Raw genomic sequence first — 57,077 nt, forward strand, 5'->3', positions numbered from 1 at the left:
GCGGCTGCTCGGCGCGGCGTGGACGGACCGGATGGACGGACCCGACCTGGCCGCGAGCGCGGACGTACGCGAAGCGCTACGGCGCCTTCCGGTGCGTAAGCGGGCCTGCGTCGTGCTGCGGCACTACTACGGGCTGAGCGAGCAGGAGACCGCCGCGACGCTGGGCATCTCCGTCGGCACGGTCAAGAGCCAGACCTCGCGGGGCGTGGCCGAGCTGGCCACCCTGCTGGGCGCGCGGCCGAGCGGCCGAGCCACCGAGGACGGGGCGGCGCGGCGATGACGCATCCGGTACGAGGAAAGGCGCGTAAGGACGACGCAGGCAGCCGAACGGGGAACGACGGCGCGAGCCTCACGCACGCGACCGATGCGTACGGCGGCGAGTGGCTCACCGAGGTCCTGGACACCGAGTACGCCCGCTACGAGCCGGACACCGACCGCATCCGCACACTGCTCGACCAGCGGCTGGTGGATGGCGGCGGGGCACGTGGAGCCGGTCGGGTGCGCATCCCGGTGCTGGGACTGCGGCTGGCCGGCATTCCCGCAGGTATCGCGGCGGCAGCCGTGTGCGCGACGGTCGCCGTCGCGGTGACGGCGACGGTCACGCACAACCAGCCGAACTCTGCCCCGAGGGCCGCGACAAGCAACGGCGGCCTTCCTGCGGCCAGCGGCGCGCCGTCCGGCGCAGGCGGCCCCTCGCAGCAGGCGGGTTCGCCTGGCCCCGGAACGCACAGCTCGGTGACCAGTCAAGGCGCTCAGACGGCCACGAAGCCGGCCGGCCCGGCCGAGAGCCCGTCGGCGTCCGCATCGGCGTCGCACCCGGCCGCGGGGAATTCCGTGGTCAGCGCGACGAGCGCGGTCGCCCCGAGCAGCAACGCGCAGTGGACCGAAGAGGACGTGTACGTCACGCTCCCGGACCCGGTCACCGCGCTCCAGGTGATCATCCGGGCGACGCCGAATGCGGGCTACTCCCAGGAGCGCGACTACTCGACCCACGATCTGTCCGTGTTCGACGTGTCGGTGACCTCGGACGCGAGCGGGCTGGTTTACACTTTCACCCTCAAACCGGGACAGACCGTCCAGCCCGGCACCTTCACCTTCGCGGCCCAGTATTCGCACAGTAGCCCGCACGATACGAGTGGTGACACGTACTCCCTGAGCGCGACGACCGATCCGGCGCACGGCTCGACCTCAGGGTCGGCCCAGGGCGGCTTCTGAGCCGCGCGCCGGGTGATCGGCCCCTGGCCGGCATGTAACTTTCACAGCCGGGCAAAAGTCAGAACTCTGTAATATCCGCCCGAGCATATCAGAGTCCTGCCGCAGTGGCGGGTCGCCGGTGCCGCCGGGCGCTAGCCGACGGCCTTCGCCGCCTCGCGTCCGGCCGTGCGTCCGGAGAACAGGCAGCCGCCGAGGAAAGTCCCCTCCAGTGAGCGGTAGCCGTGCATGCCGCCGCCGCCGAAGCCCGCCACCTCGCCTGCTGCGTAAAGACCGGGCAGCGGCTGTCCGTCCACGCGCAGCACCCGGCCGGACAGGTCCGTCTCCAGGCCGCCGAGCGACTTGCGGGTAAGGATGTTGAGTTTCACCGCGATGAGCGGCCCGGCCTTCGGATCGAGCAGCCGGTGCGGGGAGGCGACCCGGATCAACCGGTCGCCCAGATAGGCCCGCGCGCCGTGGATCGCGGTAACTTGCAGGTCCTTGGTGAACTTGTTGCCGATCTCCCGGTCGCGCGCCTCCACCTGCCGGGTCACCTCGGCCAGGTCGAGTAGCGGCTTGTCCGTCAGCGCGTTCATCCCGTCCACGAGCCGCGGCAGCGAGTCGGCGACCACGAAGTCGACCCCGTGCCGCTTGAACGCCTCGACCGGGCCGGGGGCGCCCGGGCCGATCCGCCCGAGTAGCTGTCTGATGCTCTTCCCGGTCAGGTCGGGGTTCTGCTCGGAGCCGGAGAGCGCGAACTCCTTCTCGATGATCTTCTGGGTGAGCAGGAACCAGGTGTACTCGTGCCCGGTGCGCATGATGTGTTCCAGCGTGCCGAGCGTGTCGAAGCCCGGGAACAGCGGCACCGGCAGCCTGCGGCCGGTCGCGTCGAGCCAGAGCGAGGAAGGGCCCGGCAGGATCCTGATGCCGTGCAGCGGCCAGATCGGGTTCCAGTTCGTGATGCCCTCGGTGTAGTGCCACATCCGGTCGCCGTTGATCACCCGGCCGCCGGCCGCGTCGCTGATCTCCAGCATGCGTCCATCGACGTGTGCGGGAACACCGCTCAGCAGGTTGCGCGGCGGCGTGCCGAGCCGCGCGGGCCAGTTTCGCCGGACCAGCTCGTGGTTTCCGCCGATGCCGCCCGAGGTAACGACGACCGCCTGCGCGGTGAAGGAGAACTCGCCGGCCGCGGTGCGCGAGCTGGGCGCGCCGCGGCGCACGCCGCTGGGTTCGAGCACGGTGCCGCGCACGCCGGTCACGGCGCCGTCGCTCAGGATCAGTTCGTCGACGCGGTGCCGGAACGCGAATCGCACCCGCCCCTCGACGGCCGCCGCGCGCACCCGCCGTTCGAAGGGTTCGACGACTCCGGGGCCGGTGCCCCAGGTGATGTGGAAGCGCGGGACCGAGTTGCCGTGGCCGTCGGCGAGGTAGCCGCCGCGTTCGGCCCAGCCGACGATCGGGAAGAGGCGGATGCCCTGGGCGTGCAGCCAGGACCGCTTCTCGGTGGCGGCGAAGTCCACGTACGCCTCGGCCCAGCGCCGCGGCCAGTAGTCCTCTTCGCGGTCGAAGCCGGCGCTGCCGATCCAGTCCTGCCAGGCCAGCTCGTGCGAGTCGTGGATGCCCATCCGGCGCTGTTCCGGCGAGTCGACCAGGAACAGTCCGCCGAAGGACCAGAACGCCTGGCCGCCGAGCGAGGCCTCCGGCTCCTGCTCGACCAGGATCACCCGGCGCCCGGCGTCGGCGAGCTCGGCGGTCGCCACCAGCCCGGCCAGCCCGCCTCCGACCACGATGACATCCGCGTCCACGACGACCGCACCTCGTCTCTACGTGTTTGTTAGGCAGGTCGCAGCCGATCGTAGGGCGCGGCGCGATCATTCCTCAATGAAGCATACGAACGTTTGGTGCGCCTGCACGGTGTCGATCGGCGCGGGCGGGCTCAGCTGTTTGAGGTAGCGGCGCTCCGCCTGACACACTGCGAGCATGATCGAGGAGCGGGTGTGATCGAGGAGCTGCTGCCGCCCGGCGTGGTCGCCGTCGAGGCGCGGTCCGATCCCCCGGAGGCCGCGCTGTTCCCCGAGGAAGAGGCGGAACTCGCCCAGGCGGTGGAAAAACGGCGGCTCGAGTTCACCACGGTCCGGCACTGCGCGCGCACGGCGCTGGCCCGGCTCGGCATCGCTCCGGTGGCCATCCTGCCCGGGGATCGCGGCGCCCCGCAGTGGCCGGGCGGGATCGTCGGCAGCATGACGCACTGCACGGGGTACCGCGCGGCCGTGGTCGCTCGCAGCTCGCAGCTGGCGACGATCGGCGTGGACGCGGAACCGCACGAGGCGCTGCCGCCGGAGGTGCTGACCACGGTCACCGTCGCGGAAGAACGCGAGCGTCTGAAGCGGCTCGCGGCGGATCGGCCCGCGCTGCACTGGGACCGGCTGCTGTTCAGCGCGAAGGAGTCGGTGTACAAGGCGTGGTTTCCGCTGACCGGCCGCTGGCTCGACTTCGAGGAGGCGAGCATCGACTTCGCGACGGAAGCGGACGGCGCGCCGAGCCTCGAATCCGGTTCCTTCTACGCACGGCTGCTGGTCCCGGGCCCGGTCGTGGCGGGGATCACGCTGCTCGGATTCGCCGGACGCTGGCTGGTGCGCGATGGTCTGCTCCTCACCGCGATCACCGTGTCGGCCAACGGATCTTCCACAGAACGAACGATCGTGCTATGACTAGTCGGGTGAGCAAGGGCGAGGCGACCAGACAGGCGGTGCTGGACGAGGCGACCAGGACGGCCGCCCGCCTCGGCCTGGCCGGTCTGACCATCGGCTCGCTCGCGGCCCGGCTCGAACTGTCCAAGAGCGGGCTGTTCGCGCACTTCAAGTCCAAGGAATCGCTTCAGCTCCAGGTGCTCGAACGGGCCCGCGACCTGTTCAGCGAGGAGGTCGTGCGGCCCGCGCTCAAGGCGCCGCGCGGCGAGCAGCGGGTGCGCGCGTTGTTCGAGCACTGGCTGCACACGATCATGGACGGCGGCTCCGAGTGCCTGTTCGTCTCGGCCTCCGCGGAGTTCGACGACCAGCCGGGGCCCGTGCGTGACCAGCTCGTACGCGACCACAGGGACTTCGCGGACTCGGTGGCCCAGATGTTCCGCACCGGCATCGCGGAGGGACAGTTCCGGCCGGACGCCGACGCGGAACAGTTCGCTCACGACCTTCACTCCGTCATGCTCGGCTTCTTCCACGCTTGTCGCCTGCTCAACGACCCTAAGGCGGAGCTCCGCGCGCGGCACGCTTTTGAAGCACTGATCGATGCGGTACGCGTGACGTCGCGCGTTACGTAGCCGCCGATCGACCGATCGATCCGCTAGCACATCATCCGCCCGCCTCAGCCACCAACCGCTACTCAACGGGAGATTCCAATGGCCGATTCAACCGCCAAAAAAAGCACGATCGTTCGTTCTTCTTTGCTGTCGCGTCAGCGCGCGACCCGTGCCGCCTTCGGCACGCTGGAGCGTTGCGCGCCGCGCCTTGGCGCGCGCTGGGCCGAACGTGTCTGGTGCACCGTGCGGCACGCGGACCGGTCGCGCTCCGCCCCGGCCGCGCCGGGCCGCCTTGTGACGCTACCGCTTCAGGAGGGTCCGGGGCCGACCTGTGTCGCAGAGGTCTGGGGTCTCGGCGGGCCGGTGGTCTATCTGCTGCACGGCTGGGGCGGTCACCGCAGTCAGTTCGGGGCGTTCGTCGCGCCGCTGACCGCCGCCGGGTTCCGCGTCGTCGCGATCGACGCGCCGAGCCACGGCGATTCCGGCCCCGGCCGCTTCGGCGCCGATCGCAGTCTCATCACCGAGTTCATGGCGGCGCTGGCCGCCGCGGTCCGTTCCTTCGGCCCCGCCCACGCGGTCATCGGGCACTCGCTCGGCGGCGGGTCCGCGGCCCTCACGGTGCTCGACGGGCTGCCCACGAGCCGGCTCGTGCTCATCTCGCCGATGACGGATCCGACCCAGTTCATGCGCGGATTCGCCGCGATGCTCGGCTTCGGCGACCGCATCCGGACCGGCCTCATGCGGCGTCTGGAGCTTCGGACCGGCCGACCGATGTCAGACTTCGACGCGGTCGGGCGGGCGCAGGCGCGGTTCCGCACCGAACCGCCCCTCGACGGCGCGCACCTTCCCTCGATGCTGGTCATTCACGACCGCGAGGACAAGCAGATCCCGTTCGGCATGGGCAAGGCGATCGCCGCGGCGTGGCAGGGCGCGGAACTGCTGAGCACGCACGGCCTCGGGCACAACCGGATCCTGCGCGAGCCGGAGGTGATCCGCAGTGTCGTCGAGTTCCTTCAGGTCAGCGCAGTGGATGCGTATCGGGACTCTGTGCCCGGAAAGACGGGACAGGTCGCGTAGCGAGGCGCCCGGCTCACACGACCGGCAGCCCGACGTAGTTCTCGGCGAGCGAGGCGGCCGCGGCTTCGGACGAGGCGATGTAGCGCAGGTTGGAAAGCTGGAGCCGGTGCGCGAACTCGTCGGCGTGCGGATCCCGGTGCAGCATCGTCGTCATGAAGTACGAGAAGTGCTCTGCACGCCAGACCCGGCGCAGCGCCGTCTCCGAGTAGGCGTCGAGCAGGCTCTCGTCGCCCTTGTCGTGGGCCTGGATGATCGCAGCGGCCAACAGTGTCGCGTCGGCGGCCGCCAGATTGAGGCCCTTCGCCCCGGTCGGCGGGACGATGTGCGCGGCGTCTCCGGCGAGGAAGAGGCGGCCGTACCGCAGCGGCTCGGCGACGAAGCTGCGCATCGGCGTGATCCCCTTCTCGGTGATCGGGCCGTGTTCGAGGCTCCAGCCGGGCAGCTCGAAGCGGGCGTCGAGTTCGGCCCAGATCCGCTCGTCCGGCCAGGCGTTCAGGTCCTCATCCGGGGCGACCTGCAGATACAGCCGGCTCACTTGCGGCGAGCGCATGCTGTGCAGCGCGAAGCCGCGTTCGTGGTTGGCGTAGATGAGCTCGTCGCAGGACGGCGGCACGTCTGCGAGGATTCCGAGCCAGGCGAAGGGATACTCGTGTGACCACGTGCGCAGCAGGCTGGGCGGCATCGACTGCCGACCGATGCCGTGGAAGCCGTCGCAGGCCGCGACGATGTCGCACTCCAGGGTGTGCTCGGCGCCCTCGTGGCGGTAGCGGATCAGGGGACTGCCGGTGTCCGCCTTCTCGATCGCGAGCGCCTCGGCCTCGAACCGGATCGTGCCGCCCTGGCGCTCGCTGAGCGCGATCAGGTCTTTGACGACCTCGGTCTGCGCGTAGACCATGACGCTGCGGCCGCCGGTGTGCGATGGGAAGTCCACGCGGTGCCCTTCGCGGGCGAAGCGCAGCTCGATGCCGTCATGCCGCAGGCCGAGGCGGTCCATCCGCTCGCCGGCGCCGCTGGAACGCAGCGCGTCGACGGTGTTCTGCTCCAGCACTCCGGCGCGCTGCCGGTGCTCGACATAGTCGCGGGTCCGGTTCTCCAGCACCACGTTCTCGATACCGGCCTGGCGCAGCAGATGTGATAGCAGCAGGCCGGCCGGTCCGGCGCCTATGATCCCGACGCTGGTACGCACGTCGCCATCCCCCTCTGCGTTCAGGCTTCTGATTCGGTGTCGAGCTGCGCGAACACCTGCTGGGCGACGGCGAAGGCCGAGTTGGCCGCCGGGACCCCGCAGTAAACGGCGGTCTGCAGCAGAATTTCGCCGATCTCCGCGCGGGTGAGCCCGTTGTTGAGTGCTCCGCGCAGGTGCATGGCCAGCTCGCTCAGATGCCCGTGCGCTACCAGCGCGGTGAGCGTGACGGCGCTGCGCATCCGGCGGTCGAGTCCGGGCCTGGTCCAGATCTCGCCCCACGCGTACCGCGTGATGAGGTCCTGGAAATCGGCGGTGAAGTCGGTGGTGTTCGCGATCGCGCGGTCCACGTGCGCGTCACCGAGCACGGCGCGGCGCACGGCCATTCCCGCGTCGCGGCCGGTGGCAGGGTTCGCATTCGGCTGGCCGGCAGGCTCGGCAGCCGACTCGGCATTCGGCACCGCGACTGCCTCGGCGGCGAAGTGGGAGCGCAGTGCCTCCGCGACGGTCCGCGGCTGCTCGACGCAGGCGAGGTGGGCGGCGTCGGCTACTTCGAGCAGCTTGGCGCCGGGGATCGCGTCGGCCAGTTCGCGGGCGTGCTCCACCGGCGTCGAGATGTCCACACTGCCTGCGATCACCAGTGTGGGAGCGCTGATCGCGCCTAGCTGCCCGCGCAGGTCGAGCCCGGCGAGCGCGTCGCAGCAGGCTGCGTATCCGGCCGGGTCGGCGCCGCGCAGGTCGTCCAGCAACGCCTCGGCGATCGGCGCGCCGGAGGCGGCGAAGCGCTCGGTGAACCAGCGCCCTGGTGCCGCTTCGGCGACCGGGCCGGTGCCCTCGTCTCGGACGAGTTTCGCGCGCGCCTGCCAGTACTGCGGGTCGCCGAAGTGGGCGGAGGAGCAGACCACGGCGAGCGAGGCGATCCGTTCGGGCCGATGGATGGCGAGCCACATACCAATCGCGCCGCCGAGCGAGACGCCGGCGTAGTTGAAGCGCTTGATGCCGAGGGCGTTGGCGAGGTTGAGCACGGTCTGCGCCAAGTCGGCGATGGTGATCGTGTCGGGCTTGAGGCTGGGCAGCGCGCTCGCGGGCGTGCGGCCGTGGCCGGGCAGGTCGTACCGGATCACGGTGTGGTCGGCCGCGAGTGCGGGAACGACCTCGTCCCAGAGCCGTAAGCTCGTGCCGATGGAGGGACCGAGGATCAGCGGCGGCCGCTCGGCCTCGGCTTCCTCGCGGCCGTCGCGGCGGTAGTGGAGCAGCGGGCGGTCAGCCATCGAGGTTCGCCTTCATTCGGTCCGGAGCGACTTTGAGGCCTTCGAGCAACGTGACCGCGTGGTGTGCGGCCTTGCCGGTGAGGACCAGCAGGTCCCTGACGGCGGCGTCTTCGGACTGCCAGCGTCCGGCGGCGCGGTGCAGTTCCTGCGGCAGCGCGGAGAAGACGGTCGCGACGAGGCCGGGTGCGCGCTGGGCGAGGGCGACCAGCTGGACGGAGCGGGCCGGGTTGCGCTTGTCAGGCATCGACGAGGAGTAGCCCAGCGCGCCCTCTTCCAGCTCGCCGAGCTCGGGCTGTGACAGCGTGATCACGTCTACGCCGATCTTGGCCAGCGCGCCGATGGTCAGGCCGAGCGCGGTGGCCAGGTCCACGACGCGCGTACGCACGGTGTGCCAGGGGCGTTCCGGAGCCGTGAGCCCAAGTTCGGCAGCGAAGGCGCGAACCAGCTCGGGATCGTCGAGGTCGCCGATCGGGCCGCCGAGCTGGACCGCGAGGGATTGCTTGTGCACGGTGGCCAGGCGCGCGCGGGCGTCTTCGACGGCTGATTGCCAGGAAGCCAGGAGATTGCCGAAGGTGCTGGGCAGGGCCGGTTGAAGCAGGGTGCGGGCGCGCTGTGGCGTCTCGCCGAATTCGGTCGCCAAGCCGCGGACGGCCGTGACGCATCGATCAAGCAGCGGCACGGTGAGGCCGATGTTCCGTGACGCTTGGAGCATCAGCGCTGTGTCGATGATGTCCTGACTGGTCGCGGGCTTGTGCAGGTACTGGTGATACTCCTGCGGCAGCTGCGAGCGCAGGCGCTCGACTAAGGGCACGACGATGGTCGCGTGCTCCTCGCCGAAATCGCGCACCTCGTTGTAGTCGTATCGCTGCTGCGTCGCGCGCACGATCGCGTCAGCGGCGGCCTGTGGGATCCGGCCGAGCTTGGCCTTGGCCCTGGCCAGCGCGGCCTCGGTTTCCAGCAGCGTGCCCAGCGGATCGTCATCCCATGGGGAAGGTGAGAAATACCGTCTCGGCGTCGGCCTCATCACCATCACCTCCCTGAATGCGCACGTCGAAGCGATACGTCCGCGCTCCCTCCGATTGGGCAATCAGGGTTGCCCGACGGCGCGGTTCGAGCGATGCGAGCAGCGGATCGGCGGCGTTCGCGCTTTCCAGGTCGGAGAAGTAGACGCGGCTGTACAGGTGGTGCAGCAGCCCCCGCGCGAAAACGCAGACGGAGAGGTAGGGGGCTGATGCGCCCAGTGCGGCGGGAATGAGGGTTCGTAGCGCGTAGTGCCCGTCGGCATCGGTGGCGACGCGGCCGAAGCCGGTGAATCGGGTGTGATCGCGGCCGAGGAGCACACCCGTGGTCTGGTCGCTGCGCAGTGAACCGGGGGCGCCCGTCCGCGAGCCGTCGGGACCAGCCTGCCAGAACTCCAGCAGCGCGTCGGGGATCGGCAGGCCCGCGCCATCGAGCACGTATCCGTGGACGGTGACGGCGTCGGGATGCGAGGCCGGCGCCATCTCGCCACCGCGCGCAAAGGGCAGTGCGTAGCCGTAGAACGGGCCGACGGTCTGCGACGGCGTGACCGGGAGCGTCGCCGGGGTATTCGGTTCGGCGGTCATCAAAGCCCTGCTCCGTTCGAATCGCCGGGCTCGAACAGCGTCGCGGCCGGGCCGTCGAGCACGATGTCCCAGCGGTAGCCCAGCGACCATTCCGGACTGGACAGGTCGTGGTCGTAGGCCGCGACAAGCCGCTCGCGCGCGGCGTCGTCGACGACCGATTGGTAGATCGGGTCGTAGCGGAACAGCGGATCGCCGGGGAAGTACATCTGCGTGATCAGCCGCTGCGTGAACGCGGTGCCGAACAGCGAGAAGTGGATGTGTGCGGGCCGCCAGGCATTGAGGTGGTTGCGCCAGGGGTACGGGCCCGGCTTGATCGTCGTGAACTGATAACGGCCGTCGCCGTCGGTCAGGCAGCGGCCGACCCCGGTGAAGTTCGGGTCGAGCGGCGCCGGGTGTTGGTCGCGTTGGTGGGCATAGCGACCTGAGGCGTTGGCCTGCCATATCTCGACGAGTTGGCCGCGGATGGGTCTGCCGTGCCGGTCAAGGATGCGGCCGGTGACCGTGATGCGCTCGCCCAGTGGTTCGCCGCGGTGCTGCCGGGTCAGGTCCGCGTCCAGGGCGGCGACGTCGCTGACGCCGAAGACCGGACCGTAAAGCTCGGCCGCCTCGGGATCGGTGATCTCGATCGGGCTCTGTTTCGGGTGCCGCAGAATGCTGCTGCGGTACGGGGCGTAGTCGCGGCGCGGATGCGGCGAATGCTGCGAACCTGGCTGCGCGCCTTCGCGCCGCGCCGCCGAACGCAGCGCCTCGATCTCGGCGTCTATGTCGGATTGCTTCTCGACGTCCGGGTTGAGCAACGCGGACACCTCCTGCGATGGCATCAGGGGACGATGACGGTGGCGGCCGTGCGCGCGGCCAGGTCGTCGGCGGTGGTTCCGGGCGCCGTCTCGACCAGGACGAAGCCCTTGTCGGTGACGTCGAGCACGCCGAGGTCGGTGATGACGCGGTGTACGCAGGCGCGGCCGGTGAGCGGAAGGGCGCAGCGCTCCAGCAGTTTGGGGGCGCCGTCGCGGGTAGTGTGCTCCATCAGGACGATGACACGCCGGGCGCCGTGCACGAGGTCCATCGCTCCGCCCATGCCCTTGACCATCTTGCCGGGGATCATCCAGTTGGCCAGGTCGCCCTGCTCGCTCACCTGCATCGCGCCGAGCACCGCGGTGTCGATGTGGCCGCCGCGGATCATGCCGAAGGAGAGGGCGGAGTCGAAGAACGCCGCGCCGGGCAGCACCGTGACGGTTTCCTTGCCCGCGTTGATCAGGTCCGGGTCCACTGCCTCAGCGGTCGGATACGGTCCGACGCCGAGGATTCCGTTCTCCGACTGGAGCGTGACATGCACGCCGGGCGGCAGGTGGTTCGGGATGAGCGTCGGCAGGCCGATGCCGAGGTTGACGTATTCGCCGTCGGTCAGCTCGGCAGCCGCGCGGGCTGCCATCTGCTCGCGGGTCCAAGCCATCAGATGCCCGCCGTTCCGTTTGCAGTGGTCGAATTCGCCTGGGCTGACTTCGCCGGGGCCACATCAGGGTCCGCATGCGGCACGGTCACGGTACGCCGCTCGATCCGCTTGTCCGCGGCCTGTTCGGGGCTGAGCACCACGATCCGCTGCACGAACACGCCCGGCAGGTGCACCTCGTCTGGATCGAGTTCGCCCGGCTCGACCAGCTCCTCGACCTCCGCGATGGTGACCCGGCCGGCCATGGCCGCCAGCGGGTTGAAGTTGCGGGAAGACTTGGCGAACAGCAGGTTTCCGTGGCGGTCACCCTTTGCGGCGTGCACGAGGGCGTAGTCGGTGACGATGCCGCGCTCCAGGACGTACTGCGCGCCGTCGAACTCGCGCACCTCCTTCGGCGGCGAGGCGAGCGCGACCGTGCCGTCCGCCGCGTAACGCCAGGGCAGTCCGCCCTCGGCGACCTGGGTGCCGACGCCGGCCGGGGTGAAGAAGGCCGGAATGCCGCAGCCGCCGGCCCGCAGCCGCTCGGCGAGCGTGCCCTGCGGGATCAGTTCGACCTCCAGCTCCCCGGCCAGGTACTGCCGCGCGAACTCCTTGTTCTCGCCGACGTACGAGCCGGTGACCCGCGAGATCCGGCGGGCGGCGAGCAGCACGCCGAGGCCGCCGCCGTCCACGCCGCAGTTGTTGGACACGACGGAAAGCCCGGTCGGGCCGGCCGCGTACAGCGCGTCGATCAGCACATTCGGGACGCCGCTGAGACCGAAGCCGCCGACCGCGAGCGAGGCGCCGTCGGGGATATCGGCCACCGCCGCCGCGGCCGAGGCCGCCACCTTGTCCATGCACCGCTCCCGCTTCGTGCGTTGCGAGTTCCGTGGCGCATCGAGCCGCGCCGCCTCTTGAGTGTGTTCGCCTGGTGAACTAAAGTTCATAATCGGCTGCCCTGAGTTTCCGTCTCGGCTATGCCAGTTGTCAACGGGTCGGCTTGTGATCTGATCCCGGAGGGCTTGGGCGGAAGGAGCGGAGGTGGCGCCAGTGACTGCCGAATCGGTGAGTTCCGACTCAGTGGCTGCCGAGTCTGGGGCACCTGAGTCTGGAGCTCCTGAGTCAGCAGCTTCCGAGTCAGTGGCCCCGCTGGAGCGTGGCCTCGCGGTCCTGCGTGCGATCTGTGCGAGTCCCGACGACGCGGTACGGCCGGGCGACCTGGTCCGCGAGACCGGCCTCGCGCGTTCGACCGTGGACCGCGTGCTCAGCACCCTGACCCGCCTGGACTTTCTGCGATCCGACGGGCGCGCCTTCTCGCTCGCCCCGCGCGCGATGCAGTTCGGCGACGCCTACCTGGCCGTCTGTGGCCTGTCTGAGGTACTGGAACCGCTCGCCGTGCGGCTCGCCGACGAACTGGACGAGTCGGTGTCGGTGGCGGTGCCCGACGGAGACGGCGTGCGTTTCGTCATCCAGATTCCGCGGCGCCGGACGATGACGCTCTCCTTCCGGGTCGGCGATCTGCTTCCCGCCGAGCGGTGCGCCCCCGGCGCGTTGTTCGCGGCGCAATGGTCGGCCGAACAGCGCGCTCGTTGGTCGCGGCGCCTGGTCGGATCGGGCCCGCCGCGAATGTTCTTTCCACTTCCTCCGGCCCCCGACGGGCCGACGCCCCAGGAGGTCGAATCAGCCTTCGACGAGCGCGCGAACGCCGCCGCGAAGGAGGGGTGGGCACTGGACGACCAGCTGATCGAGCCGGGGCTGATCGCGATCGCGGTGCCCGTGCTTGACCGAGCCGATGGACGCGTAGTCGCCGCGGTAAGCGTGGTGAGCCATTCCAGCAGGCACTCGGCCGACTCGCTGCGAGAGCACGCCCTGGGCCGGTTGCGCGAGACCGCCGCGCGGATGCAGGAGGCATTGACTGGCTCGCGCCTACAAACCGAGCCACATCGTGCATCCGGCTCGGGTCCGGGTCCGCGCGTCGCCTCGTCCGCTCCTGCGCCGATCGATGAGCCCAAGCGCGACCTCGGTCCGCACTATCTTCGTTCCCTGGCTCGCGGACTCGCGGTACTAGTCGCGTTGGGCTCGAAACGGGGCGGCATGACGCTTAGCGCGGTAGCCGACGTCACCGGCCTGCCGCGGGCGACCGCGCGCAGGGCCCTGATCACCTTGCGTGAACAGGGATACGTCGACTGCCTCGATCCCGAGGGCCGGCTGTTCGCGCCGCTGCCGTCGGTGCTCGAACTCGGATACGCGCGGCTGTGCGGGCGCACCGTGGAGGACTTGGTGCGCCCGCACCTGCTGGAATTGAGCAGGCAGGTGCACGAGTCGGCCTCGGTCGCGGTCCTGCGCGGATCGGAGATCTCGTACGTGGCGCGCGTCGCGACCAGTCGGATCATGCAGGCTGCCATCACCGTGGGCACCCGGTTTCCGGCGTATGCGACGTCGATGGGGCGGGTGCTGCTCGCCGGACTGCCGGAGGCGGAGCGGGAGGCGCGGATCGCCGCGACCGACCTCAGGGCCCTGACCCGCTTCACGGTCACCGATCCGGTGGTCCTGGCGGAGACGTTGCGCCGCGTCGCAGCGGACGGATATGCGCTCGTGGATCAGGAGCTTGAAGAAGGGCTGCGGTCGATGGCGGCTCCGGTTCGCGATCACCGCGGCCGCGTGGTCGCCGCCGTCAACGTCTCCATGCATGCCGGGCGGGTCGAAGCCGACCACGCGCGCGAGGTCATCCTGCCCGCGCTCACCGCGACCGCGGCGCGCATCAGCGCGGACCTCGCCGCGATGGGCGACCGGCTGGACGGCGCCGCAGCGTGACGGTGCGACGACGTCCGTGGAACTCGCCCGCCGGCCTGCGTCAGACGCCGCGAACCGCCAACTGCCGCGCCTCGGGGGAGCCGATTTCGACGAACAAGGCGTGGGCCTCGCGCCAATGCGGCAGCGCGGCCTGCTCCCCCACCTCCAGCCGAAGGACGTCGCCGAGGACCCGCAGCGCCTTGGCCTGCTCGAGCCGGCAGCCCACCTCGGCGCTCAGCGCCGCCGAACGCTCGGCGTGCTGGTGCGCCCGGTCCAGGTTGCCGAGCGCCAGGTGCGTCTCGGCGAGCTCATTGAGCGCTCGCGTCTCGTACACCCGGCAGCCTCGCTCGTGGCTGAGCGCGAGCGCCTGCTGCGCCTCGTGCAGCGATTCGTCCAGCGCACCGAGCGCGCGGCGCACCGAGGCACCGCTGTATAGCGCCAACAGCTCATGGTCCGAGTCGCCGAAGCTGAGGGCTTTGCGCAGCACCTCGTCGTAGTACTCCAGTGCTCGCGGGAAGTCGCGTTCGCCCTCGTGAATCAGACCCCACGCATAGTCGGTCTGCGTCATCGCGCGCGGCGTCCCCGCCTGCTCGCCAAGCGATTCAGCCCGCGTCGCGTGGTAGCGGGCCTGCGAGAAGTCGCCCAGGGCGCAGTGCACGGCGACCAGATCGCAGTGCGCCAGCCTGGCGCTACGAGTCTCGCCGTTGGCCTCGGCCAGGTCGAGCGCCTGGTCCAGCAGGCGGCGCGCTTCGGAGAAGTCGCCGGCGAGCGAGTAGGCGAACCCGAGGACGCATAGCTTCTGGGCCCGCACGCGCGCGGAATCGCTGTCCGGCTCCGCCTGCTCGGACTGGTACTGCGACAGCAGTTCGATCGCCACGCTCAACGGGCCGGTCTCGCAGTGCACCAGCCCGAGATTGCCCATCGCGCGGTTCGCCCCGGCCTTCGACCCGCTGCGGCGGTACCACTCCAGGCTGCGGGTGAAGCAGACCTTCGCCGACTCGACCTCGCCGCCATCGAAGTAGTTCAGGCCGAGCCGCATGGTGGCCGTGGCGGCCCCTTCGAGCCAGCCGGCTTCGTGCGCCGCCTCGCTCGCCCGCATGAAGTGGCCCCTGGCCAGCGGAAGATCGCTGCGCAGCTGGGCAACGTCGCCGAGCATGGTGCCGAGCGCCGCGATGCCGAGCGGGCGCGACTCACCCTCCAGCGCCCGCTGCGCCGCGGCCACCACGGTGAACCAGTCGGTGTGCAGCTCCGCGCCGTAGAAGTGCGCCCGCAGCTCGAAGGCCATCCGCCAGGCGCTGGAGCGAGGGCCGTGCTCGGCGGCGTGGGCGATGACGGCGAGCAGGTTGCGATGCTCCGCGCGCAGCCAGCCCAGCGCCTCGGAGATCTCGGCGAAGTCGACATCGAAGGCGGGCTCGGCCGGCCGGTCCGGCTGGTCGATCGCCGGCAGCCGGTCCCGGTCCGGATAGACCAGCGCTACGGCCGCGTCGACCCCGGATTCGTACCAGGTGGCCAGCCGGCGCGCGGTGGCTTCCCGCTCTTCCGGGGCATCCTCGGCGCGCGCTCGTTCGACCGCGTAGTCGCGCAGCAGGTCGTGGCAGTCGTAGCGGCCCGGCAGATGCACGCTGAGCAGGTGCGCGGCAGCAAGTCTGTCGAGGACCTGCTCCGCTTCCGCGGCGGCGCAGCCGAGCAGCGCTGCCGCCGATCCCACGGTCAGATCCACTTGCGGTATCGCGCCGATCGTGCGGAACAGCCGCTGGGCCTCCGGATCCAGCCGGACGTAGGAGAGGCCGAAGACGGCGCGCACCTGGCTGGATTCGTCACCGCCGAGCACGAGCGCGTCCAGCCGTGCCTCGGCGAGTTGCGCGACCAGCTCGGCTACCGACCGCTCCGGGTGGATGACCAGTTGGGCGGCGGCGATGCGCAGCGCCAGGGGAAGCCCTGCGCAGGCGCGCACCAGCTCGAGGATCGCCTCCGGTTCCGCCGCCGTGCGCGGCTCGCCGAGGATCCGGACGAGCAGGTCGACGCTCTCGCGCTCGGTGAGCACGTCCAGGCTGATCGGTTGCGCGCCGTCCAGCGCGACGAGGCCGTCGAGCCGGTCGCGGCTGGTGATCAGCACCCGGCAGGCTTCCGCCCCGGGCAGCAGGGGACGCACTTGCGCAACGTCGGCTGCGTTATCGAGTAGAACCAGCACTCGGCGATTCGCCAGCAGCGAGCGGAACAGCGCGCCGGCTTCCTCAACGTCCACGGGCACGCTGCCGCCGGTGACGCCGAGCGCCCGCAGAAACCGGCCGAGCACGTCGATCGGCCGCTCCGGCGCCGAGGAGGAGAAGCCGTGCAGGTTCGCGTAAAGCTGGCCGTCGGGAAACAGCGGAGCGACGCGGTGCGCCCAGTGGACGGAGAGCGCGGTCTTGCCGATGCCTCCGGCACCAGTCAGCGTGGCGATGCGGTACCGGTGGCCCGGCGAATCGGCGTCACGCGTCAACGCATCGAGGCGCGCGAGAACTGCGCCGCGTCCGGTGAACGCATAAGTGTCGGCAGGGAGCTGAGCGGGAGTCAGCACGTCGCGACTCGCGGTGGCCTCGGGCTCCTCGATCTCTTCGTCGAGAACTGGCTGTTCGACCTCTTGGCGCAGCACGCGCGTGAGCGCCTGGCTCAGCGCACGACCCGGGTCGGCTCCCATCTCGTCGCGCAACCGCAGCCGAAGCCGCTCGTAGGCGTCGAGGGCGTCCGCTTGTCGCCCGGTGGCGGCCAGCGCCTCGATCCAGGCGCCGATCACCCGTTCGTCGAGGGGGTGGCTTTCCACGAGGGGGCTCAGCGCGTGCACGGCCTGCTCCGGCTGTCCCGTGCCAAGCAGGGCGCGCGCATAGTCGACGATCGCGGTCACACGCCGCAGTTCCAGCCGCATCACCGCGGCTTGGTCGGCGCTTCCGTCCGGAACGTCGGCGAGCGCCGGGCCGCGCCACAGGTCCAGCGCGGCACCGAGCGCGTCGGCCTTCGCGGCGGGCTCCAGCGGCTCGGCAGCGTCGACGAGACGCAGGAACCGGTCGGCGTCTACGTCGCCGCCGGAGAGCTCAAGCGCGTAACCCGTCGTCGTGCGCGTTACCAACACCTGGCCGTGCGCATAGGTGCGCAGCCATTGACGCAGGCGATGGATGTTCACGGTGAGCGTGGAGTCCATGGAGCGGGCGTCGCGCGAGCCCCAGACGGTCTCGAACAGCTCCCCGGCGGAGAGCCCTCCCGGCCCGGCCAGCGCGAGCGCGCCAAGGACCGCACGCAGGATGTTGGAGGAGGGTGTGCGGAATGGATAGCCGACCCCGACCGGACCGAGTACGAGCACATTCATTGCGGTGCGTGTATCGGTCGTCACGTTCTGATCGGTGGCAGTGCCCTGGTCGGTGTCTGTTGTCTCGGTTGTCTGGTTGTTGTCGCTGGATACCCCGTCTACAGCGGCCATGCAGGAATGTTACGCCGCCTGCGTCGGTGTGGCATGCCCCGTGCTCACGCCACACCGACGCCCCGAACACAGTCTGCTAGGACGCGCCTACATCTCGCCTACACGTCGCGCGGTAGCCGAATGTGCGAGCTGCGACGGGTAAACCGGAATTGGCTGGGAGGATGATCAGCATGAACAACGACGTCGACCCGACGCCCTCCGCGCCTCAAATACGGCTTTACCGCCCAAGTGACCGCGATGCACTGTTCGACATCTGCATGCGGACCGCTGAGGCCGGAGGCGACGCCCGGCATCTGTATGAGGACCAGGACCTCATGCCCAACATCTTCGCCGCGCCGTACGCGTACCTGGAGCCTGAGCTGACATTCGTCCTCGACGACGGGACGCGGGCGGTCGGCTACATCCTGGGCACCTCGGACACGCCACGCTTCGTCAGGGAGTTCCGCGAACGCTGGCTTCCCTTGGTGGCCGAGCGGCATCCAGCACCGGTGGGTGAGCCGGCGACCCGTGACGAGCAGATGGCGTACCTGCTGCACTGGCCGGAGCGGATGATTGTCCCGGAAATGGCGGACTATCCGGCGCATCTGCACATCGACCTGCTGCCCGAGTACCAGGGGCGCGGATACGGCCGGTTGCTGGCTTACACGTTCTTCGATGCGTTGGCGAAGACGGGTGCGAAGCGTGTGCACCTGGCGATGGTCACCGCGAACACAGCGGCGCGGGCCTTCTACGACCGGATCGGCTTCCGTGAGCTGCCGGTCGCGGACCCGGGGGTGCTCACCTTCCTCGGCCGCGAGACCGCGCTGACCGACTCGGAGCGCGCGCGTCTCGGCTGATCAGCCCCTCGGCTGCTTCGCCTGCGGCGCCGTGCCCGATTTGGCCTTCGATGCCGTACTCGACTTCGCCTTCGGCGCTGTGCCCGATTTCGCCTTCGGCGTCACGAACTGCATCGCCTCCGCGGCCAGCGGCAGCCAGCCCAGCTGCGAGTCCGGGTCGAGCACCAGCCACTCGGTCATCGGGCGGCCGCCGCGCGGGTCGAAACGGACCCCCTCCCCCGCGTCGACCAGCTCGTCCACCCGCGCGCGCGGCAGTTTCACCACGAGAGCGCCACGGACCAGCATCGCGAAGATCTTGCCGCCGATCTTCAGCGCGTTCGAGCCGAAGCGGTTGGCGGTGCCCGGCTCGTCCTTGCCGTAGCTGACCCCGGGCCGGTCGATCAGCTCGCCGACCAGCCGGTCGAAGCGCTCCTCAGGCGTGGACCCGAGGTCGCTCACCTGCGCTCGCCCCCGAACGCCTCGTAGATGACCCGGCCGAGCAGCGCGGCGCCGAATATGACATACCCGATGCCGATCAGCCAGGACACCACGATGAGCACCGCGCCGATCGCGCCGTAGGTGATAGCGCTCGAAACGATCAGCGGGCCGAAGATCACCGCGGAGAAGATGCGCAGCCCGACCAGGCCTGCCACGGTGAGCACCGCCCCCGGCAACAGGGCGCGCCACGGCACCCGGCTCTCCAGCAGGAAGTGCTGAGTCCACCAGAAGAAGGTGAGCGCGCCGGCGGCCGTCGCGCACCATCGCAGCGTCGTGATGAACCAGCCGTCGTGCAGGAACGCGAGCAGGTCAGCGCCGACGATCAGCAGTCCGATCAGCACGGCCAGCCAGATCGCCTGCCGCCACACGGACAGCAGCCGCGCGGCCGGCAGCTCCCAGACCCGCGCCATCCCGGTCTGCACCACCGAGACGAAGGAGAGGCCGAAGACCGCCAGCACGCCCGCGCTGAGCGCGGTGGTGGTGGACAGCACCCGGGCGGCCGGGCCGAACAGGCCGTTGACCGAGCTGGCCGCCCGGCCGGACAGGCCGAGCCCGGCGATCGCCCAGGCCGGGAAGCTGCGGCCGTTGAGCGGCGCCGCGGCGGCCACGACGATCAGCAGCGGCACCAGGGTCACGAAGCCCAGGGCCGCGAAACCGAACGCGCGGTGCATCAGTTCTATCTCGACGCCGCGCCGATAGGTCTGCACAACCAGCTCGCGGGCGATGCGCAACAGGTCGCGCGGGCGGTACGGACGACTGCTGACGTCGCCCACCCTGATGCGCTCGCCCTCGCCTGGCGGCAGAAGCTCGGAGCCGGCACCCTTAGCCGCCTCGGCCGCGATGATCGATTCCGCAATGATCACAGGTTCGGGCTCGGCCTCCGGGTCGGTATGGACCTCCGGCTCGGCCTCCGGCTTCGCCGCCTTCGCCGCGGATTTGGCCGCCACGGCCGCGGACCTCGACTCGATCCCGGTGATCTCGTCGGTCTGCTTGAGCTGGTGCGGGTGACGCGACAACGGCCTGGACCGCGGCGGCGCGTCCTCGCCCCGCGCAGCGCCGCTCGAGCCCTGGCCTTGCGGACCGGCGCCTTGAAAGGCCGTGCCCTCGAAGACCGGGTGCTGCGGCGCCGCGCCGCGCGCGGCCGGGCTGTTCGCGTCGATCTTGGTCACCTCGTCGCCGATGCCTGGACCTGGCAGGACTACGCGGCCGTTCGGGGCATCGAGCTTGGGCACGCACGCCAGGCTAACAAGGCCGCCGACCTGGCGTGGACCGATCGGCCTGAGCTTTTCCGTACTTATTGCCAGAATCTCAGTCTCTTCTCGGCTCGGCCAAGCAGGGCGGCCGGTTTCCTCGTTGCCCGCGACAGCCGTTATTACGCGTTGTCTCCTGCCGTAATAACGCTGTGATCCGAGTCGGTTACTCGACTCGGACCACAGCGCAGCCGGTTACCCGACGAGCGGGTTACCCGAACTTTGGATGAAGAGAACTATGAACTTACGCGAACACCCCGGCAAGCCAGGTCTGCCAAGCCTCCTGAGCGTCCTTCACATCCGGCGCGGCCTGACCGGGCTCGCCGTAGATGTGGTGGCCGAGGACGACCGCCCCGTTGTAGCCGTAGATGAACCGATAGAGCGCATCGGCGGTGCGTACTCCGAAGAAGTCCTCGCTGACGTAGTCCACGACACCGTCGATCGGAGCGAGCCCGCTCGGCGTCAGACGCACCTCGTCGCCCACTGACGCCGAGCCGGACGTGCCAAGCGCCGCGTGCAGCAACTCCCACGTGCGCTGCCGGTCGGGCGTCTCGCCGACGTAGCCGCCGATCGGCGCGGAGTACCGGCCGGAGAAGTACTTGACGTACTGGGCGAGCTTGTGGAGGTACATCGGGTCGCCCCTGCGCAGGCCGTTGTACTCGGCTTCCCAGTCCTCGCCGAGGAAGCCGCTGTGCACGAATCGCAGCACGGTGCTGGCTCCGTCGCGAGCCTCGATCAGGAACTCGAACGCGTGGAAGGAGCCGTCGGGCGCGGGATCGGCGCGAAAAGCGAAGTGCTTGAGCGGATCGCAGACGGTGACCGTGGATTCGGAGACGAAGCCGCCCATCTCCATGCTCGTGCGCCCGCCCTCGCGCGCGTCGACGGTGTTGCGGCCCATGAGCCAGGAGTCGATGCCGGGCCCGGTGGCGATCGCGTCCCAGATCTGCTCCGGGGTGCCCTCGATCTCGATCTGCTCGCTGATCTCGAATTCGTGCGTCATTTCAGGATTCCTCGGTCTGTGTGTCGTGCGCCGTCTCGGGGCCTTGCTCGGTCCGCGTCGCCGGTTCGCCGGGACGGACGACCGGGTGCACCGCCACCACCAGACGGTGCGGCCGTCCACGCGGCGCGTTCTCGTCGTGGTACTTGCTGACCAGGGCCGCGACGGCGGAGGCCAGCTCCTGCGCGAAGGCGGCGCGGTCGGCGGCGGAGGCGAAGCGCACCTCGCCGTCCAGGGCGAAGGTCGCGACCGGCTTGCGTTCCCTGGCCGAACCGGTCAGCAGTTCGCCCACGTCGCGCACCAGCTTGGCGGCGAGCGCGAGCAGCCAGTGCGCGGAGAGCCGGTCGGGTGAGCGGCCGGGGTCGGGCTGGACGGCGGCCAGCGCCACCGGCGAGATCACGTAAGCGGCCGCGGTGGCGCGCAGCACCCGCTCCGTGACGTTGCCCTTACGCCGCTCCTCGACCAGCTCGACGAGGCCGTGCCGCTCCAGTTCCCGCAGGTGGTAGTTCACCTTCTGCCGCGGCAGGCCGACGCGGGCGGCCAGCGTGGTCGCCGAGCCGGGCTCGGACAGGGCGGCCAGCAGTTTCGCCCGTATCGGATCCAGAGAGGCCTCTGCGGCCGCCGGATCCTCGATCACCGTCACCTCGAACATGGCTCCACCGTCCCACCGACGGCACTTCTTGTCAAGACAAACTTTTTTGTCGGTGCGGCTTGGAGAAGGATGCTTCGAAGCCGAGCCGAACCCCTGCCAGTGCGGACTGCACACGCACGGCCGCACCCACACCTGGGCGGGGGCAAGGCAGCACAGCACCACAGCACTCGGCCTAGTCCTCCCCTCGAAGACCCACGCCTGGGCCGGATGTGGGGCAGAACAGCATTCGGCCCAGGTCTCCCTCGAGACCCATGCCTGGGCGGGTAGCGGGGCAGAACAGCACTCGGCCCAGGCCTCCCCTCGAGGCCTGGGCCGAGTGCCAGGTAGCCGCCTTGAAGCGGCCGTACTTGTTCAGCGGCGGGCCGGACCGGGTCACGGTCCGGAAATCCGCTCTGTGCTGATCAGATCATCGCAACACCGTCACGGTCCAGAGGCGTACTCGACGACCTGCTGGAAGGTCGGCCGGTTCTGCCAGTTCGTCGGACTGTCGGTGATACCGCCGAGCGGGTCCTGGATGATGCTGTCCGCACACCACTGGTCGCCGGCCGAGCAGGTCGAGTCGCCCGGGTACACCGTCGCGGCGGACTCGGCCGCGGCCTGCGTCAGCGAGCTGAGCAGTGCGCTGCGACAGGCGGACAGGCTCCCGCCGCCGCAGTACGTGACCGGCAGCGGGTCGGTCACGCTCTGCCCGAGCGTCTTGCGCAGGTCCTTGCTGACGTAGCCCCACCAGCCGAACTGGAACGACGAGCCCTTGTGCGGCTGCGCCTCGTTGGACGAGGTGACCGTCCCGCTCACGGTGATCTGCTGGCCGCCCGACGGGGACTCGTTGACCTGCATCGCGCCGACCAGCGCGTTGAACAGGTTGGTGCCCATGCCGGACTGGAACTCGGCCTGCAGCAGCAGCGGCCACCAGGCGTCGAACACCTGGATCGCGGCGGCGTTCTGGTAGGCCTTCGAACCGGCCGCGGTCGGCGTGAGGGTCGCCCCCGCGTTGAGCCAGGTCGTCAACTCGGCGACCAGGGCCTTCTGGTTCGCGTCGGTGACCGGCTGGCTGTTGATCACCTGGAGCAGCAGCGGCAGCACCTCCTTGCCGCGCAGGTCGGTCAGCGCCGCCTTCTCCATCACCTGCACCAGTGCCGCGCGGGTGAACTTCGCTCCGCTCGCCAGGTAGCTCTTCACGCCTTGGTCGAGCAGGTCAACCCGTTGCACCGCACCCCAGCTGAAGTTGCCGTCGGCCGCGCTGTAGTCGAGGGCCTGCTTGTTGTTCCAGCTGACGTAGTAGTCCTGGTCGATCGAGTTGGGGTGCGCCGAAGCCGGGGTGTAGGCGGCCGTGTTGTTGCTCGGGTCGAAGCCCTGCCACTCGTCGGCGGCGGTCCCCCACATCGGCAGGTTCGGGTCGGTCCCGGCCGCGCGCACCGGGTTCAGGCCCGAGTTGAAGTAGGCGACGTGCGCCGAGTTGACGTAGAACCAGTTGAAGTCGTAGCCGATGTTCGCGGCCGCGCTCTCGAAGCCTTGCGGCGTAGACATGACGCTTGGATCGTTGAACATCTGGAAGCCGATCGCGGAATCGGCCTCGTGCATGTACGTCGAGCGCAGTGACGTATACGCCACGGGCACGCCGCCGACGGTGGCGGTGTAGTCGACGAGTCCGTACTTAGTTCGATACGTCGTCAGGTCGTATGAGCCGGCTGCGGTGCTGTCGGCGACCGTCGGGCTCCACGAATCGTGAGCCACCAGCTTGTCCATCGGCGTGCAAACACCGTGGTACATGTACGAGGTCGAGCTAGTGGTCGGCGTTGAGCCATCCGCGTTGCACAGCGTGACCGCGTACGTGTCGGTAGTGTCCTGCTCGCTGGATGTGGCGCTCCAGGAGTAGCTGGGGCCGCGGCCGAGCTCCACGTACAGGTTGAATCCGGAGAAGGCGGCTCCGCGCGCACTGATGCCAGGCCCCTCGATCTCCTCCAGCATCAGCAGCTGCGGGGCGAAGTAGCCGGTCTGCGGACCGAACACCGCGATCGGGTGGCCTGACGCGCTGTCAGCCGCGGAGATGACCAGCGCGTTGGACATGCCGGGATGCTGCTGTCCGGGCGCGGGAAAGTCCACGCCGGGCGCCGCACCGTTGTTGTACATGCCGTTGAGCAAGCTGAGCTTTCCGCTCGCCTTCGCGCGCAGGGAGGACGGCAGCTTAGCGGCGAGCTTCGCGTCCGCGGCCTGTACAGCCTTCGTGGTCGCGGCAGCGGTCGCGGCCTTCACAGCAGCCGATGCCTTTACGGCGCTGCTGCTCGCGGAGCCGGTCGCGTTCTGCACGACATTGACGCCCTGGACCGAGCCCGCATCAGGCATCGCCGTGCCGGTGACGGTGCCGGAGGTCTCGCCATAGGGGAAGCTCTGGCCGTTGTGCAGGGTCAGCGTCGCCTCCGGGTCGTTCTGCTCGCGCAGCGCGGCCCATATCGCGTCGCCCTGGGTGACCCCATACGCGGACTCGGCCGCCTCCTTGACCAGGGCGGACTGCACCTCGGTGCCGCCGCCGTTGCCGAACAGGCCGCCGATGACGCCGGCGATGGCGATCAGGTCGGTCTCGGTGAAGTTCGACATCGACTGCCCGGTCAGGTCGTACTCGCCGGGGAAGTCGTTGGCGGCCCGGACCACCGAGATGTAGTCGTTGACTCCGGCCAGATAGGCGTCCGCGTCCGCCTTGAGTTGCGCGCCGCGGGCGCCGTCCGCGGCCAGCGCGTTGACCTGCGCCTGGAGGTCGGCCTCGGTGTAGGGCGCGGTGCGCCAGACGTTCTGCTCGAGGCCGCGGTTCGCGGGCGCGCCGCCGGCGAAGGAGGTCAGCTCGGCCCGCCCGATGTGCCGGAACAGGTCCATGACCCACAACCGGTCCTCGGCGCCCGCGTATCCGGCCCCGAACTCCGCCTCGGCCCTGGTCTGACCGTAGATGTGCGGGATGTCGGCGGTGTCCCGCAGGATCGTGACGCCGGTCTCCGGCGTCTCGGTGCGCGTGACGTTGGCGGGCGGTACTCCGTAGGAGGAGTCGTTGTAGAAGTTGTTGATCTGAGACGTCGTCAGCCCGGTGTACGAGTTCACCAGGTTGTCGTACTTGGTCAGCTGATCGTTGTTGTTCGAGGGGCGGGTGCCGAACAGCTTGAACAGGATGATGTCGGCGAGGGTCTCGGCCCCGTTCTCCCCGGGCGGGAGGATGTCGGAGCATTGATCCGCGCAGTAGTCGGTGGGCGAGCTGACCGCCGCGGCGGCTCGCGCGGAGACGTTCGACGCCACCGCCTGGGCCTGTCCGGCTGCCGCGGACACCAGAAGGGCCGCGGTCGCGGCCGCGACGGTGAAGAGGTGCGGGCGGTGAGTATAAGGACGGCGTCCGAATGGACGCCGGAGGTGGGTGGGGACCGTGTGGGTGTGGGTTCCGCGCACTGCTGACGCTCCCAGGCAGGAAAACACGTGGTGAGGAGTGCCTTGCGTCGCGTCAACCTACTCGCGAGTAGGGTAAAGAGTCAGTCAGGGCATTGCCAAGACTGAGCTAAAACATGAGGATCATTCAAATTCGCCGTAACGGACCGCGCTGTCCGTGGACGCCCGGTTCCGCCTCGTGGCAGGGACCCGCGGGACCTGTGGGGGTGAGGCCCGTGGGGGCGGGGCTCTGCTCGTACGGCGGAACCGGGACGGTATCAGGATTCGTGGTCAGCGCCCGGACACGTCCCGTGCACCGTCACGTGGGTGGTGCGGTGTTCCTGTACTGCGGTGTTCCTGTACTGCGATGTACTGCGGTTCTTCGGTACTGCGGTGTTTCGGTACTGCGGTGTTTCGGTACTTCCGGTGTTTCGGTACTGCGGTTCTTCGGTGCTGCCGGTGACACAACGATCGCGGCGTGGTGCGCCGCTTAGGCGAGCAGGAAGTCCGCGCCGCCGGTCTTGGCCGCCTCGATGAAGGCGGACAGTTCCGAGACGGTGTACACCAGGGCCGGCCCCTCGGGGTCGGTGGACTGGCGCATCGCGATCCTGCCGTCCTGCAGCTTGAGGACTTCGACGCAGTTGCCGCCGTTGCCTCCGCTCCAGGGCTTCATCCAGCCGTGCTGCCCGAGGTGGGCCGCCGGCATTCCGTTGTATATGTCGGTTTCGGTCATTTTCAGATCTCCTTGCGAATGCCACTGAGATACGCCTCAGTGGATGGTGCGGGTGCGGCTTGTGCGCACATCCGGTCCAATGCCTCCAGGTAGACGGACACGTCATCGCGGTCGTCGATATAGACGGCCCCGGTCAGCGATTCGCTGTAGACGATGTCCGGCAGCTCCTGGAAGCGGAACCGGAAGATACAGAACGGCCCGTACATCGCGGGGTGCGGGCCTGCGGCGAACGGCATCACCTGAAGCGTCACGTTGGGCAGTGAACAAGCCTCGATGAGCCGGTCAACCTGTGCGCGCAGCACCTTGCGGTCCGCGGCGCGACGGAAGACGGTCTCATCCATCACGCCCCAGAACCGCGGCGCGTTTTCGCGGTGCAGCAGCGACTGACGCTCGACGCGCAGATCCACCAGGCGGTTGATCTCCGGGTCGGGCGCGTGCGGCAGGCCCGCGCGCAGCACTGTACGCGCATAATCGGGCGTCTGAAGCAGCCCGTGCACGTAGTGCGGCTCGTAGGCCCGGATGAGCGCGGCCTCGACCTCCAGGCTGACGTGCGCGCTGAACCAGTCGGGCAGCACGTCGCGGTACCGGTGCCACCAGCCGGGCTGGTTGGCCTCGCGCACCAGGGCGAGGAAGGCCTCGATCTCGCTCGGCTCGGTGACGCCGTACATGCGCAAGAGCCGATCGACATAGAGAATCTTGAGGCTGACCTCAGCCTTCTCCATGCGCCGGATCGTCGAATGCGTGACGTCCAAGGCGGCCGCGGCCTCCTCGTAGCCGAGTCCGGCCTGCTTGCGCAGGTCCTCGAGGCGCTTGCCAAGGACCATCCGCATCACCGTCGGGGCGCCACCCGACGACCGTACGTCACCGCTCACGTTCTGCCTCCGCACCGGCCGCTATGCGGCTCAGTGTGCCATGTCGGTAACGCAGCGAACAGTCTGCTCATCCAATTCTGCAATTTCCAGGTTGACTCTTGCCATCCGTTGCTGGCGGACAGCATAGTGATTCCTGTGATTCAGCGTCCGCAGTCGCCGCCGACGGCGCGCCGCGCGAGGCCCGATCACCTCCGCGCGGAAGGCGAGACGCTCGTGAACCGTTCCCACCCGGCCTCGGCGGCCGCCCCGGCCGCGGCCGCGGTCCAAGCCGCCGCGGGCGCCGCGGACGAGGACGGGCCGGCCGACTCCAGTACGGCCGCCACCACGACGGCCACCCTTCCCGCCCCTCCCTTTCCCGGCGAGTCCGCTGCCCTGCACCGCGACGTCTTCCACTTGCCGGCGCACGGAGCCAGCGTCTCCGCGGCGCGCAACCGGATCACCGAGCACCTGCACGCCTGGGGCGTCGGCGAGTCCGTCTACGAAGACGCCGCGCTGATCGTCAGCGAACTGTTCACCAACGCGCTGGTGCACACGGACAGCAGCGAGATCACCTGCCAGCTGCAGGCCACCGCGCAGACCGTGTACCTGGCGATTACCGACCAGGGCTGCGGCCCGTCGGGTCCCCGGGTCCGGGAACCCGACGCCGAGAGCGGCCGCGGCCTGATCCTGGTCAGCGCGCTGGCGCAGCTGTGGGGCGTCAACACGGAACAGGGCTGCGGCCGCACCGTGTGGGCGATCCTGCCCTCGGGTCTGCCCTCCGCCGACGCCGCCTGAGCCGCGCCAGGCCCGTTCGACGGGTCGCGCCGGCTCGGATCGCCGCGGTGAGCCGCCAGCCGAGCGCCCGCGAACAGCTCGGAAAAAAATCCTTCCGGCACCGGTGAACCGAACCCGGCATCCGCACGTGCATTCGCCTCAGGGACAGCCTTCGAAGAGCGAAGGATCATGAAACGGCGAGGGCACAGATGACCAGCACGTCTGATCTCAACATCGCCGGATCACCGATCTACGAGAGTCTCGTAGCCACCACCGGTGATCCGTATCAGCCCCCCGCCTACCAGCTGCCCGACGTCTACGGCTCGAGCTCGCAGGTCGCCGCGTACGGCGAGGGCTCCGGCGGTGGCGGCGGCGCGGGAGGAGCGGGCTGGGGTTGGGACAGCGGGAGCGACTGGGGCGGCGCGAGCGGCTCGAACTGGAACGGCGCACTTCCGCCGAACGCCGGGCCGGCCATGCTCTCGCAGTTCCTCGGCCGTATGCTCGGCGACGGGCAGAGCTGGGTCGCGGTCATGATCTTCGGCGGACCCATCGCCGACCAGCTGCGCCAGCAACAGGTCATGCAGCAGTTCGGCCCAAATCCGCAATACGGCCAACCGGGGGCGTCAGGGTACGCTAACGTTCCCGGTTACAGCTTCGGCGGCGGCTTCGGCTATGGGGTCAACAATGCCGGTGGCATGCCGGAAGGCGCGATGGCGCAGGCGTATCAGCAGGCTTACCAGTGGGCGGCGCAGCAGCAGGCCGCGCTCGCCGCGAGCCAGCTAGAGCCGGCGCTCCCCGCGCTTCCCCCGGCACCGGACCCGGCCATGGTTCCCGGTCAGGGCGCGCCCCCGGCGCTGCCTCCGGCCGAGGCGACGCAGATGTACAGCGGGATGCTGGATCAGGACTGGGCCGGCTGGCTCGGCCAGACCGCCCAGGGCGTCCGCTCGCAAAACGAGGAGGAGATGCAGGAACCGCCGTATGAGCCCAGCGGCGGTGGATGGAGCAGCCGGCTCGGAGCAGCCATGCGAGAACTCCGTGGCAGATAGCACTACTCTTCCGACGCCCTACCCACTCGGAGTGGAACTGTTGAACCGGTCGTTTGGCAGGACCCTGCCAACCAAGGCGGATCAGTCCCGAAAACCCGCGCGTACCAGCGAGGACCGGCTGCGGGCGCTCTACGCGGAGCACGCCGGCCCGCTGCTCGGATACGCGCTGCGGCTGCTGCACGGGGACCGCTCGTCCGCCGAGGACGTGGTCCAGGAGACGCTGCTGCGGGCGTGGACCCATCCGGAGGCGATGGACCCGTCCCGCGGCTCGCCGCGCAACTGGCTGTTCACCGTGGCCCGCAACCTGGTCATCGACGCGATCCGGGCGCGCAAGACCCGCCCGGCCGAGGTCGGTGAGGGGCGCCTCGGAGAGGACTGGGCGCAGTCGCTGGCCGACACCGGCGCGGATCCCTACGACCGCAGCCTGGACGCTTGGGAACTGGCCGAGGTGGTGGCCGTTCTCTCTCCGGAGCACCGGGCCGTCCTTGTGGAAACCTACTACCATGGAGCGTCGGTCGCGCAGGCCGCGAAGACGCTCGGCATACCTCCGGGGACCGTGAAGTCCCGCACCTACTACGCATTGAGAGCCCTGCGGCTCGCCTGTGAGGAACGGGGGGTTACTCCGTGACCGATCGCTCGCACGCGGGCGCCGGGTCCGGTCGGGGAAGGACCGGACCGCCTGGCTACCCGCCCGGTTATCCTCCGGCGGCGGATTCCTGCTCGCCGGACCAACGCATCGCGCTGGGCTCGTACGCGCTCGGCGCCCTGGACCCGGCCGAAGCCGACCAGGTACGCACACACCTGGTGGACTGTGCGGCCTGCCGCGCCGAGTACCGCGAGCTCGCCGCGGTACCGGCGGTGCTGGCCCGCATCACCGAGACCGAGATGGCCGCCGGACCGGTACCCCCGGACGGCGAGCTGCTGACCCGGCTGCTGGAGAAGGCCGCGGCTCGGGAGGCGTCGGGGCGGGGCGCGGTGCCCGGCTCGGCGGCTGCCTCGCCCGCCTCCGCCTGGAGCGGTCAGGGCTCGCCCGGATTCGCCGGCGCGGCCGATCCCGATCTCGACCTGTCCCCCGGCGGCTCGAGCCACTCCGGACGTGCGCGCCGTCGCCGCCCGGCGCGGCAGAAGTCGTCCGGACACCAGAAATCCGGCCTACTGTCGAGCCTGTGGTCCGGCAGCCTGGTGCGCCGCGTCTCCATCGCGGCGGCCGGCGGCGTGCTGGCCGCCGCCGCGGTGATCAGCGTGTACGCGGGCACCACGAGCTCGGGCACGCCGGTCACCACCACGATCAACGCGTCGAACGCGGCGATGGGCATCACCGGGCAGGTCAAGTACCACGCGACCGAGTGGGGCAGCTGGGTCCAGGTCACGATGCACAACGTCCCGCCCGGTGACGACTGCATGCTCCTCGCGGTCGACAACAAAGGCAACCGCGTCGTCGCCAGCACCTGGTGGGCTCCGTCGAGCGGCACCGCGACCATCCCCGGCGGGGTGGCGATGGAGGCCGACGAGATCATGAAGTTCCAAGTGGTGACCGCCACCGGCAAGACCCTGCTGGACGCGCCGGTGCACTGAGACCCCGGGATGGGTTGGCGCCCCCGAGGCGGCCGAGACCAGATCAAACGGCTCGGTCCGCTTCGGGGGCGTTCGTATGCCCGGGTATGCTCCTGCGACCGTGACACCTTCCCGTGTGACACCTTCCAGTCCGGGGGCCGAGATGCAGACATACGTGGAGCCTGACGAATCAGCACCCGAGATCCCGCTCATCGGCGGAGACGTCACGGAAGGCGTCGTACGCGTCGGAGACACGGTACGCAGGCCGGTGGGCGCCAACGCGCCGCTCGTCCACGCGCTGCTGCGTTACCTCGAATCGGTCGGGTTCGAAGGCGCGCCACGGCTTCTCGGCATCGACGCGGCGGGACGCGAGGTGCTGACGTACATGCACGGCGAGGTGGCCGGTCGCCCGCGGCCGGCCTGGATCGCGGACGAGCGGCGCCTGGCCTCGGTCGGCAGCTTCCTGCGCGAGTACGACGACGCGGCGGCCGGATTCGTCGTACCGGAGGGCGTCCGGGCTTTCCAGGGATTGGCCGCGCCGCAGGACCCGGAGACGCCGCCGCCTCCGCCCTATCCCGTGGAACTGGTCGGCCACATGGACGTCACGCCGGACAACGTCGTGTTCCGGGACGGGCGGGCGGTCGCGCTCATCGACTTCGATCTGGCCAAACCGGTCTCAAGGGTCGACGAAGTGCAGAACGCGATGCGTTACTGGGCCCCGTTTGAAGACCCCGCCGACCGTGACCCACTTCTGCGCGACGCCGACGCTCCGCGCCGATGCCGGATCCTCGCCGACGCGTACGGCCTCTCAGAGCTGGACCGCTCTCGCGTCGTGGAGGTGGCGGTGCTGCGCGCGCGCCGTGCCTGGTTCTCGATGCGCTACATCGCCAAGGCGGAGGGAGGCGGCTGGGCACGCATGTGGGAGGCGGGCGTCGGGGACGAGATCAAACGCCGCGAGGCCTGGCTGGAGCGCAACGGCGCGGCGATCGAGGCGGCGCTGACCGCCGCGTAGCAGACCGGGCTCACACCACGTCAGCGGCGAATCGGTTACTGGCTCGCACTGTTGTTGCTGCCGCTGTTGCTGCCGCGGGAACGGCCATCACAGCCTCCATATGTGCACGACCGACCCGCGTACCCTGATTTTCCAAGGTACGCGGGCCGGTGTCTCACAGGACCGGGTTACCAGTCCTCAGCGGTGTGCCACTCGTCAGCCCCTGCTTACCAGTGGACCTTCTTGGGCCGCTTGTGCATGGTCATGGTCGGGGTGGGAGTCGCGGTGGCGGTGGTTGCCGGGGCGGTCGTCGCCGTGGTCCCGCCTGCCGCACCGTTACCCGCGCCGGCCATCGCCTGCGGCGGAGTCTGGCCGAGCGGCACCATGACCGCGGCCGTCACCACGCCCTGACCGTTGGTGGTCAGCGCGATCGGGTTGGGCTTGTTGATCAGGCCCTGGCAGTTGAGGTTGGTGAAGGACTGGTTCGCCCGCATCGCCAGGAAGGTGAACAGGTTGGTGGCCATCGCCGGGTCGACCGACGGGCCGTTCTGGAAGATCGCCATGTCCTTGAACACCCGGGTGATACCCATCGGGTTGCCGAACAGGTTCGTGCAGTAGGTCGCGCCGGTGCCGGCGTCGGCGGCCGCCTGGCCGATCTGCGGCTGGTCGACGCCCGCGCGGTACAGGTTGGTCTTGTTCGTCGACATGTTGTTGTTGTTCAGCGTCATCGGGTCGTTCATCGGCACCAGGGCGATCGGGGCCTGCTGGTTCGCCATCGCCGACAGCTCGTCGAGCGGCAGCGCGCCGCTGGCCTGTCCGTCGCTGGACTGGTCAGGCTTCGTGAACGGGGTGCAGCCGAGGGTCGGGTCCACGAACTTGTTCAGCAGCAGGTTGTCCGAGCCGTTGGCCAGGTCGGTCACGTTCGCGCCGAGCTTGGCCATCGAGGCCGCGTTCATCTGCGCGGTCTGGCCGTTCGCGGTGGCCAGGTAGTGGGTCACCACGTTGTCGCTCTGGTCCTGGTCCACCAGGGAGAAGTCACGCGTGGTCGGGCAGGGCAGCCCGTCCGTGGCGGTTCCCACCGGCGGCACCTGCAGCATGTTGGCCTGGATCTCCTGGTTCGCCGTCTGGAAGAACGCCGGGGCGTTGCAGTAGGCGAACTGGCCGAAGATCGAGGCTCCCGCGCCGTTGACGCAGTTGCCCTGCGTCAGGCTGTTGGTGCCGGCCGCGGACTGCAGCGTCAGGTTGGTGCCGTTGAAGCCGAACCAGAGGCCGACGGTCGAGCCGGCCGGAACCTGCGCGGGCACGGTGGGCGCCGCGGGCTGGGTGCCCTGGTCGATGACCAGCGGGTCGTACAGCGTCAGCTGTCCGTCCGCGGTCAGGATCGCGCCCTCGACGAACGCCGACTGGTTGGCGTTGGCTTCGTGGCACGCACCCATCGCCGGGTTGGTGGCCACCAGCTGGTACGGCGTGGCCAGGCCGGCCGCCGTGAGCGGGTTGGCCGGGACGATCAGCGTGCAGTTCGGGTTCGGGGTGGCCGCGGCAGCGGCGGCGGCCGAGGTGGTGGTGGCCGCGGCGGCGGTGGCGGTGCAGGTCGGCTTCGCGGCGGCCGCGGTGGTGGTCGTCGTGGTGGTGCCGGCCGCTGCCGAGGTGGTGGCTCCCGCGGCTCCGGCGCCGGCGGCGGCCGAGGTGGTGGCCGCGGCGGCTCCGTTACCGGTGCCGGTGTTGTTCATGCCGGTGGTGGTGTTACCGGCGCCAGCGGTGACTGCGCTCGCCGAGGCGCTCGGGTGGTGGTAGCGCGACTGGATGGTGGTCATGCGGTTGGAGGCGCCACCCATGTTCGCGCCGCCATTGTTGGTGGCCGTGCCGGCGCCGCCGTTGTTCGCGGTGCCGCCGTTGTTGGCCATGCCGCCGTTGTTCGCGGTGCCGTTGTTGGCGGCACCGGTGTTCGCGGTGGTCGACGTGGTTGTTCCGGCGGCTGGGCTCGCACTGGTACACGCGGCCGCGGCGGCACCCATGTTGTTGTTGTGGTGATGGTGGAAGGGCGAGGCCATCGCCACGCCTACAGCGGCGATTACCACTACTGGCATGGCGGCGAAGATCGTACCGACCTTGCGCGTCCGCCAACTGCGACGCTCCCGGCGGGCCCGGGTCGACTCAGCCCTCGTTGTCCTGCGCAACGGCTGGCCGGACTGCTGCCCCCGCCGGCCGTGCGAACTCGATGCGGACACTCTCGCTCCTTAGATGTGCGTACCAGGTGTGTTGCGGCGGCGGCGGATCACGAGGAACCCGACCCCGCCGGCAAGCGCCAGCGCCACGGCGATCGCCGCGGCTCCTGCTGTGGTCAATGCGGAACTCGACCCGGCCAGGCCGACTCGCACGATGCCTGTGCTGGTCACTGGCCCGTTTCCGGCCGCGGTCATACCCGGTGTGGGGGACATTGCCTGGGCTGCGCCGCCGCCCATGGCCATCGCGCCACCGCTCGCCGTGGGGGAGGCGGGCTTGGTGGTCTGGTTCATTCCGCCGCCCATCGCCGCCTTGCTCGTCGCGACGGGAGGCGGCACGGCCGCGGCCGAGGTCTGGGCCATGGCCGGTGACGACGGCGGTTGCGTCGTGGGTGGTGCGACCGCCGAGCCGGCGACCGTGATGGTCACCGGGTTGGGGCTGCCGGCGCCGCAGTCCGCGGTCACCTGGTAGCTGCCCGAGGCGTTAGACGCGATGGTCGCCGAGCCCGAGAAGTTGATCGAGGTCTGCGTCAACGATGCCGCGCCGCCCACGAAGGCCGGGGAGTACACCCCGCCGAGGCCGTGGCCGTTGTTCGGGCAGGTGCCCAGGATGCTGACGGTCTGTCCGGGGGCGACCGTTCCCGGGTTCACAATCAGCTGTCCGTATCCGGCACTGGCGTGTGCGGGTCCGACGGACAGCAGCAGCGCGGCCGTCGCCCCGAGCGGGACGGCAAGGCCAGATAAGCGGGCTGCTAGAGGACGGCGCACGTGCTCATCACGCCCTTTCCGTTGCTATCGGAGGCGCCGGGCCGACTGGCTCGGCGCGCGCGTGACCGCTAGCACGCACGACTTCCGAAAGCGGTTCAACGCGAGCGCTCAGGCGTCGCGGACCAGCGGCGTATCGGGATCGGGGCGTTGAACGCGGCGACGCACTACTGCGGTGCGTCAGTGCGGCACATCAGTACGGCACAGATGCATCAGTACGACACAACAGTGCGAGGCGTCAGTGCGGCCCACCGGGCGGTGAACCGGCGGCGGGCAACGGCCGTGCCGAGCGGTGGTCGAGCTGACGCACAGTCCGATGCATTACGGCGCGTGGGACGCGTCAGCGTTTCGTAATACCGATTCGGGCCGCCGGTTTGAACCGGATCCGCGATTGCCGCGTGCTTGGCCGATAACCGTCCGAAGCCTCGCCCTCGGCGCCAGCCGAACAAGCCTGAAGCATTACAAATCTCAAGGAGCGTGTTCAGCGACATGTTGAGCAGAACGAAGGTCCGGGTCGGCATCGGGTCCGCCGCGGCGGTCGCCATTGCCGCCGGCGCGCTGACGACCGCTTACGCGTCGCCTTGGAGTCATGGCAACGGCTCCACGTCCGCGAACGCGAGCTACTCGTCGAAGTGGTCGCCGAACGTCGCCACCGGCACCACCACCCTCAAGACCGTCTCCTCGACGGTCCCGTCCAACGGCGACGTCAACCCCTACGGCGTCGCGGTCGTGCCGCGCAGCATCGGCAACCTGGTGCGTGGCGACATCCTGGTGAGCAACTACAACAACAAGGCGAACCTCAACGGCACCGGCTCGACGATCGTCGAGATCAACCCGAACACCGGCAAGAAGACGCTGTTCGCCTGGCTGACCCAGTCGCGGCTGCCGTCCAAGTGCCCCGGCGGCATCGGCCTGACGACAGCGCTGACGGTGCTCAGCAACGGCTGGGTCGTGGTCGGCAGCCTGCCCACCACCGACGGCACCTACAAGACCGCCGGCACCGGCTGCCTCATCGTGCTCAACAGCCAGGGTCGCGCGAAGGCCGTCATCACCGGCCACGGTATCGCCGGCCCGTGGGGTCTCGCCGCTTGGGAGCACGGCGATGACGTGCAGCTGTTCGTCACCAACGTGCTCAACGGCGTGACCTGGCGCTCCGGCCAGCAGGTCAACAAGGGCACCGTGGTCCGGCTGAAGCTGGACGTGACCCGGCAGACCTTCCGGCTGGACACCGCGGTGATCGTCGGCTCCGGGTTCCCGGAGATGGTCAGCAAGGACGGATTCGTCCAGGGCCCGACCGGCGTGACGCTCGTCGGCACCACGCTGTTCGTCGCCGACTCCCTGGCCAACCGGATCGCGCAGATCAACTGGGCCACCACCCGGCACAACAGCGCAGGGCTCGGATTCACCCTGGCCGAGGCCGGCCTGCTGAAGATGCCGCTCGGCCTGACCTCGTTCGGCGGGTTCCTGCTCACGGTCAACGGGGCGAACGGCAACCTGATCGCGATCAGCCTCAAGGGCCAGGTCGTCCTGGTCAAGGCGCTGGACACCACCGCGGTCTCCGGCTCGAGCCCGGGCGCGGGCGCGCTGTTCGGCCTGGCGCCGAGCTGGGACGGCAAGTGGTTGTTCTACGTCAACGACATCAGCAACAACCTGAGCGCGGTCGGCCCGCTGCGCAACGGCGGCACCGGCAACTACTGGGGCGGCTACAACTACGACAGCACCTACATGAGCAACTACAACACCATGTACGGCTCGCACAGCTGACCCAGCGCCGGACCGACGGTCCATCTGAAATACCCACAACGTCCCGCGCCGGTGCCGCACACCGGCGCGGGACGCCCTGAGTAAGAGTCCTGTCCCGAACCCACGCATCCGCAGCGAGCCCGACCAGGGGGGACCTGTGACCAGCACCGACCACCACTACTCGCAGCAGATCGACGAAGGAGCGCTGATCGCGGGCCGGTACCGGCTCTCGCGCTGGCTCGGCCTCGGCGCGATGGGCGAGGTGTGGGCGGCGCGGGACGAACGGCTGAGCCGGGACGTGGCGGTCAAGCTCGTGCTCGGCGACCCGAGCGCCGATCCGGAGACCGCGGACCGGTTCACCCGCGAGGCGATCGCGGTGGCCCGGATCACCCACCCGAACGTGGTCGCGGTCTACGACCAGGGCGAGTACCAGCGGCACCAGTTCGTCGTGATGGAACTGGTCACCGGCTGCAACCTGGACGAGCTGCGCGGCGGGCGCCCGATGCCGATCGGCGCGGCGCTGGCCATCGGAGTGCAGATCAGCCGGGCCCTGGAAGCGGCGCACGAGGCCGGAGTGCTGCACCGGGACATCAAGCCGGCCAACATCATGGTCAGCCACGACGGCATGGTGAAAGTCCTCGACTTCGGCATCGCCGGGTTCCTCCAGGGCGCCGGGTTCACCGAGCGGCTGACCCGCACCGGCGCCAACAGCCTGGGCACTCCCGCGTATACGGCCCCTGAGCGCATCATGGGCGGCCCGGCGACCGTGCAGTCCGACCTCTACTCGGTCGGCTGCATCCTCTACGTCCTGCTGACCGGCCTGCCCCCGTTCCCGGCCGACGACAGCCTCACCATTCTGCATCGCCACCTGCACGACGAGCCGACGCCGGTGCGGCGCTGGCGGCCGGAGGTGGCCCCCGAGATCGACCAGCTGGTGCTGTGGCTGCTGGCGAAGGAACCGGCCGCGCGGCCGGCGTCCGCGGCGATCGTGGCCGGCCGGCTGGAGTCGCTGGCCATGGCTTATCCGAACGCCAGCGCCGATGCCGCCCACGAGCAGACCCTTGACGAACTTTTCGGCGCGACCACGGCCACCCAGATGGTGCCGCTCGTCGAACTGGACCTGGAGCAGGACGACACGCCGGACTTCGGCCTGGCCGCACTGCGGGAGCGCAACGGCGAGGACGGCGGCAGGCCGAGGCCGCGCGGCGAGGGCCGCGACGGCAGTCGGGGCGGCGGTCGCGGCGGGTCGAAGAAGGACGCTGACGGCGGCTACGTGAAGACCGCGCGCAAGCGGCGCGCGCCGGCCGCCTTCCTGGTAGTCAGCATCGTCGCGGGCCTGACCCTCGGCGTCGTGCTCAGCCGCCAGGCGATGACAGGTCACGGCAGCGTGATCGGAGCGATGCCGAGCGCCGACGCACCCAAGGCCACGATGCAGACCCCTGCGATGACCAATGGCAGCCAGGCCGCGAAGTCCGGAACTGGAACCGGAACCGGTACGGGAGCGGGCGGAGGGGCAGGTGCGGCCTCGGCGATGCCCTCTGCCTCCGGGATGGGCATGGCCGGCACCGGAGGTACCGGTGCCACCACGGGCACGACCTCGAAGACGACGAACCAGGGCACGATGTTGACGACCACGCCGCCCGCGCCGATCACGCCGTACCTGCGTTACACGGCCGCCGCGCCCGGCAACGGCGGCTGCACGAAGCTGGCCCCCGGACAGTTCGAGTGCACCGTGGGCAACGCCAACGGCGCGCTGGTGTTTCAGGCCGGAACGTTGAACCAATCCGGCACGATCGGCTCCGGACCGCAGCCCTTCTACTGCCAGTCCTCCGGTGCCGAGCACACGGTCGGGAACCTGCGCAACCAGTGGTGGGCGTGGACCGAGTCGGCACAGGGCACCTTCGGCTGGGTATCAGTGATCAACCTCAGCGGTGGCGTCAACGACCAGCCGGAGCCGGGCCTGCCCTTCTGCGGCACCTGAGTCTGCGCCGGACGAACTCGGCCCCGGCCCGCAGCGCGGATGAAAACGCGCTGCGGGCCGGGGCCTTCGTTGTGTGTCGCCGCCGCTTCGCTCAGCCGCCGAGTACCGGAAGCACCAGCGTGCAGCCGACTGCCACGTGATGCGCCGGATCGAGGGCGTTGAGCACATCGTTCAGTGCCATCGGGTCGTAGATGACGGCCAGGTGATCGGCGAAGTCCAGGCCGCACTGGTTCTGCAACGTGATGTTGGTGACCGCGGGCCCGGACAGGAACTGTGTCGTGTACGGCGTGACGACCTCGTCGTACTTGGTCGAGATGACGGTATAGCGCACCCCTGACACGGTGTCGCCGCCCGCGTTCAGGTTGGTCAGGAACGGCGAACCCGCGGCCTGCTCCGTGCACGCCGCGCAGAGCGAGCCGAGGAAAGACGACCCGCCCGGAAACGCGGACAGCAGGCCGAACAGGCCGTCCAGGGTTGTGCCGTGGTTGGACGGGGAGAGCCCGACCAGGGCGTCGACCTTCGCGGCGCCGCCGAGGAAGTCGAGGTAGTAGCGCGGCATCATGCCGCCCTGGGAGTGGCCGACGATGTCCACCTTCGCCGCGCCGGTCGCGGCCAGGACCCGGTCGACGAACGCGGACAGCTGCCCGGCGCTCGCGGCGATCTCCTGATAGCCCTGGAACAGGCTGCCCGAGGCGCCGCCGTAGTTGAGCGCGAAGACGCAGTAGCCGTGGTCGGCCAGCAGCGGGGAAAGGGCTTGCCAGGAGTCTGTCATGTCGCCGAACGTGCCGTGCACGAGGACGACGGGATAGGGATGTGTCGCAGTGGGCTTACAGCCGAAGTTGTTCGAGCCGGGCGGTGCGGCGCCGGGCGTGAGCAGTTCGGCGGTGATCCCGGCGGCGAAGCTGTAGACGACGGGGTAGTTGGCGGACGCGGCGGCGGGTCCGGCGGCGGTGGCCAGGCTGGTCGTACCGACGACGACGGCGGCCGTGAGCGCGGACAGCGCTGTTCGAGACAGGGTTGTTCGAGACAGGGTTGTTCGAGACAGGGGCGATCGAAACTGCGTCGAGCGAAGCAGCGCCGATCGAACTCGCCGCGCGGCGCGGGTACGTCGGCCGGCGCGACGCTGCGCCGGTGGAGCAGAGACAGGGAGCTGCGAAGGGTGTGGGTGGGCCGGAGCCATGGAGTCCTCCGTGACAGGACAGGAAATGCACGGAGCCGGTCGCGGCATTGCGACCGTCACAGCTACCGGCCGGTAGTATTACGGACGGTAAGTGAGCCTCGTCACACTGACAAGGGCTTTGCGTAGATATTAATTGACGTAACGGAAACAGCCCGGTATTGCGCGCCGAGTGGCTACTGCACGCTGGCTCTGGTCTCCGCCTCGATCACTTCCTGGGCGGCGCGCTGCTCCAGCGCGGTGCGCGCGAAGACCTGCTGCGCGGTGACGGCGCGCTCGGAGCGACCGCGGCCGACGAAGCTGACCGCCCAGTGCATGACCGTGGTGACCCGGTGCTTGAAGCCGACCAGGTACATGAGGTGCACCACTAGCCAGAGCAGCCATGCGACGAACCCGCTGAGCCTCAGCTTGCCGATGCTGGCCACGGCGTTGAACCGGGAGACCGTCGCCATGCTGCCCTTGTCGTGGTAGCGGAACGGCTCGCCCGCGGGCTTGCCCTCCAACCGCAGCTGGATCTGGCGCGCGGCGTGCCGGCCGCTCTGGATGGCGACCTGGGCGACGCCCGGCAGGTTGTCCAGCGCCATCAGGTCGCCGACCACGTACACGTTCGGGAAACCGGGCAGCGAGCAGTCCGGGTTCACCTTCACCCGGCCGGCCCGGTCCACCTCGGCCCCGGCATGGTCGGCCAGGATCCGGCCGAGCGGGGAGGCGGAGACCCCCGCCGCCCAGATCTTGGTCAGCGCCTCGATCCGCTCGTGCCCGCCGTCCTGGGTCTTGATCTCGATGCCGCCGGCGTCAAGGCCGACCACCATCGCGCCGAGGTGGATCTCGACGCCGAGCTTGCGCAGCCGGTCCGCGGCCTTGGTGGAGAGCGGATCCCCGAAGGCGGGCAGCACCATCGGCGCGGCGTCGAGGAGCACGATGCGCGCCTTGCGGGTGTCGATCCGGCGGAACTCCCCCACCAGCGCGCGGTGGGCCAGCTCGGCGATCTGACCCGAGATCTCGACCCCGGTCGCCCCGGCGCCGACTACGACGAACGTCAGCCGCCGGCGCTCCACCTCGGGGTCGGGCTCGAGTTCGGCCAGCTCGAAGGCGCCGAAGATGCGGCCGCGCAGTTCGAGCGCGTCGTCGATGCTCTTGAGGCCCGGGGCGAACTCGGCGAACTGGTCGTTGCCGAAGTAGGACTGCGTGGCCCCGGTGGCGACGATGAGGCTGTCGTACTCGACGTGGAACAGGTCGCCACGGCCGGGTGCCCGCGCGGTGACCTTGCGGGCGCTCGGGTCGATGTCGGTGACCTCGCCGAGCAGCACCCGCACGTTGCGCTGCCTGGCCAGGATCTCCCGGGTCGCCGGGGCCACCTCGCCCTGGGAGAGGATGCCGGTGGCGACCTGGTACAGCAGCGGCTGGAACAGATGGTGCGGAGTAGCGGCGACCATAGTGACCTGCACGTTCGCGTGCCGCAAGGCGCGGGTCGCGAACAGGCCGCCGAAGCCGGAGCCGATGATCACGACCCGGTGGGTGGCGCCCCCGTCAATCGGGTAACCGGTCTCATCGGTCAAGGGGCGAGTCTCATCAGTCATGTTCAGTCTCCCAGCTTCTACCTGCCCGACGCGTGACCTCCGCCAGTGCACCCAGACGTACCCATCACCACCAAACCCACACCAGAGCGTCGGCCGCGTCAAGCCAAAGCCGCCATGCGGTGTTCCGGCCGCGATGAACGGATCCTGATTCGGCTGTGCGACGCGTCGGCGGCGCGCGGGCCGCTTTCCGGTTAACGCGGACGGTTTTCCGGCGACTAGCGCGCGAACCGGGTCGGGCGCGCCGTTCTGCTACGCTCGCGAGGATGTGCCCGGTGTCAGGACGATTCGTCCCCGCCGGGACGGGGTCTCCACGAGGTCTCTCTAGGGGGTGGCGCGGTGTCTGCCGTGCTCACTGGCAACGGCGTCTTCCGGTTTCCGCTGCGCCGGCTCGGCCGCGGCGGTTTCGGACACGGGTTCCTTCACCATCTGGCCTGGCACGCACTGTGGCGGTTCAGCCTCGGATCCTTCTTGATCTGGATCGTGGTACTGCTCGTCGTCGCGCTGGTGGTGCGGCGGCTGGTGTCCCGGCGCCGCACCGGCGGCCCGTGGCGCGGCCCGTCCGACCGGTTCTGACCAGCCGCCGGACGGCTGGTCCCGGGCGTCATCCCGAACCGGCGAACGTAGGCCGATACCAGGCGTAGCCTCGGCCTGGTGAGCGAGTTTTACGAAGCCCGCATCCGTGCCGAGTGGCCGGACTGGACCTTCGGCGCGCACCAGGCCGCCGCGCGCGCCGCGGCGGCAGAGGACCTCGTCGCGCTGCGCCGTCGGTACCCGGACCTGACCGCGGACGAGCTCGCCCGGCTCGCCGAGTCCTGGCGGCCGGACCGCGCGTCGGGACCCTATTTCTCGTTCGCCGCGGCGCTGGTCGAGTCCGGTGGCGCGGTAGCGCACAACGGCGGCGAACCCGGCCTGATCTCGGTCAGCGCCACGTTCGTCAAAGCCCTGCTGCGCGAGCTGCAGAGTCAGGCCCCTGCCGCACTCGCCGCACTGCTGGACCGCTGGGCCGAGCAGCGGCGGCACGCCGAGCGCGCGGGTACCCGCCGCTTACCGGCCAAGCCCCCACGGGTGGCGCTGGTCCTCCCCCGCGACGAGTCCCGCTGGCCAGCCGAATCCTGGCCGAGCCTGTCCGCCCTCGAGCTGGAAGCGCCCGAGTTCGATGGGACGGCGCTGCACTGGGACGCCAAGTCAGCCCTCTGGCTCGCCCTGCCGTTCGATTGAGCCGCGGCCGGTCTGGGCGGTCGGCCAGCGCCGTCGGTCAGCGCAGTCGGCGCCGGTATCAGGCGCTTTCGATTTGGAAGCGGCGCACGCCGAGCATGATGCAGACGATCGCGAGGACGAGGCTGATCAGGCTGCCCCAGAGCACCGTCAGGTCCGCGTAGTTGCCGACGAAGACCTCGCGCATCGCGTCGACGACGTAACGAAACGGGTTGATCCGGGACAGGTAGTACAGCCAGCTCGGCGCGGACTGACGGGTGATCGGCAGCAGGATGCCGGACAGCAGCAGCACCGGAACGGCGACCGAGTTGAGCAGCGGGGCGAGCGAGTCCTCGCTCTTGAGCGCGAGGCCGACCGCGTAGGACAGCGAGGACATGCTGATCGCGAGCACCGCGATGAACGCGAGGGCGAACAGCACCCCGCCGATCGGCGCGCGCAGGCCCATGAGCAGGCCGGTGAGCACCAGGATCGCCGACTGGACCAGCAGCGCGATCATGTCCCGCAGCACCCGGCCGAACAGCAGCGCGAATCGGCTGACCGGGGTGACCCGCATCCGCTCGATCACCCCGGCGCGCCATTCGGCGATGATCGCGAAGCCGACGAAGAGGCTGCCGAACAGGCCGAGCTGTACCAGCAGGCCCGGCACGAAGATCCGCCAGGCCTGGTCCGAGGATGCGCCGGGAGCGCTGACGAAATGCTTCACCAGCGGCCCGAACAGGGCCAGGTACAGGATCGGCTGGATAACCCCGATGATCAGCCACGCGGGGTTACGCAGCGAGAGTCGCAGTTGCCGGCGGAAGATCAGGCGGGTGTCTCGCAGGGTGCTGGCAAGGCTCATCGGGGGCTCCCGGTCGCGTCGCTCGGAGCGGAGGCGTCATCGTGGGCGGCGGAGTCGGCCGGATTACCGGCGTCGTCCGGGCTGCCGCCCGCGTCGCCGGGTTGCGGCGGCGCACCGGAGCCGGGGCTGTCATCGCGCAGCGAGCGGCCGGTGAGCGTGAGGAACACGTCGTCGAGGGTCGGGCGGGCCAGCTGGATCGACGCGATCGGTACCACAGCCGAGTCGAGCGCGCGCATGATGCCCATCAGCTGCTGGCCGCCGGCGTCGACGACCACGCGCAGCGTCTTGCCGCTCAGCGTGGCGTCCCGCACGCCCTCGACGTCCCCCAACGCCGACTGCGCCTTCTCTCCGTCGCCCTCACCAGCCAGCTCGATGGTCACCAAGTCGCCGGAGATGCGGTGCTTGAGCTCCTCGGGGGTGCCCTCCGCGACGATCCGGCCGAAGTCGATGATCAGGATCCGGTCGCAGAGCGCGTCGGCCTCGTCGAGGTAGTGCGTGGTGAGGAACACCGTGGTGTTCAGCTCGTCGCGCAGCTTGCGCACGTGTGTCCACAGATGGGCGCGGCTCTGCGGGTCGAGGCCGGTGGTCGGTTCGTCGAGGAACACCAGCCGGGGGGCGTGCACCAGGCCGAGCGCGATGTCCAGCCGCCGCTTCTGCCCGCCGGACAGGGTTTTGACGTAGCGGTCTTCGAGCCCGGTCAGGTCCAGCTGCTCCACGAGCGCGGCGCAGCGCTGCCGGGCCTCGGCCGCGCCCAGCCGGTAGAGCTCGGCCTGAGTGATCAGCTCCTCGGCGACGGTGCACGCGCCGTCGGTGCCGCCGGTCTGCGCCACGTAGCCGATCCGCTTGCGCACCTCGGTCGGCTCGCGCAGCAGATCCGCCCCGGCCACCACGGCGGTGCCGCCGCTGGGTTCCAGCAGGGTGGTCAGCATCCGCAGGGTGGTGGTCTTGCCGGCGCCGTTCGGGCCGAGGAAGCCGACGATCTCGCCGGCGCGCACGGTCAGATCGAGCCCGCGCACCGCCTCCACCGTGCCGCGCTTGGTCTTGAACGTCTTGGCCAGGCCGGTGACCTCGATCATCGCGGCGGCGGCGGGTGAGTCCGCCAACGGGGGCCTCCTGGTGCGGCGGGTGCTGGGGGCGAGCGCAGTACAAGCTACGGCACCACAAGCTACGGCACCGCGCCGACAAGCACCGGCTAGTTGTTGCGCTCGGCGAGTTTCTGCAGGTCGGCTCGGATCTCGGCCTGTTCGAGCAGGTCCTGCTCGGTGGCCGCGAGGCCGACCACGAACAGGATGACGACGGTGGTCAGGCTGATCCCGCCGATCAGCGGTTCGAGCAGGGAGCTGGCGGTCATGCCGGACGCGGTCTGCGCCGGGGCCGAGTCGACGAGCATCGCCGCGATGCCGGTGTAGTGCATCCCGGTCACGGCGACGCCCATGATCATGGCCGCGCCGATGGTGGCGAAGACGCCGCGGATATTCATGGCCGCCCACAGCGCCGCGGCGGCCGCGACCACGGCGATCGCCACGGAGGCCAGGACGATGAGCGGCCGGTAATGCACGCTGGCCGGCATGCGCATCGCGGAGATGCCTAGATAATGCATGCTGGCCACTCCGATACCGGTGATGAATCCGCCGGTGGCGAGCGCCGGCAGGCTGGCGCCTCTGGCGACGACGATCGCGAGGCCGATTCCGACGACGACGATCGCGATGAGCATGCTGATGATCGTCGTGGTCAGGTCGTAAGTGATCTGAATCCCGGTGATGCCGTAACCGAGCATCGCGATGAAATGCATGACCCAGATTCCGGTGCCGCCGATCGACACCGCGGCCAGGATGAGCCAGCGCCAGCGGATCCAGCCGGTGGTGGCGCGGGCCCGGGACATGGCGGACAGGCCGAGCGCCGAGCCGACGCAGGACATAGTGTAGGCGAGCAGAGGCGTACTCGGTCCGTTGATGTGACCGTTCATTTGCATTGCGTGCACGGAAGCCGGAAATGCGGTCGCCAACATGCTGTCTCCCCCCTTTTTCAGGGATCGCAGCCTACCCGGTTTAGCGAGATCAATTCAAGAGACTGATGAAATCGTCGGAGAATGTTCAGTTTGACGAAAAGCGTTACACAGCAAGGGAAACCCGTGTTCGATAAGCCGAATGCGCCGCGTTGGTTCACGCGTGCGCGATGAGCAGGATGCCGGTCACGACGCCGAGGGAGGCGAGCAGCCGAGTACCGCCGAAGCGCTCCCGGAACAGGACGGTCCCGATCACGCAGCCGATCAGGATCGAGGTCTCGCGCAGGGTCGCTACGCCGGCAAGGGTGCCGCGCGTCTGTGCCCACAACACCAGGCTGTACGCGGTCATCGCGACCACTCCGCCGAGCAGGCCGCGGCGCACGTCGGCGTGGAAGATCCGGGGAAAGCGGCCACGCCGCAGCGCCGCCGCGATCAGCACGACGCCGATGCCCTGGCCGAGGAAAGTCCACCCCACGTATCCGAGCACTGACCCGGAGCGTCGCACGCCGAGCCCGTCGACGATGGTGTACGCCGCGATCGTGCAGCCGGTGGCGACCGCGGCGCAGACGGCGGCCAGGTCCTCGCGCCGCGGCAGCCCTTCGGCGAAAGACAGCACGAGCAGTCCTGCGCACACCACGGCGACGCCGAACAATTGAGCCCAGGAGGCGCGCTGGCCGAGCACGAGCGTGGCGAACAACGCTACGAGCAGCGGCGAGGTGCCGCGGGCGAGCGGATACGTCCTGCTGAAGTCGCCGTAGCGATATGCGAGCACCAAGCCGTACGAGTACGCCGTCTCCAGCACTATCGAAGCCGCGATGAAGGGCCACGCGGCGCGGGCCGGCGCGGAAGCGAGCAGCAGCAAAGGCAGCGCGCAGCCGATGGAGGCGAGGCCCATCAAGGTGATCGTCGCCACGCGGTCCCGAGCCGAGTGCGTGAGAGCGTTCCAGGATGCGTGTAAGAGGGCTGACCCGAGGACCACGGCGAGCACGACAGCGCCGCCGGTGGCGGAGGGGGCGGCTGCCATCGCGAGCGTCATAAGCGCACCATAGCCCAGGCTATTACCGCGCAAGAGGGGTTTGCGCTCGGCGGGTGATCCGATGACGGACGCGAACGATGAAGCGGCGCCTCGCGGGAGCGGACGACGTAGGCTGCCCTGCATGGCGACCGAAGTGCTCCCCGACTCCTCCACCCCCTTCGGCAAGCGCGTGCGTGAACGGCTCGCCGAGGAGATCGTGCTGTGGCTGACCACGGTCGGCGCGGATGGCACTCCGCAGCCCAACCCGGTGTGGTTCCTGTGGGAGGGCGAGGACACGATCCTGATCTACAACCGCGCGGACGCGAACCGCCTCACCCATCTCAGAACCCGTCCTCGGGTGTCGCTCAACTTCGACGGCAACGGCCGCGGCGGCGAGATCGTCGTGTTCACCGGCGACGCCGAGGTGCTTGAGGACTTTCCGCTCGCGCACGAGCACCAGCCCTACATGGAGAAGTACGCCGCGGACATACGGCGGGTGTCCGGTGACGCGGAGGCCTTCGCGCGTAGGTACCCGGTCGCGATGCGCATTCGGATCACCCGAGTGCGGTGAGCGGCGTGGAAGGTGACGACCGGCCGCGGCAGCCGTATCGCGAGCAAGTGAGGACGCTCGCCGACCTCGCGGCGCAGGCCGCCTCGCTGCAACCTGGCGCGGACGCCGCGATCGCACAATGCGGCGGGGCGTGGCCGGTGCCCGACGCCGCCGCCCTCGAGCTCGGCCGGCTCTCGCGTTGCTACTCGCTGCTCTACGAGCAGCTGCTCCGCTTGGAGATCGACCGGGAGCTGACCGAGCGGCGCAATGAGCTGCGCAGCCTGCTCGCCTATCACCTGCACATGCTGCGCGATGCCGGCGACCTGGCTTTTTCCGGGCGGCACGACGAGCGCACGGAACCGTTCCGCAGGGAGCTCGCGGAGGGGCTCGGTTCGTACGCGACGCGGCTGCTGCACCTTGCGGCCGAGCTGCGCAAGAGCGCCTCGCTCGCCGCGGATCAGCCGGCTGATTTCGCCGGGTCTTCGCGCGGCGAGTTCGAGCTCGATGATGTGTATTTGCAAGGTGACGGGCCGCAGGACGAATAGCCGGAGGCGGGGCCGGGGCAGACGGCTCGTCGCTAGTGTCCTGAGTCAGGACACTAGTCGCCGCTGCCTGGCGCTGGCATGCGCGCGATCCGCCGCGCGTCGAGGCGCCAGACCACTTCCAGCGCCACCGCCGCGCACCCGGCCACGGCGAGCGCCGTGAGGGTCTGCTGCCAGCCGCCGAAGTGCAGGTCGAAGACGCGCCGGCCGACGGGCAGCAGCGCGACCAGCACGAACCCGCCGGCCATCACGCCGATCAGCGCCGTCTTCCACCACGCCAGCGGCCGCGCCACCAGGGCCAGCACCCAGATGCCCACCACGAACAGGGTGACCATCGCGCTGGTCTGCTCCACGGCCAGCCGCGCGCCCGGCTCGAGCCGCGCCAGGTAGTAGGAGATGAACGAGGCCGCGCCGGCGATCAATCCGGCCGGGATCGCGAAGCGCAGCACCCTGGCCACGAACCCGGATCGGGCCCGGCTCAGATTGGGCGCGAGGGCGAGGAAGAAGGCCGGCGTCCCGATCGTCAGTGTGCTGATGAGGGTGGTGTGCCGCGGCAGGAACGGGTACGGCAGCCGCGCCACGCCGACCAGCACCACCATCAGGAAGGACTCGAAGGACTTCACCAGGAACAGGTTCGAGACCCGCTCGATGTTGCCGACCACGCGCCTGCCCTCGGCGACCACCGAGGGCAGCGTCGCGAAGCGCTCGTCGAGCAGCACGATCTGCGCCACCGCGCGCGCCGCTCCCGAACCGGAGCCCATGGCGACCCCGATGTCAGCGCTCTTGAGCGCCAGCACGTCGTTGACGCCGTCACCGGTCATCGCGACCGTGTGGCCGCGGGACTGCAGCGCGGCCACCATCCGCTGCTTCTGCCGCGGGGTGACCCGGCCGAAGACCGAGTTGGCCTCGACCGCCGCGGCCAGCGCTTCGGGGTCGTCCGGCAGGTCGCGCGCGTCGACCGGGTGCTCAGCGCCCGGCAGGCCGAGCGCGCCGGCCACCGCGCCGACCGAGACCGCGTTGTCACCGGAGATGACCTTGAGCGCGACCGACTGGCGGGCGAAGTACTCGAGCGTCGGCGCGGCGTCATCGCGGATCCGCTGCGCCAGCGTCACCAGCGCGACCGGCCTGACCTCGGCGCGGTCCAGGTCGGCGGACCCGTCGGCGGGCAGCGGGCCGGGGTACGCGGCGAGCATCAGGACACGCAGTCCGCTCGCGCCGAGCCGTTCGGCCTCCGCCGCGGCCCCGGTGCCGGGGCCGAGCACGTCCGGCGCGCCGAAGAGCCACGTGCCGCGGCCGTCCGCGAAGGCCACGCCGCTCCACTTGCGGGCCGAGGAGAAGGCCGCGACCGCCTGCGGCCGCCATCCACCGGGATCGGGGCAGGCCTCGATGACCGCGGCCATCGTGGCGTTCGGCCGTTCCTCGGCGGCTCCGAGCGCACCGAGGACACGGCGCACGTCCGGCTCGCTCGCGCCGGAGTCCAGTACCTTGACCTCGGCGAGCCGCATGCCGCCCTCGGTGAGCGTCCCGGTCTTGTCCAGGCACACCACGTCTACCCGCGCCAGCCCTTCGATCGCGGGCAATTCCTGCACGAGGCACTGCCGCCGCCCGAGCCGCACGACGCCGACCGCGAAAGCGACCGAGGTCAGCAGCACCAGCCCTTCCGGCACCATCGGCACGATCCCGGCGACCGTCCGGCTGATCCCGTCGCGGCTGAACCCTCCGGCCACGCCGGCTTGGACGACCACTTGCAGCGCGGCGGCCGGGATGAGCAGGTAGGTGAGGTAGCGCAGGATCCGGTTGATGCCGTCACGCAGCTGGGAGCGCACGAGCGTGAACTGCTGCGCCTCGGCCGCCAGCTTCGCCGCGTGTGCGTCCGGGCCGACCCTGGTGGCGAGCATCGTGCCGGAGCCGGCGACGACGAACGAGCCAGAAAGTAGTTGATTGGCGCCGTGTAGTTGATTGGCGCCGTGCAGTTGATTGGCGCTGTGCAGTTGGCTGGTATCGCGCTCTGCGTCGCCGGGGCGCTTGGTCACCGGATCGGCCTCGCCGGTCAGCAGCGACTCGTCGACCTCGAGCGCCTCGGCCTCCAGGACGATCCCGTCCACCGGGATCTTGTCCCCGGCCGCGAGCAGCACGAGATCGTCCTGCACCAACTCGGATGCGGCCACCTGGATCTCGGCGCCGTCCCTGCGCACGCGCGGCCGGGCCTCGCCGACGATGGCCAGCGAGTCCAGGGTGCGTTTGGCCCGCCACTCCTGCACGATGCCGATCGCCGCGTTGAACACGATCACGAAGCCGAACAGCGCGTCCTGGATCGGCGCGACCACGAGCATGATCGCGAACAGGGCGCCGATCAGCCCGTTGAACCAGGTCAGCACGTTCGCGCGGAGGATCGCGGCGAGCGAGCGGCTGGAGCGGACCGGGACCTCGTTGCCGCGGCCGTCCGCGATCCGCTCGGCGACCTGCGCCGCGGTCAGGCCGCCGGGCTCGGTCAGCAGCGCGGGGTTCTCGGGAAGCAGCGGCTCGATGCTCATGAGCGGGGGACTCGGAGTGAGCTCGTCGCGGTCGCCATATCCAGACCCTAACCGGGCGCGGCGACGCAGGGCGGGTCGAGCTCAACCGCAGGTAACCGGCACCGCGACTTATCGCTCATTCGGAGCAGCCAGCCGAGCGCCGGGCCCGGGGCCGCCCGCGGCTGAGCGGACGGCCCCGGGGTGTCAGCGGATCAGCCCTGCGACCAGAGCTGGTTGCCTCCGCCGTTGCAGGTCCACAGGTCGACCAGCGAACCCGAGGCGGTCTTCTGGCCGATGACGTCGAGGCAGAGCCCGGATTCGCTGTTGGTCAGCGACCCATCGGGATGCAGCTCCCAGCGTTGGTTGCTGCCGCCGTTGCAGGTGTAGATGTCGACGATCGTGCCGGCGGACTTGCCCTGCTGGTAGGCGTCGAGGCACTTGTTGCCGTAGACGGTGACCGTGCCGTCGGGCTGCAGCGTGAACTCCTGGTTCGACGCGGCGGAGCAGGTCTCGATGTCGACCTGGGTGCCGTTCGTGGTCGAGCTGCCCGGCACCGCGAGGCAGCGGCCGGATTGGGCGCCCACGAGCTCCGATGCGCTCACGCCGCCGCTGCCGGGCTGACCGGAGCTGCCGAGGACGAAGGTACTCACGCTCTGGGCCGGCAGCGAGGTGCTGATCGTCGAGCCGGAGATCGAGGGCGCACCGATGCTCGCCACGTTCTCGCTCGCGCTGGTGCGGTAAGCACCCTGCGACGTGATCGTGCCGCTGTTCAGGTTCAGGCTGAACGAGGTGGCCGCGGAGTTGGTGTTGGTGGCCACGACCGTCCAGGCGTTGTTCGCCCAGAAGGCCAGGGCCTGCACGCCGGAGGGGGCGCCGCTCAGGCCGTATCTGACCGCCCCCGGCCGGACGAATCTGCTGTACTGCGCGAGGACGTAGAAGCGCTTCGAGATGTAAAAGTTCTGATCGTTGTCGGCGGCGTAGTTCGGGTTGTAGTAGATGAGCCCGTCGTTGTAGCCGCTGGAGTTGACGCTGGTCGCGCAGGTGGAGCTGGTCGTCGGGTCGCAGCCCATGACCGGGGAGAGGGCGGTCCACCACTGGAACGCGCTGTCGTCGCCGTACGCGAAGTCGTTGTAGACGATCTTCGCGAGGGCGACGCCGCCGGAGATGGTGGGGTCGTACTGCGCGCCGTAGCCGCCGCCGGTGACCTGGCAGCAGATCTCGGTGGCCCACTTGGCCTTGCTGTTCACGTCGCCGAGCGCCGCGACCAGCTCCATCTGCGTCGCGCCCGGGAAGTCGTAGGTGTGGTGCGCGATCGCCGCGGTGTACGAGGGCGCGTTCGCGTCGGCGAGCCAGGTCGGCGCCTCGGAGAGCAGCTGCGTGGTCTTGCTCGACTCGTCCGCGATCACCTTCGTCGACAGGCCGGCCGACCGCAGCGCCGAGCCGACCGCGTCGATCGTTCCGGCGCGCTCGGAGGCGGGAACGGCCATTCCCTCCTGGCTGCAGCTCGAGAAGCTGTTGTCGGGTTCGTTCATCGGGCTGATCTCGTTCAGCGTCACGCCCTGCGCGGCGAAGTGCGAGGCCACGGTGGCGAGGTAGCTGCCGTAGGCGGCCTCGTCCGCGGCGACCAGGGTGCCGGCGCAGCTCTGGTTGTTGCTGGTGTACTGCTCGGGGGCGCTGTTGACGAAGCCGATCAGGTCGGGCACGCCGTCGGCCGCGGCCGCCTTGAGGAAGTACTGGCCGGTCGGGTCCTTCGTCCAGTCGTAGGACCCTGACGAGGTCAGGAAGGTGGGCGCGGCCCGCGGACCGCTGGCGACGCCCACTCCGCCGCCGCCGATGTTGTACCGGTACTGGCTCAGGTCCAGCCCGGCCGTGGTGAACAGCAGCGAGGCCGCCTTCGCCTGGTTGGCCGCGGAGAAGTTGGCCAGGTCATTGACCCACCAGGCGCCGGAGGCGCCGAAGCCCGCGACGGTCTGCGCGGGCGCGGTGATCTGGGCGACGGAGGATGCGGCCGGCGCGAGGCCGGCAGCGGTCTGATTCGGTGCCTCGGGATGGGTCCCGGCGACGAGCGCGAGGGCGGCCAGTCCGGCGAGAACGGTGCGTAAGAGCGACCGCTCCAAGGATCGGGACACTGCTGCTCTCCTCTCTGAGAGCGATGCGTCAGGGCGCGCGGACCGGAAAGCTAACCGGTCGCCACCCCTTCGTCAACCCCATAGAGAAAGTCGCGAGCAGCACATGGCACGCCGACATCGACGAACACGGACATTCCCACAGCCGGCGGCGCCGCGACGGGCTGCGCGCCGGGCCCGGCGTGCTACGACCGGCTTGGTGCGAGCGCTCCCTCGAGCGCGAAAGTCGCGGCGCCCAGACTCACCGGGTTGGTCGCGATCGGGCACAGCATGATGCGGGTGTGCTCGAGCGGCCGCGGCAGCGCGTGCTCCGCCACCGCCTCGCGCATGCCGGTGACCAGCGCGTCGCCGAGGCGCGCCGCCACCCAGCTACTGAGCACGATCACCTGTGGGTTGAGCAGGTTCACCAGGTTGCCCACCGCCACGCCGAGGTACCGCGCCGTGCGCTTGACCGTCTCGACCGCAGCCGCCTCGCCCTTGGCCAGCGCCTCGGCCAGCGCGTCGATCGCAGCGGTCTGATCCGCGCGCAGCAGGGCGCTGTCCGGGTCGACCTCTCGCAGTGTGTTGATGATGCCCAGCGACCCGACGTACGCTTCAACGCAGCCCATCGCGCCGCAGTGGCAGGCCCGGCCGTCCAGGACCAGCGTGGTGTGCCCCCACTCCCCCGCGGTGTTGGACGCGCCGCGGTAGAGCGAACCGCCCACCGCGATCCCGGCGCCGACGCCGGTGCCGAGGTTGACCACCACGACGTCGTCGCAGCCGCGTGCCGCGCCGAACCAGAGCTCGGCGACGGTGCAGGCCATCAGCGGATTGTCGAGGTAGATCGGGAACTCGAGCTGCTCGGCGAGCAGCTCGCGCAGCGGCACCTCGTGCCAGTTCCAGTTGGGCGCGAAGACGGAAAGGCCGCCCTCGCGCTCGACCTGTCCCGGCATGCTGACCCCGACGCCGAAGACCAGCCCGGCGTCCACCCCGGCGTCGGAGAGCACCGTGCGCACCCCGGAGGCGATGTGCCCGACCACCTGCTCCGGCCGGTTCTCGCTTGCGGACAGCGGCTCCTCGGCCCGGGCCAGCAGTCGAAGCGCCAGGTCGAACAGCTCGACGTGGATGTACGTCTCCGCGACGTCGACGCCGATCAGCGCGCCGCCGTCGGCCTTCATGGCGACAAGACCCCGCGGCCGCCCGCCGTCCGAGTCCTCGAAGCCGACCTCCACCAGCACGCCGCGCTCGAGCAGTTCTCCGACCAGGTTGGCGACCGTGGCCAGGCTGAGCCCGGTGGCCGCGGCGAGCTCCTGCCGAGAGACCGGCGACTGCGCGATCACGTAGCGCAGCAGCTCATTGCGATTGGCCCGGCGGATATCCCGAGACGTGCGCTTCACCAACTGACCGCCCCTTTGTGGACCATGGCCCGTGCAGTACGAACGCTGAGAGCTTAGCTCTCGTTACCATCCGGCACCGCCGGTACCAGCATATTTCGGCGGAGTTTCGACGGCGGCCGCCGAGTGCGGACGCCTTGCGGATCCGGCGCCGCGCCCACGCGGTGTGAACGCGCGCCACCTGCGCCACTCCTTACGAAGCCGTGACGCCCGCGCGCCGCCCTTTCCCCCTGCCCTGCTCCGCCGCCTAGCGTGGCTGCCATGAGGGTACTCGTCACCGGAGCCGCCGGATTCATCGGATCGCACATCGTCGAGTCGCTGCTGGACTCGGGGCACGAGGCGGTGGCGTTCGACGCGCTGCTGCCGGCCGTGCATCCGGAACCCGAGCGGTCGCGGGAGCGGATCCCGGCCGGGGTCGAGTTCATCCGGGCCGACGTGCGCGACGCGGACGCCCTCGAGCGCGCCCTGCGCGGAGTCGACGCGGTGTGCCACCAGGCGGCGATGGTCGGCCTCGGGCTCAACCTGGACGACGCGCCGGATTACGCGGGGTGCAACGACCTCGGCACGGCGGTGCTGCTCGCCGCGATGGCGCGCACCGGTGTATCAAGGCTCTCGCTCGCATCGTCGATGGTCGTGTACGGCGAGGGCCGTTACGACTGCGCCGAGCACGGCCGGGTGGAACCGGGACCGCGCGTCACCGCGGACCTGGCGGAAGGCCGCTTCGAACCGCCATGCCCGCACTGCGGCGAGGCGCTGGCCCCCGGCATGGTCGACGAGGACGCGAGGCTCGACCCCCGCAATGTCTACGCCGCGACCAAGGCGGCACAGGAATACCTGGCGACCTCGTGGGCACGCGCCGCCGAAGGGACGGTCGCGATGCTGCGGTACCACAACGTCTACGGGCCGCGGATGCCGCGCGACACGCCGTACGCCGGCGTCGCAGCGATCTTCCGCTCCGAGCTGCAGGCCGGACGGCCGCCGCGGGTCTTCGAGGACGGCGGGCAGCGGCGCGACTTCGTGCACGTGCGAGACATCGCGACGGCTAACGTCGCGGCCCTGGAATGGACCGGAAAGGCGGATCCGGGCGCCGGTCGGGCGTTCAACGTCGGCAGCGGCACGCCGCGTACGGTCGGCGAGCTCGCCGCGGGTCTGGCGGAGGCGATGGGCGGGCCCGCGCCGGTGGTCACCGGCCAGTACCGGCTCGGCGACGTGCGGCACGTGACCGCCTCGAATCTGCGGCTGCGCACCGAGCTCGGCTGGGCACCTGCCGTAAGTTTTGCCGATGGTCTCGCCCAGTTCGTTGTCCCGGCAGGCGCGCAATGCTGAGCTAGGGGTATGCGCCTACTTATTCACCCACGTACCCGTACCCACACCCGCACCCTCGCTGCCGCGGCCGCGGCCGGACTTCTAGCCGCCGTCCTGCCCGCCTCGGCCGCCCACGCCGCGACCGGCATTACCGGTTGGACTCAGGTCACCCACTACCTGGAGAACAGCCTGACCGCAGGTCAGGGCGTGGCCACCGTCGACCCGGCCGGCGCCGCCTCATACCAGCTTTACCGCGGCGACGCCTCGATCCCGCTCGGCGTGCGGATCGAGGGCTGGAACCACGTCGGCGACCCGGACTCGGCCGCCGGTTACATCTTCGACGCCTACCAGAGCGGCTCCTCGTCTCCGACCTCGAAGATGTTCCGCGTCACGACGCCCTCAGGATCAGCCTACGAATACACGCACACCCTGCTGCCCGGTGAGGAGTACAACAACTCGTTCGTCGCGGTCTCCCCGGACACGCAGTGGATGATCGCGGGCGAGTGGGACACCATGTCGCATCTGCAGATCTACCCGACGCCGATCCTCAACCCGCAGACCGCGCCGAACGGCGGCAGCCTCGCGCTGTCCGGGTACGTCCAGCTCGACCACCAGGTCGCCGACGTGCAGGGCTGCGACTTCGTCACCGCCACCAAGTTGATCTGCTCCTCGGACGACAGCAGCCAGTCGCTCTTCCCGGACCCGAAGCCGCTGCTGGAGGTGGACCTGGCGCATGCGCCGACCGGGGGCGACGTCACCGGCCACGTCACCGACCTGGGGCCGATTCCGCAAACCAACAGCATCTGCTCGGGCAGCTTCGAGGCCGAGGGCCTGGACTACGACCCGACGACCGGCATCCTGCGGGTCGAGGTCGTGCAGCCGGGCGTCTGCGTGGTGGCCACGACGGTCTACGAGTACAAGGCGAGCTAGCGCTCAACGCGCCGCCCGCACGGTTCCCGCCCGCGCGCTCAGCTGACCATCGGTTCACTTAGACCCATTCAGGTGAGCGCGCGAGCACAAGGCTCGACCGTTCCTTGCGCGCGCCGGGCTTGCGGAGCAGTCTCCGTGACAAGGACCTGCCGACGGCGCACTCGGCTGCCGCCCGCTTCGTGCCGCGCCCCGCGGCGCCGCCGACTTGTCACGGCAGTCGGCGACGTCCGCCGGGCGTGGCCGAGGAGGGAGATGGTCCGATGCGCACGATGCTGACGGTGGAGCTGGACACCGAGGTCGCCAACAAGCAGATCAGCGACGGCAGCATGGGCAAGGCGGTGGAAGAGGTCCTGGGCACGCTCAAGCCGGAGGCCGCGTACTTCTACCCGCACAACGGGCACCGCGCGATGTTGCTGGTGGTCGACCTGCCCGACGAGTCGTCGATCGTATCGACGTGTGAGCCGTTCTGGCTCCAGCTCGGCGCCCACGTCGAGCTCGTCCCGTGCATGAGCGCGGACGACCTGCGCAGTGGGCTGAGCCACCTCGGCTGAGGAGGCTAACCGGCTGCGGAAGCCATTTCCGCCAACGCCTTGACGGTGTTCCAATTCCGGCCGGTCGCGATGATTCCCTTCAGGCGGCCGGCCGGTTTCGCCAGCGCGGCGGCCAGCTCGGAGCGGCCGAGCCCGTTCGGCGCGTAGAGGTACATGACCTGTTCGCCGAGCCGGAACTCCTCCGGGAGGAAGGCCGGCTGGTCGATGTCGGCATAGCGGTCCGCGGTGACGTCGGTCGAGTAGAAGACCGCGTGCAGCTGCTTGCCTTCCAGGGTTTCCGCCGGGAACGGGCACGCCTTGATCACGGCGTTGAGGTACGCCCCGGTGCGCACCAGGCAGGGCACCTCGAAGCCGAACCGCTCCGCGAGCGCCGCCGAGATCCGGGCGGCGATCGCGGCCGGGTCGGGCGCGTCCGCCGTGGCGTGCGGCACATCGAAGACGGCGTTGCCGCTGGCGAGGTAGGTGCGCACGTCCAGGTAGCCCAGCCCGGCGAGCAGCTCGCGCAGGTCGGCCATCGGAACCTTGCGCTTCCCGACGTTGACCGCCGCGAGCAGCGCCACGTACGTCGTGCTCTCGGCCGTGGTCGTCATGCCGCCAGTCTAGGGAGGCGGACCGACAGCGGATCGGCCCCGAGCGCCGATCCGCCTCGGCCCGGTCGCTCGGCCGCGCCGCGGCCGCTCAGCCGACCGGCACCGGCAGCCGGACCTCGAACCGGCAGCCGCCGACCACGTTACGCACGTCCACCTCGCCGGCGTGCGCTTCGACGATGCCGCGCACGATGGCCAGCCCGAGGCCGGCGCCCGCGAGAGGCTCGGGGGTGCGGGCCGCGGTGCCGCGCCAGGCCACCTCGAAGACCCGGTCCAGGTCCTCGTCGGGGATGCCGCCGCAGGCGTCCACGACCGCGAGTACCGCGTGCCCGTCCCGCTCGGTCGCTTCGACGCGGACCTCGCCGGCGCTCGGGGTGTGCCGGATCGCGTTGGCGACCAGGTTGGTCAGCGCCCGGGACAGCTCCCGCGGATCCACGCGCACGGCCAGCGGGGTGCGCACATCCGCCTCCAGCGCCACGCCGCAGGCCCTGGCGAGCGGATCGGCGCCGATCACCGCCTCGTCCACGAGATCGGTCAGCGGCACGCGCTCAAGCGTGAGGCGCAGCGCACCGGCGTGGATCCGGGACATCTCGAACAGGTCGTCCACCATCCCGGCCAGCCGGTCCACCGACATGCGGATCTGGGTGTGGTAGCGCAGCGGGTCGGTCGCGACGCCGTCCTCCAGCGCCTCCGCCATCGCCCGCAGGCCGGCCAGCGGCGTGCGCAGGTCGTGCGAGACCCAGGCGACCAGCTCGCGGCGTGAGCGTTCCAGGGCGCGCTCGCGCTCGCGGGAGTCGGCCAGCCGCGCCGCGGTGATGGCCAGCTCGCGGCTGAGGTCGTCGAGTTCCGCGGTGGCGAGGGAGACCGGACCTGCCCGTTCCGGCAGCGGGCCCGGGGCCGCGTGCCGGCCGGCGCGGGAGGACGGGAAGTCGAAGTCGCTGCCTTCGTCGCCGAGCGCGCGCATCGCGTTGCGCAGCGCGCGGCTGTCCGCGGTGACGCTGCGGGCCAGCGGTATCGCCATGGCGAGCGCGACGACTCCGGCCGCGATGCACACCACGAGCGCGACGCCGAAGTCGTGCTTGGAGAGGAACATCTTCTGCGCGGCGGCGAGCACTCCGGCGACCATCGCCAGCACGGTGAACATGGCCACCGCGAAGAGTTTCAGGCGCATCGAGCGGCCGCGCAGCATGCGCAGC

Annotated in this window: 50 protein-coding genes (1 of these 50 running past the window's edge); 21 read left to right on the forward strand and 29 right to left on the reverse strand. The window is 70.0% G+C overall.

What is annotated here, in order from left to right; all coding sequences use genetic code 11:
• Both VFA06_RS23135 and VFA06_RS23140 read left to right on the forward strand, forming a co-directional pair.
• Nucleotides 1-280: sigma-70 family RNA polymerase sigma factor (locus VFA06_RS23135; protein WP_324842792.1), on the forward strand; the 280-nt coding region annotated here is incomplete at its 5' end.
• A complete protein-coding gene (locus VFA06_RS23140; protein ID WP_324842793.1) occupies nucleotides 277-1,215 on the forward strand; it encodes a hypothetical protein in 939 nt (312 codons plus the stop codon). The genes VFA06_RS23135 and VFA06_RS23140, both read left to right, overlap by 4 nt.
• A gap of 131 nt (nucleotides 1,216-1,346) precedes the next feature.
• Here the strand turns inward: VFA06_RS23140 and VFA06_RS23145 are convergent, their stop codons facing one another.
• Nucleotides 1,347-2,996, reverse strand: coding sequence for an FAD-binding dehydrogenase (locus VFA06_RS23145; protein WP_324842794.1), 1,650 nt, complete (start codon nucleotides 2,994-2,996; stop codon nucleotides 1,347-1,349).
• A gap of 192 nt (nucleotides 2,997-3,188) precedes the next feature.
• Here VFA06_RS23145 and VFA06_RS23150 point away from each other — a divergent pair, with 192 nt between their 5' ends.
• From VFA06_RS23150 to VFA06_RS23160, 3 genes are all read left to right on the forward strand, one after another.
• Entirely contained in the window at nucleotides 3,189-3,902 is a 714-nt protein-coding gene (locus VFA06_RS23150) for a 4'-phosphopantetheinyl transferase family protein (protein WP_324842795.1), read from the forward strand.
• Nucleotides 3,899-4,510, forward strand: coding sequence for a TetR/AcrR family transcriptional regulator (locus tag VFA06_RS23155; RefSeq protein WP_324842796.1), 612 nt, complete (start codon nucleotides 3,899-3,901; stop codon nucleotides 4,508-4,510). The genes VFA06_RS23150 and VFA06_RS23155 overlap by 4 nt, the downstream gene beginning before the upstream one ends.
• Nucleotides 4,511-4,633: 123 nt before the next feature.
• On the forward strand, nucleotides 4,634-5,566 hold the full coding sequence (locus tag VFA06_RS23160; RefSeq protein ID WP_324842797.1) for an alpha/beta fold hydrolase: 933 nt from the start codon (nucleotides 4,634-4,636) through the stop codon (nucleotides 5,564-5,566).
• 13 nt (nucleotides 5,567-5,579) lie between these two features.
• Here VFA06_RS23160 and VFA06_RS23165 read toward each other — a convergent pair whose 3' ends face one another.
• The 7 genes from VFA06_RS23165 to VFA06_RS23195 are packed head-to-tail and all read right to left on the reverse strand — an operon-like array spanning nucleotide 5,580 to nucleotide 11,910.
• Nucleotides 5,580-6,752: a 4-hydroxybenzoate 3-monooxygenase gene (locus VFA06_RS23165; RefSeq protein ID WP_324842798.1), complete on the reverse strand. Its 1,173-nt coding sequence runs from the start codon at nucleotides 6,750-6,752 to the stop codon at nucleotides 5,580-5,582.
• 20 nt (nucleotides 6,753-6,772) lie between these two features.
• Nucleotides 6,773-8,020, reverse strand: a complete 1,248-nt coding sequence (gene pcaD / locus VFA06_RS23170) for a 3-oxoadipate enol-lactonase (RefSeq protein WP_324842799.1) — start codon at nucleotides 8,018-8,020, stop codon at nucleotides 6,773-6,775.
• Nucleotides 8,013-9,044: a lyase family protein gene (locus VFA06_RS23175; protein ID WP_324842800.1), complete on the reverse strand. Its 1,032-nt coding sequence runs from the start codon at nucleotides 9,042-9,044 to the stop codon at nucleotides 8,013-8,015. Before VFA06_RS23175 ends, pcaD begins: the two co-directional genes overlap by 8 nt.
• Entirely contained in the window at nucleotides 8,998-9,624 is a 627-nt protein-coding gene (pcaG, locus tag VFA06_RS23180; protein WP_324842801.1) for a protocatechuate 3,4-dioxygenase subunit alpha, read from the reverse strand. Before pcaG ends, VFA06_RS23175 begins: the two co-directional genes overlap by 47 nt.
• Entirely contained in the window at nucleotides 9,624-10,445 is an 822-nt protein-coding gene (gene pcaH / locus VFA06_RS23185) for a protocatechuate 3,4-dioxygenase subunit beta (protein ID WP_324842802.1), read from the reverse strand. The genes pcaG and pcaH overlap by 1 nt, the downstream gene beginning before the upstream one ends.
• Entirely contained in the window at nucleotides 10,445-11,077 is a 633-nt protein-coding gene (locus tag VFA06_RS23190) for a CoA transferase subunit B (protein WP_324842803.1), read from the reverse strand. The genes pcaH and VFA06_RS23190 overlap by 1 nt, the downstream gene beginning before the upstream one ends.
• Nucleotides 11,077-11,910: a CoA transferase subunit A gene (locus VFA06_RS23195; RefSeq protein ID WP_324842804.1), complete on the reverse strand. Its 834-nt coding sequence runs from the start codon at nucleotides 11,908-11,910 to the stop codon at nucleotides 11,077-11,079. Before VFA06_RS23195 ends, VFA06_RS23190 begins: the two co-directional genes overlap by 1 nt.
• A 283-nt stretch (nucleotides 11,911-12,193) precedes the next feature.
• Here VFA06_RS23195 and VFA06_RS23200 point away from each other — a divergent pair, with 283 nt between their 5' ends.
• Nucleotides 12,194-13,867 (forward strand): IclR family transcriptional regulator domain-containing protein, encoded by a 1,674-nt coding sequence (locus tag VFA06_RS23200; RefSeq protein WP_324842805.1) that lies wholly within the window; start codon nucleotides 12,194-12,196, stop codon nucleotides 13,865-13,867.
• A 40-nt stretch (nucleotides 13,868-13,907) separates the two neighbouring features.
• On the opposite strand, the gene VFA06_RS23205 is transcribed toward VFA06_RS23200, so the two are convergent.
• A complete protein-coding gene (locus VFA06_RS23205) occupies nucleotides 13,908-17,300 on the reverse strand; it encodes an AfsR/SARP family transcriptional regulator (protein WP_324842806.1) in 3,393 nt (1,130 codons plus the stop codon).
• A gap of 170 nt (nucleotides 17,301-17,470) precedes the next feature.
• On the opposite strand from VFA06_RS23205, the gene VFA06_RS23210 reads away from it, so the two are divergent.
• Nucleotides 17,471-18,136 (forward strand): GNAT family N-acetyltransferase, encoded by a 666-nt coding sequence (locus VFA06_RS23210; RefSeq protein WP_349260313.1) that lies wholly within the window; start codon nucleotides 17,471-17,473, stop codon nucleotides 18,134-18,136.
• On the opposite strand, the gene VFA06_RS23215 is transcribed toward VFA06_RS23210, so the two are convergent.
• The 7 genes from VFA06_RS23215 to VFA06_RS23245 all read right to left on the reverse strand — a co-directional run bounded on the left by VFA06_RS23215 (nucleotide 18,137) and on the right by VFA06_RS23245 (nucleotide 26,471).
• The gene (locus tag VFA06_RS23215) at nucleotides 18,137-18,574 is read right to left on the reverse strand and encodes a hypothetical protein (RefSeq protein ID WP_324842808.1); all 438 of its coding nucleotides are present in this window, start codon (nucleotides 18,572-18,574) and stop codon (nucleotides 18,137-18,139) included. It abuts the gene before it with no gap.
• Nucleotides 18,571-19,845: a YihY/virulence factor BrkB family protein gene (locus tag VFA06_RS23220; protein WP_324842809.1), complete on the reverse strand. Its 1,275-nt coding sequence runs from the start codon at nucleotides 19,843-19,845 to the stop codon at nucleotides 18,571-18,573. Before VFA06_RS23220 ends, VFA06_RS23215 begins: the two co-directional genes overlap by 4 nt.
• A 262-nt stretch (nucleotides 19,846-20,107) precedes the next feature.
• Nucleotides 20,108-20,863, reverse strand: coding sequence for an SRPBCC domain-containing protein (locus VFA06_RS23225; RefSeq protein ID WP_324842810.1), 756 nt, complete (start codon nucleotides 20,861-20,863; stop codon nucleotides 20,108-20,110).
• Between the two features lies 1 nt (nucleotide 20,864).
• Nucleotides 20,865-21,512: a helix-turn-helix domain-containing protein gene (locus VFA06_RS23230; protein WP_324842811.1), complete on the reverse strand. Its 648-nt coding sequence runs from the start codon at nucleotides 21,510-21,512 to the stop codon at nucleotides 20,865-20,867.
• Between the two features lie 420 nt (nucleotides 21,513-21,932).
• Nucleotides 21,933-24,821 carry a penicillin acylase family protein gene (locus VFA06_RS23235; RefSeq protein WP_324842812.1) on the reverse strand — a complete coding sequence of 963 codons (2,889 nt, stop codon included), beginning with the start codon at nucleotides 24,819-24,821 and terminating at the stop codon, nucleotides 21,933-21,935.
• A 583-nt stretch (nucleotides 24,822-25,404) separates the two neighbouring features.
• Complete coding sequence (locus VFA06_RS23240) at nucleotides 25,405-25,647, reverse strand: DUF397 domain-containing protein (RefSeq protein WP_324842813.1); 243 nt, start codon at nucleotides 25,645-25,647, stop codon at nucleotides 25,405-25,407.
• 2 nt (nucleotides 25,648-25,649) lie between these two features.
• On the reverse strand, nucleotides 25,650-26,471 hold the full coding sequence (locus tag VFA06_RS23245; protein WP_324842814.1) for a helix-turn-helix transcriptional regulator: 822 nt from the start codon (nucleotides 26,469-26,471) through the stop codon (nucleotides 25,650-25,652).
• 261 nt (nucleotides 26,472-26,732) lie between these two features.
• Between VFA06_RS23245 and VFA06_RS23250 the strand changes: the two genes are divergently transcribed.
• From VFA06_RS23250 to VFA06_RS23270, 5 genes are all read left to right on the forward strand, one after another.
• Entirely contained in the window at nucleotides 26,733-27,293 is a 561-nt protein-coding gene (locus VFA06_RS23250) for an ATP-binding protein (RefSeq protein ID WP_324842815.1), read from the forward strand.
• 188 nt (nucleotides 27,294-27,481) lie between these two features.
• Nucleotides 27,482-28,318 carry a hypothetical protein gene (locus VFA06_RS23255; RefSeq protein WP_324842816.1) on the forward strand — a complete coding sequence of 279 codons (837 nt, stop codon included), beginning with the start codon at nucleotides 27,482-27,484 and terminating at the stop codon, nucleotides 28,316-28,318.
• Between the two features lie 40 nt (nucleotides 28,319-28,358).
• Nucleotides 28,359-28,946, forward strand: a complete 588-nt coding sequence (locus VFA06_RS23260) for a sigma-70 family RNA polymerase sigma factor (protein WP_324842817.1) — start codon at nucleotides 28,359-28,361, stop codon at nucleotides 28,944-28,946.
• Nucleotides 28,943-29,893, forward strand: a complete 951-nt coding sequence (locus VFA06_RS23265; RefSeq protein ID WP_324842818.1) for an anti-sigma factor family protein — start codon at nucleotides 28,943-28,945, stop codon at nucleotides 29,891-29,893. Before VFA06_RS23260 ends, VFA06_RS23265 begins: the two co-directional genes overlap by 4 nt.
• A 142-nt stretch (nucleotides 29,894-30,035) precedes the next feature.
• Nucleotides 30,036-30,884 carry a phosphotransferase gene (locus VFA06_RS23270; protein WP_324842819.1) on the forward strand — a complete coding sequence of 283 codons (849 nt, stop codon included), beginning with the start codon at nucleotides 30,036-30,038 and terminating at the stop codon, nucleotides 30,882-30,884.
• A gap of 206 nt (nucleotides 30,885-31,090) precedes the next feature.
• Here VFA06_RS23270 and VFA06_RS23275 read toward each other — a convergent pair whose 3' ends face one another.
• Nucleotides 31,091-32,950: a hypothetical protein gene (locus VFA06_RS23275; RefSeq protein ID WP_324842820.1), complete on the reverse strand. Its 1,860-nt coding sequence runs from the start codon at nucleotides 32,948-32,950 to the stop codon at nucleotides 31,091-31,093.
• Between the two features lie 150 nt (nucleotides 32,951-33,100).
• Complete coding sequence (locus VFA06_RS23280; protein WP_324842821.1) at nucleotides 33,101-33,736, reverse strand: hypothetical protein; 636 nt, start codon at nucleotides 33,734-33,736, stop codon at nucleotides 33,101-33,103.
• A gap of 603 nt (nucleotides 33,737-34,339) precedes the next feature.
• Between VFA06_RS23280 and VFA06_RS23285 the strand changes: the two genes are divergently transcribed.
• Together VFA06_RS23285 and VFA06_RS23290 are read left to right on the forward strand one after the other, a co-directional pair.
• The gene (locus VFA06_RS23285; RefSeq protein WP_324842823.1) at nucleotides 34,340-35,614 is read left to right on the forward strand and encodes a hypothetical protein; all 1,275 of its coding nucleotides are present in this window, start codon (nucleotides 34,340-34,342) and stop codon (nucleotides 35,612-35,614) included.
• A 136-nt stretch (nucleotides 35,615-35,750) separates the two neighbouring features.
• Entirely contained in the window at nucleotides 35,751-37,574 is a 1,824-nt protein-coding gene (locus VFA06_RS23290; RefSeq protein WP_324842824.1) for a serine/threonine-protein kinase, read from the forward strand.
• Between the two features lie 91 nt (nucleotides 37,575-37,665).
• Here the strand turns inward: VFA06_RS23290 and VFA06_RS23295 are convergent, their stop codons facing one another.
• Nucleotides 37,666-38,532 (reverse strand): esterase/lipase family protein, encoded by an 867-nt coding sequence (locus VFA06_RS23295; RefSeq protein ID WP_414639952.1) that lies wholly within the window; start codon nucleotides 38,530-38,532, stop codon nucleotides 37,666-37,668.
• 395 nt (nucleotides 38,533-38,927) lie between these two features.
• Nucleotides 38,928-40,331 (reverse strand): NAD(P)/FAD-dependent oxidoreductase, encoded by a 1,404-nt coding sequence (locus VFA06_RS23300; RefSeq protein ID WP_324842826.1) that lies wholly within the window; start codon nucleotides 40,329-40,331, stop codon nucleotides 38,928-38,930.
• A gap of 345 nt (nucleotides 40,332-40,676) precedes the next feature.
• Here VFA06_RS23300 and VFA06_RS23305 point away from each other — a divergent pair, with 345 nt between their 5' ends.
• Both VFA06_RS23305 and VFA06_RS23310 read left to right on the forward strand, forming a co-directional pair.
• Nucleotides 40,677-40,904, forward strand: coding sequence for a hypothetical protein (locus tag VFA06_RS23305; RefSeq protein ID WP_324842827.1), 228 nt, complete (start codon nucleotides 40,677-40,679; stop codon nucleotides 40,902-40,904).
• A gap of 78 nt (nucleotides 40,905-40,982) precedes the next feature.
• Nucleotides 40,983-41,549 (forward strand): hypothetical protein, encoded by a 567-nt coding sequence (locus VFA06_RS23310; RefSeq protein WP_324842828.1) that lies wholly within the window; start codon nucleotides 40,983-40,985, stop codon nucleotides 41,547-41,549.
• A 58-nt stretch (nucleotides 41,550-41,607) separates the two neighbouring features.
• Here VFA06_RS23310 and VFA06_RS23315 read toward each other — a convergent pair whose 3' ends face one another.
• From VFA06_RS23315 to VFA06_RS23330, 4 genes are all read right to left on the reverse strand, one after another.
• Nucleotides 41,608-42,384, reverse strand: coding sequence for an ABC transporter permease (locus tag VFA06_RS23315; RefSeq protein ID WP_324842829.1), 777 nt, complete (start codon nucleotides 42,382-42,384; stop codon nucleotides 41,608-41,610).
• Nucleotides 42,381-43,460: an ATP-binding cassette domain-containing protein gene (locus tag VFA06_RS23320; RefSeq protein ID WP_349260315.1), complete on the reverse strand. Its 1,080-nt coding sequence runs from the start codon at nucleotides 43,458-43,460 to the stop codon at nucleotides 42,381-42,383. The genes VFA06_RS23315 and VFA06_RS23320 overlap by 4 nt, the downstream gene beginning before the upstream one ends.
• 116 nt (nucleotides 43,461-43,576) lie before the next feature.
• Nucleotides 43,577-44,350: an MHYT domain-containing protein gene (locus VFA06_RS23325; protein WP_324842831.1), complete on the reverse strand. Its 774-nt coding sequence runs from the start codon at nucleotides 44,348-44,350 to the stop codon at nucleotides 43,577-43,579.
• Nucleotides 44,351-44,546: 196 nt separating this feature from the next.
• On the reverse strand, nucleotides 44,547-45,425 hold the full coding sequence (locus VFA06_RS23330) for an EamA family transporter (protein ID WP_324842832.1): 879 nt from the start codon (nucleotides 45,423-45,425) through the stop codon (nucleotides 44,547-44,549).
• 121 nt (nucleotides 45,426-45,546) lie between these two features.
• Between VFA06_RS23330 and VFA06_RS23335 the strand changes: the two genes are divergently transcribed.
• Together VFA06_RS23335 and VFA06_RS23340 are read left to right on the forward strand one after the other, a co-directional pair.
• The gene (locus VFA06_RS23335) at nucleotides 45,547-45,975 is read left to right on the forward strand and encodes a TIGR03667 family PPOX class F420-dependent oxidoreductase (protein ID WP_324842833.1); all 429 of its coding nucleotides are present in this window, start codon (nucleotides 45,547-45,549) and stop codon (nucleotides 45,973-45,975) included.
• Between the two features lie 47 nt (nucleotides 45,976-46,022).
• A complete protein-coding gene (locus tag VFA06_RS23340; protein WP_324842834.1) occupies nucleotides 46,023-46,499 on the forward strand; it encodes a hypothetical protein in 477 nt (158 codons plus the stop codon).
• A gap of 53 nt (nucleotides 46,500-46,552) precedes the next feature.
• Here the strand turns inward: VFA06_RS23340 and VFA06_RS23345 are convergent, their stop codons facing one another.
• From VFA06_RS23345 to VFA06_RS23355, 3 genes are all read right to left on the reverse strand, one after another.
• Entirely contained in the window at nucleotides 46,553-49,030 is a 2,478-nt protein-coding gene (locus tag VFA06_RS23345; protein ID WP_324842835.1) for an HAD-IC family P-type ATPase, read from the reverse strand.
• A 191-nt stretch (nucleotides 49,031-49,221) separates the two neighbouring features.
• Entirely contained in the window at nucleotides 49,222-51,138 is a 1,917-nt protein-coding gene (locus VFA06_RS23350; RefSeq protein WP_324842836.1) for a glycoside hydrolase, read from the reverse strand.
• Between the two features lie 182 nt (nucleotides 51,139-51,320).
• Nucleotides 51,321-52,511 (reverse strand): ROK family transcriptional regulator, encoded by a 1,191-nt coding sequence (locus tag VFA06_RS23355; protein WP_324842837.1) that lies wholly within the window; start codon nucleotides 52,509-52,511, stop codon nucleotides 51,321-51,323.
• Between the two features lie 258 nt (nucleotides 52,512-52,769).
• On the opposite strand from VFA06_RS23355, the gene VFA06_RS23360 reads away from it, so the two are divergent.
• The 3 genes from VFA06_RS23360 to VFA06_RS23370 all read left to right on the forward strand — a co-directional run bounded on the left by VFA06_RS23360 (nucleotide 52,770) and on the right by VFA06_RS23370 (nucleotide 55,294).
• On the forward strand, nucleotides 52,770-53,834 hold the full coding sequence (locus VFA06_RS23360) for an NAD-dependent epimerase/dehydratase family protein (RefSeq protein WP_324842838.1): 1,065 nt from the start codon (nucleotides 52,770-52,772) through the stop codon (nucleotides 53,832-53,834).
• Nucleotides 53,835-53,843: 9 nt separating this feature from the next.
• Nucleotides 53,844-54,743 (forward strand): hypothetical protein, encoded by a 900-nt coding sequence (locus VFA06_RS23365; RefSeq protein WP_324842839.1) that lies wholly within the window; start codon nucleotides 53,844-53,846, stop codon nucleotides 54,741-54,743.
• A gap of 260 nt (nucleotides 54,744-55,003) precedes the next feature.
• Nucleotides 55,004-55,294 (forward strand): hypothetical protein, encoded by a 291-nt coding sequence (locus VFA06_RS23370; protein WP_324842840.1) that lies wholly within the window; start codon nucleotides 55,004-55,006, stop codon nucleotides 55,292-55,294.
• A gap of 5 nt (nucleotides 55,295-55,299) precedes the next feature.
• Here the strand turns inward: VFA06_RS23370 and VFA06_RS23375 are convergent, their stop codons facing one another.
• Both VFA06_RS23375 and VFA06_RS23380 read right to left on the reverse strand, forming a co-directional pair.
• A complete protein-coding gene (locus VFA06_RS23375; RefSeq protein ID WP_324842841.1) occupies nucleotides 55,300-55,884 on the reverse strand; it encodes a DUF1697 domain-containing protein in 585 nt (194 codons plus the stop codon).
• 88 nt (nucleotides 55,885-55,972) lie between these two features.
• Nucleotides 55,973-57,077, reverse strand: the 3' portion of a protein-coding gene (locus VFA06_RS23380; protein WP_324842842.1) for a HAMP domain-containing sensor histidine kinase. 74 nt of this gene lie beyond the right edge of the window; the window shows 1,105 of its 1,179 coding nt (coding positions 75-1,179); its start codon lies off the right edge, out of view; it ends in the stop codon at nucleotides 55,973-55,975.

Origin of the sequence: Actinocrinis sp. (assembly GCF_035653575.1) — a bacterium.
Lineage (GTDB): Bacteria > Actinomycetota > Actinomycetes > Streptomycetales > Catenulisporaceae > Actinocrinis.

What these genes read in the sequence shown, in the direction of transcription:
- VFA06_RS23140 (WP_324842793.1), top strand. Translation starts at nt 277, where the DNA reads ATGACGCATCCGGTACGAGGAAAGGCGCGTAAGGACGACGCAGGCAGC.
- VFA06_RS23155 (WP_324842796.1), top strand. Translation starts at nt 3,899, where the DNA reads ATGACTAGTCGGGTGAGCAAGGGCGAGGCGACCAGACAGGCGGTGCTG.
- pcaD (WP_324842799.1), bottom strand. Translation starts at nt 8,020, where the DNA reads ATGGCTGACCGCCCGCTGCTCCACTACCGCCGCGACGGCCGCGAGGAA.
- VFA06_RS23175 (WP_324842800.1), bottom strand. Translation starts at nt 9,044, where the DNA reads ATGAGGCCGACGCCGAGACGGTATTTCTCACCTTCCCCATGGGATGAC.
- pcaG (WP_324842801.1), bottom strand. Translation starts at nt 9,624, where the DNA reads ATGACCGCCGAACCGAATACCCCGGCGACGCTCCCGGTCACGCCGTCG.
- pcaH (WP_324842802.1), bottom strand. Translation starts at nt 10,445, where the DNA reads ATGCCATCGCAGGAGGTGTCCGCGTTGCTCAACCCGGACGTCGAGAAG.
- VFA06_RS23190 (WP_324842803.1), bottom strand. Translation starts at nt 11,077, where the DNA reads ATGGCTTGGACCCGCGAGCAGATGGCAGCCCGCGCGGCTGCCGAGCTG.
- VFA06_RS23195 (WP_324842804.1), bottom strand. Translation starts at nt 11,910, where the DNA reads ATGGACAAGGTGGCGGCCTCGGCCGCGGCGGCGGTGGCCGATATCCCC.
- VFA06_RS23205 (WP_324842806.1), bottom strand. Translation starts at nt 17,300, where the DNA reads ATGGCCGCTGTAGACGGGGTATCCAGCGACAACAACCAGACAACCGAG.
- VFA06_RS23210 (WP_349260313.1), top strand. Translation starts at nt 17,471, where the DNA reads ATGAACAACGACGTCGACCCGACGCCCTCCGCGCCTCAAATACGGCTT.
- VFA06_RS23225 (WP_324842810.1), bottom strand. Translation starts at nt 20,863, where the DNA reads ATGACGCACGAATTCGAGATCAGCGAGCAGATCGAGATCGAGGGCACC.
- VFA06_RS23230 (WP_324842811.1), bottom strand. Translation starts at nt 21,512, where the DNA reads ATGTTCGAGGTGACGGTGATCGAGGATCCGGCGGCCGCAGAGGCCTCT.
- VFA06_RS23240 (WP_324842813.1), bottom strand. Translation starts at nt 25,647, where the DNA reads ATGACCGAAACCGACATATACAACGGAATGCCGGCGGCCCACCTCGGG.
- VFA06_RS23245 (WP_324842814.1), bottom strand. Translation starts at nt 26,471, where the DNA reads ATGGTCCTTGGCAAGCGCCTCGAGGACCTGCGCAAGCAGGCCGGACTC.
- VFA06_RS23255 (WP_324842816.1), top strand. Translation starts at nt 27,482, where the DNA reads ATGACCAGCACGTCTGATCTCAACATCGCCGGATCACCGATCTACGAG.
- VFA06_RS23270 (WP_324842819.1), top strand. Translation starts at nt 30,036, where the DNA reads ATGCAGACATACGTGGAGCCTGACGAATCAGCACCCGAGATCCCGCTC.
- VFA06_RS23275 (WP_324842820.1), bottom strand. Translation starts at nt 32,950, where the DNA reads ATGCCAGTAGTGGTAATCGCCGCTGTAGGCGTGGCGATGGCCTCGCCC.
- VFA06_RS23285 (WP_324842823.1), top strand. Translation starts at nt 34,340, where the DNA reads ATGTTGAGCAGAACGAAGGTCCGGGTCGGCATCGGGTCCGCCGCGGCG.
- VFA06_RS23300 (WP_324842826.1), bottom strand. Translation starts at nt 40,331, where the DNA reads ATGACTGATGAGACTCGCCCCTTGACCGATGAGACCGGTTACCCGATT.
- VFA06_RS23315 (WP_324842829.1), bottom strand. Translation starts at nt 42,384, where the DNA reads ATGAGCCTTGCCAGCACCCTGCGAGACACCCGCCTGATCTTCCGCCGG.
- VFA06_RS23320 (WP_349260315.1), bottom strand. Translation starts at nt 43,460, where the DNA reads ATGATCGAGGTCACCGGCCTGGCCAAGACGTTCAAGACCAAGCGCGGC.
- VFA06_RS23325 (WP_324842831.1), bottom strand. Translation starts at nt 44,350, where the DNA reads ATGAACGGTCACATCAACGGACCGAGTACGCCTCTGCTCGCCTACACT.
- VFA06_RS23330 (WP_324842832.1), bottom strand. Translation starts at nt 45,425, where the DNA reads ATGACGCTCGCGATGGCAGCCGCCCCCTCCGCCACCGGCGGCGCTGTC.
- VFA06_RS23335 (WP_324842833.1), top strand. Translation starts at nt 45,547, where the DNA reads ATGGCGACCGAAGTGCTCCCCGACTCCTCCACCCCCTTCGGCAAGCGC.
- VFA06_RS23345 (WP_324842835.1), bottom strand. Translation starts at nt 49,030, where the DNA reads ATGAGCATCGAGCCGCTGCTTCCCGAGAACCCCGCGCTGCTGACCGAG.
- VFA06_RS23360 (WP_324842838.1), top strand. Translation starts at nt 52,770, where the DNA reads ATGAGGGTACTCGTCACCGGAGCCGCCGGATTCATCGGATCGCACATC.
- VFA06_RS23365 (WP_324842839.1), top strand. Translation starts at nt 53,844, where the DNA reads ATGCGCCTACTTATTCACCCACGTACCCGTACCCACACCCGCACCCTC.
- VFA06_RS23370 (WP_324842840.1), top strand. Translation starts at nt 55,004, where the DNA reads ATGCGCACGATGCTGACGGTGGAGCTGGACACCGAGGTCGCCAACAAG.
- VFA06_RS23375 (WP_324842841.1), bottom strand. Translation starts at nt 55,884, where the DNA reads ATGACGACCACGGCCGAGAGCACGACGTACGTGGCGCTGCTCGCGGCG.